52 protein-coding genes, 1 tRNA gene, 1 pseudogene and 1 riboswitch (1 of these 55 running past the window's edge) are annotated in these 55,418 nt (G+C 67.5%); of the genes and pseudogenes, 33 read left to right on the top strand and 21 right to left on the bottom strand.

Annotation, left to right across the window (positions count from 1 at the left end):
* The 5 genes from ACM14_RS17210 to flhC form a co-directional block, all read left to right on the top strand.
* Nucleotides 1-684, top strand: partial view of an aromatic ring-hydroxylating dioxygenase subunit alpha gene (locus ACM14_RS17210; protein WP_012204162.1) — the 3' portion only. Its footprint begins 456 nt before the window's first position; the window shows 684 of its 1,140 coding nt (coding positions 457-1,140); its start codon lies off the left edge, out of view; its stop codon occupies nucleotides 682-684.
* A gap of 337 nt (nucleotides 685-1,021) precedes the next feature.
* Nucleotides 1,022-1,927: a DMT family transporter gene (locus ACM14_RS17205; RefSeq protein WP_034391274.1), complete on the top strand. Its 906-nt coding sequence runs from the start codon at nucleotides 1,022-1,024 to the stop codon at nucleotides 1,925-1,927.
* A 93-nt stretch (nucleotides 1,928-2,020) separates the two neighbouring features.
* Entirely contained in the window at nucleotides 2,021-2,935 is a 915-nt protein-coding gene (locus tag ACM14_RS17200; protein WP_065346829.1) for a sulfurtransferase, read from the top strand.
* Between the two features lie 320 nt (nucleotides 2,936-3,255).
* Nucleotides 3,256-3,582, top strand: a complete 327-nt coding sequence (gene flhD, locus ACM14_RS17195; RefSeq protein WP_012204159.1) for a flagellar transcriptional regulator FlhD — start codon at nucleotides 3,256-3,258, stop codon at nucleotides 3,580-3,582.
* A gap of 27 nt (nucleotides 3,583-3,609) precedes the next feature.
* Entirely contained in the window at nucleotides 3,610-4,152 is a 543-nt protein-coding gene (gene flhC, locus ACM14_RS17190; protein WP_012204158.1) for a flagellar transcriptional regulator FlhC, read from the top strand.
* Between the two features lie 51 nt (nucleotides 4,153-4,203).
* Here the strand turns inward: flhC and ACM14_RS17185 are convergent, their stop codons facing one another.
* Together ACM14_RS17185 and ppc are read right to left on the bottom strand one after the other, a co-directional pair.
* Entirely contained in the window at nucleotides 4,204-6,312 is a 2,109-nt protein-coding gene (locus ACM14_RS17185) for a PTS sugar transporter subunit IIC/EAL domain-containing protein (protein WP_065346828.1), read from the bottom strand.
* 102 nt (nucleotides 6,313-6,414) lie between these two features.
* Nucleotides 6,415-9,264, bottom strand: a complete 2,850-nt coding sequence (gene ppc / locus ACM14_RS17180) for a phosphoenolpyruvate carboxylase (RefSeq protein WP_013803627.1) — start codon at nucleotides 9,262-9,264, stop codon at nucleotides 6,415-6,417.
* Nucleotides 9,265-9,376: 112 nt separating this feature from the next.
* Here ppc and hemC point away from each other — a divergent pair, with 112 nt between their 5' ends.
* The 9 genes and pseudogenes from hemC to ACM14_RS17140 all read left to right on the top strand — a co-directional run bounded on the left by hemC (nucleotide 9,377) and on the right by ACM14_RS17140 (nucleotide 20,231).
* On the top strand, nucleotides 9,377-10,315 hold the full coding sequence (hemC, locus tag ACM14_RS17175; protein WP_013803628.1) for a hydroxymethylbilane synthase: 939 nt from the start codon (nucleotides 9,377-9,379) through the stop codon (nucleotides 10,313-10,315).
* A gap of 13 nt (nucleotides 10,316-10,328) precedes the next feature.
* Complete coding sequence (locus ACM14_RS17170) at nucleotides 10,329-11,138, top strand: uroporphyrinogen-III synthase (protein WP_065346827.1); 810 nt, start codon at nucleotides 10,329-10,331, stop codon at nucleotides 11,136-11,138.
* Nucleotides 11,135-12,277 carry a uroporphyrinogen-III C-methyltransferase gene (locus tag ACM14_RS17165; protein ID WP_063326880.1) on the top strand — a complete coding sequence of 381 codons (1,143 nt, stop codon included), beginning with the start codon at nucleotides 11,135-11,137 and terminating at the stop codon, nucleotides 12,275-12,277. The genes ACM14_RS17170 and ACM14_RS17165 overlap by 4 nt, the downstream gene beginning before the upstream one ends.
* Nucleotides 12,278-12,296: 19 nt before the next feature.
* Entirely contained in the window at nucleotides 12,297-13,604 is a 1,308-nt protein-coding gene (locus tag ACM14_RS17160; RefSeq protein ID WP_065346826.1) for a heme biosynthesis HemY N-terminal domain-containing protein, read from the top strand.
* Nucleotides 13,605-13,823: 219 nt separating this feature from the next.
* Nucleotides 13,824-14,417, top strand: a complete 594-nt coding sequence (locus ACM14_RS17155; RefSeq protein WP_043824099.1) for a cytochrome b — start codon at nucleotides 13,824-13,826, stop codon at nucleotides 14,415-14,417.
* 91 nt (nucleotides 14,418-14,508) lie between these two features.
* A complete protein-coding gene (locus tag ACM14_RS17150) occupies nucleotides 14,509-15,081 on the top strand; it encodes a YceI family protein (RefSeq protein ID WP_034391259.1) in 573 nt (190 codons plus the stop codon).
* Nucleotides 15,082-15,150: 69 nt separating this feature from the next.
* Nucleotides 15,151-15,729 carry a YceI family protein gene (locus ACM14_RS17145; RefSeq protein ID WP_012204149.1) on the top strand — a complete coding sequence of 193 codons (579 nt, stop codon included), beginning with the start codon at nucleotides 15,151-15,153 and terminating at the stop codon, nucleotides 15,727-15,729.
* A gap of 311 nt (nucleotides 15,730-16,040) precedes the next feature.
* Nucleotides 16,041-16,544: pseudogene (locus ACM14_RS32735) on the top strand (midcut-by-XrtH protein); the annotation flags it as partial.
* A 57-nt stretch (nucleotides 16,545-16,601) separates the two neighbouring features.
* Nucleotides 16,602-20,231 (top strand): hypothetical protein, encoded by a 3,630-nt coding sequence (locus ACM14_RS17140; protein WP_254662075.1) that lies wholly within the window; start codon nucleotides 16,602-16,604, stop codon nucleotides 20,229-20,231.
* A 30-nt stretch (nucleotides 20,232-20,261) separates the two neighbouring features.
* Here the strand turns inward: ACM14_RS17140 and ACM14_RS17135 are convergent, their stop codons facing one another.
* Complete coding sequence (locus tag ACM14_RS17135; RefSeq protein ID WP_065346824.1) at nucleotides 20,262-21,779, bottom strand: PLP-dependent aminotransferase family protein; 1,518 nt, start codon at nucleotides 21,777-21,779, stop codon at nucleotides 20,262-20,264.
* Nucleotides 21,780-21,880: 101 nt separating this feature from the next.
* Here ACM14_RS17135 and ACM14_RS17130 point away from each other — a divergent pair, with 101 nt between their 5' ends.
* From ACM14_RS17130 to ACM14_RS17120, 3 genes are read left to right on the top strand one after another with little or no spacing between them, the layout of a single operon-like run.
* A complete protein-coding gene (locus ACM14_RS17130) occupies nucleotides 21,881-22,510 on the top strand; it encodes an FMN-binding negative transcriptional regulator (protein WP_065346823.1) in 630 nt (209 codons plus the stop codon).
* A 34-nt stretch (nucleotides 22,511-22,544) separates the two neighbouring features.
* A complete protein-coding gene (locus ACM14_RS17125) occupies nucleotides 22,545-22,892 on the top strand; it encodes an antibiotic biosynthesis monooxygenase (RefSeq protein WP_065346822.1) in 348 nt (115 codons plus the stop codon).
* Nucleotides 22,893-22,912: 20 nt separating this feature from the next.
* Nucleotides 22,913-23,320, top strand: coding sequence for a DUF2809 domain-containing protein (locus ACM14_RS17120; protein ID WP_065346821.1), 408 nt, complete (start codon nucleotides 22,913-22,915; stop codon nucleotides 23,318-23,320).
* Between the two features lie 15 nt (nucleotides 23,321-23,335).
* On the opposite strand, the gene ACM14_RS17115 is transcribed toward ACM14_RS17120, so the two are convergent.
* The 3 genes from ACM14_RS17115 to ACM14_RS17105 are packed head-to-tail and all read right to left on the bottom strand — an operon-like array spanning nucleotide 23,336 to nucleotide 24,889.
* Entirely contained in the window at nucleotides 23,336-23,689 is a 354-nt protein-coding gene (locus ACM14_RS17115; protein ID WP_065346820.1) for a hypothetical protein, read from the bottom strand.
* A gap of 19 nt (nucleotides 23,690-23,708) precedes the next feature.
* Nucleotides 23,709-23,957 (bottom strand): DUF1272 domain-containing protein, encoded by a 249-nt coding sequence (locus ACM14_RS17110; RefSeq protein WP_012204142.1) that lies wholly within the window; start codon nucleotides 23,955-23,957, stop codon nucleotides 23,709-23,711.
* Between the two features lie 38 nt (nucleotides 23,958-23,995).
* Nucleotides 23,996-24,889 carry a cation diffusion facilitator family transporter gene (locus ACM14_RS17105; protein ID WP_065346819.1) on the bottom strand — a complete coding sequence of 298 codons (894 nt, stop codon included), beginning with the start codon at nucleotides 24,887-24,889 and terminating at the stop codon, nucleotides 23,996-23,998.
* Between the two features lie 246 nt (nucleotides 24,890-25,135).
* Between ACM14_RS17105 and ACM14_RS17100 the strand changes: the two genes are divergently transcribed.
* The 3 genes from ACM14_RS17100 (at nucleotide 25,136) to galU (ending at nucleotide 29,985) form a co-directional block, all read left to right on the top strand.
* Nucleotides 25,136-25,762, top strand: a complete 627-nt coding sequence (locus tag ACM14_RS17100; RefSeq protein WP_034391240.1) for a VOC family protein — start codon at nucleotides 25,136-25,138, stop codon at nucleotides 25,760-25,762.
* A 184-nt stretch (nucleotides 25,763-25,946) separates the two neighbouring features.
* Nucleotides 25,947-28,859 (top strand): valine--tRNA ligase, encoded by a 2,913-nt coding sequence (locus ACM14_RS17095; RefSeq protein ID WP_065346818.1) that lies wholly within the window; start codon nucleotides 25,947-25,949, stop codon nucleotides 28,857-28,859.
* 238 nt (nucleotides 28,860-29,097) lie between these two features.
* A complete protein-coding gene (gene galU, locus ACM14_RS17090) occupies nucleotides 29,098-29,985 on the top strand; it encodes a UTP--glucose-1-phosphate uridylyltransferase GalU (protein WP_012204138.1) in 888 nt (295 codons plus the stop codon).
* Between the two features lie 85 nt (nucleotides 29,986-30,070).
* Here the strand turns inward: galU and ACM14_RS17085 are convergent, their stop codons facing one another.
* The 3 genes from ACM14_RS17085 to cysM all read right to left on the bottom strand — a co-directional run bounded on the left by ACM14_RS17085 (nucleotide 30,071) and on the right by cysM (nucleotide 31,910).
* Complete coding sequence (locus tag ACM14_RS17085; RefSeq protein WP_012204137.1) at nucleotides 30,071-30,298, bottom strand: sulfurtransferase TusA family protein; 228 nt, start codon at nucleotides 30,296-30,298, stop codon at nucleotides 30,071-30,073.
* A gap of 26 nt (nucleotides 30,299-30,324) precedes the next feature.
* Nucleotides 30,325-30,927 (bottom strand): NUDIX domain-containing protein, encoded by a 603-nt coding sequence (locus tag ACM14_RS17080; protein ID WP_034391235.1) that lies wholly within the window; start codon nucleotides 30,925-30,927, stop codon nucleotides 30,325-30,327.
* Nucleotides 30,928-31,004: 77 nt separating this feature from the next.
* A complete protein-coding gene (cysM, locus tag ACM14_RS17075; protein WP_017407070.1) occupies nucleotides 31,005-31,910 on the bottom strand; it encodes a cysteine synthase CysM in 906 nt (301 codons plus the stop codon).
* A 39-nt stretch (nucleotides 31,911-31,949) separates the two neighbouring features.
* On the opposite strand from cysM, the gene ACM14_RS17070 reads away from it, so the two are divergent.
* A tRNA-Leu gene (locus ACM14_RS17070) sits at nucleotides 31,950-32,034 on the top strand.
* A gap of 644 nt (nucleotides 32,035-32,678) precedes the next feature.
* Here the strand turns inward: ACM14_RS17070 and ACM14_RS17065 are convergent.
* Nucleotides 32,679-32,900, bottom strand: coding sequence for a hypothetical protein (locus ACM14_RS17065; protein ID WP_012204134.1), 222 nt, complete (start codon nucleotides 32,898-32,900; stop codon nucleotides 32,679-32,681).
* A gap of 256 nt (nucleotides 32,901-33,156) precedes the next feature.
* Between ACM14_RS17065 and ACM14_RS17060 the strand changes: the two genes are divergently transcribed.
* Both ACM14_RS17060 and ACM14_RS17055 read left to right on the top strand, forming a co-directional pair.
* Nucleotides 33,157-33,534 carry a CidA/LrgA family protein gene (locus ACM14_RS17060; RefSeq protein ID WP_063326889.1) on the top strand — a complete coding sequence of 126 codons (378 nt, stop codon included), beginning with the start codon at nucleotides 33,157-33,159 and terminating at the stop codon, nucleotides 33,532-33,534.
* Entirely contained in the window at nucleotides 33,531-34,277 is a 747-nt protein-coding gene (locus ACM14_RS17055; protein ID WP_065346817.1) for an LrgB family protein, read from the top strand. The genes ACM14_RS17060 and ACM14_RS17055 overlap by 4 nt, the downstream gene beginning before the upstream one ends.
* Before the next feature lie 120 nt (nucleotides 34,278-34,397).
* On the opposite strand, the gene ACM14_RS17050 is transcribed toward ACM14_RS17055, so the two are convergent.
* The gene (locus tag ACM14_RS17050) at nucleotides 34,398-35,345 is read right to left on the bottom strand and encodes a LysR substrate-binding domain-containing protein (RefSeq protein ID WP_065346816.1); all 948 of its coding nucleotides are present in this window, start codon (nucleotides 35,343-35,345) and stop codon (nucleotides 34,398-34,400) included.
* Between the two features lie 229 nt (nucleotides 35,346-35,574).
* Here ACM14_RS17050 and ACM14_RS17045 point away from each other — a divergent pair, with 229 nt between their 5' ends.
* From ACM14_RS17045 to ACM14_RS17035, 3 genes are all read left to right on the top strand, one after another.
* On the top strand, nucleotides 35,575-36,771 hold the full coding sequence (locus ACM14_RS17045; protein ID WP_034391229.1) for an acyl-CoA dehydrogenase: 1,197 nt from the start codon (nucleotides 35,575-35,577) through the stop codon (nucleotides 36,769-36,771).
* A gap of 189 nt (nucleotides 36,772-36,960) precedes the next feature.
* The gene (locus tag ACM14_RS17040) at nucleotides 36,961-38,208 is read left to right on the top strand and encodes a CaiB/BaiF CoA-transferase family protein (RefSeq protein ID WP_065346815.1); all 1,248 of its coding nucleotides are present in this window, start codon (nucleotides 36,961-36,963) and stop codon (nucleotides 38,206-38,208) included.
* A 137-nt stretch (nucleotides 38,209-38,345) separates the two neighbouring features.
* Nucleotides 38,346-39,320, top strand: a complete 975-nt coding sequence (locus ACM14_RS17035) for a tripartite tricarboxylate transporter substrate binding protein BugE (RefSeq protein ID WP_065346814.1) — start codon at nucleotides 38,346-38,348, stop codon at nucleotides 39,318-39,320.
* 47 nt (nucleotides 39,321-39,367) lie between these two features.
* Here ACM14_RS17035 and ACM14_RS17030 read toward each other — a convergent pair whose 3' ends face one another.
* Entirely contained in the window at nucleotides 39,368-40,246 is an 879-nt protein-coding gene (locus tag ACM14_RS17030) for a LysR family transcriptional regulator (protein ID WP_065346838.1), read from the bottom strand.
* 116 nt (nucleotides 40,247-40,362) lie between these two features.
* On the opposite strand from ACM14_RS17030, the gene ACM14_RS17025 reads away from it, so the two are divergent.
* On the top strand, nucleotides 40,363-40,824 hold the full coding sequence (locus ACM14_RS17025) for a nucleoside deaminase (RefSeq protein WP_012204126.1): 462 nt from the start codon (nucleotides 40,363-40,365) through the stop codon (nucleotides 40,822-40,824).
* A gap of 4 nt (nucleotides 40,825-40,828) precedes the next feature.
* Nucleotides 40,829-42,064, top strand: a complete 1,236-nt coding sequence (locus ACM14_RS17020; RefSeq protein ID WP_065346813.1) for a cyanate transporter — start codon at nucleotides 40,829-40,831, stop codon at nucleotides 42,062-42,064.
* A gap of 6 nt (nucleotides 42,065-42,070) precedes the next feature.
* Here ACM14_RS17020 and ACM14_RS17015 read toward each other — a convergent pair whose 3' ends face one another.
* The 3 genes from ACM14_RS17015 to ACM14_RS17005 all read right to left on the bottom strand — a co-directional run bounded on the left by ACM14_RS17015 (nucleotide 42,071) and on the right by ACM14_RS17005 (nucleotide 44,517).
* The gene (locus ACM14_RS17015; protein WP_012204124.1) at nucleotides 42,071-43,294 is read right to left on the bottom strand and encodes a sugar transporter; all 1,224 of its coding nucleotides are present in this window, start codon (nucleotides 43,292-43,294) and stop codon (nucleotides 42,071-42,073) included.
* 100 nt (nucleotides 43,295-43,394) lie between these two features.
* Complete coding sequence (locus tag ACM14_RS17010; RefSeq protein WP_012204123.1) at nucleotides 43,395-43,784, bottom strand: VOC family protein; 390 nt, start codon at nucleotides 43,782-43,784, stop codon at nucleotides 43,395-43,397.
* Between the two features lie 79 nt (nucleotides 43,785-43,863).
* On the bottom strand, nucleotides 43,864-44,517 hold the full coding sequence (locus ACM14_RS17005; protein ID WP_012204122.1) for an NAD(P)-dependent oxidoreductase: 654 nt from the start codon (nucleotides 44,515-44,517) through the stop codon (nucleotides 43,864-43,866).
* Nucleotides 44,518-44,640: 123 nt separating this feature from the next.
* Here ACM14_RS17005 and ACM14_RS17000 point away from each other — a divergent pair, with 123 nt between their 5' ends.
* Entirely contained in the window at nucleotides 44,641-45,576 is a 936-nt protein-coding gene (locus ACM14_RS17000) for a LysR family transcriptional regulator (protein ID WP_063326895.1), read from the top strand.
* A 68-nt stretch (nucleotides 45,577-45,644) separates the two neighbouring features.
* Here ACM14_RS17000 and ACM14_RS16995 read toward each other — a convergent pair whose 3' ends face one another.
* Nucleotides 45,645-46,775, bottom strand: coding sequence for a branched-chain amino acid ABC transporter substrate-binding protein (locus ACM14_RS16995; RefSeq protein ID WP_013803650.1), 1,131 nt, complete (start codon nucleotides 46,773-46,775; stop codon nucleotides 45,645-45,647).
* 175 nt (nucleotides 46,776-46,950) lie between these two features.
* Nucleotides 46,951-47,493, bottom strand: a complete 543-nt coding sequence (locus ACM14_RS16990) for a 6,7-dimethyl-8-ribityllumazine synthase (protein WP_012204119.1) — start codon at nucleotides 47,491-47,493, stop codon at nucleotides 46,951-46,953.
* A 109-nt stretch (nucleotides 47,494-47,602) separates the two neighbouring features.
* A riboswitch (FMN riboswitch) is annotated at nucleotides 47,603-47,771 on the bottom strand.
* Between the two features lie 278 nt (nucleotides 47,772-48,049).
* On the opposite strand from ACM14_RS16990, the gene ACM14_RS16985 reads away from it, so the two are divergent.
* Entirely contained in the window at nucleotides 48,050-48,700 is a 651-nt protein-coding gene (locus tag ACM14_RS16985) for a hypothetical protein (RefSeq protein ID WP_065346812.1), read from the top strand.
* A 97-nt stretch (nucleotides 48,701-48,797) separates the two neighbouring features.
* Entirely contained in the window at nucleotides 48,798-49,469 is a 672-nt protein-coding gene (locus ACM14_RS16980) for a DUF4124 domain-containing protein (protein WP_013803653.1), read from the top strand.
* A gap of 1 nt (nucleotide 49,470) precedes the next feature.
* Here ACM14_RS16980 and ACM14_RS16975 read toward each other — a convergent pair whose 3' ends face one another.
* A complete protein-coding gene (locus ACM14_RS16975; protein ID WP_175403282.1) occupies nucleotides 49,471-50,490 on the bottom strand; it encodes an SDR family oxidoreductase in 1,020 nt (339 codons plus the stop codon).
* Nucleotides 50,491-50,559: 69 nt separating this feature from the next.
* Between ACM14_RS16975 and ACM14_RS16970 the strand changes: the two genes are divergently transcribed.
* Both ACM14_RS16970 and ACM14_RS16965 read left to right on the top strand, forming a co-directional pair.
* On the top strand, nucleotides 50,560-51,612 hold the full coding sequence (locus ACM14_RS16970; RefSeq protein WP_012204115.1) for a CDP-6-deoxy-delta-3,4-glucoseen reductase: 1,053 nt from the start codon (nucleotides 50,560-50,562) through the stop codon (nucleotides 51,610-51,612).
* A 91-nt stretch (nucleotides 51,613-51,703) separates the two neighbouring features.
* The gene (locus ACM14_RS16965; protein ID WP_043781175.1) at nucleotides 51,704-52,672 is read left to right on the top strand and encodes a tripartite tricarboxylate transporter substrate binding protein; all 969 of its coding nucleotides are present in this window, start codon (nucleotides 51,704-51,706) and stop codon (nucleotides 52,670-52,672) included.
* Nucleotides 52,673-52,756: 84 nt separating this feature from the next.
* Here ACM14_RS16965 and folK read toward each other — a convergent pair whose 3' ends face one another.
* The 3 genes from folK to ACM14_RS16950 form a co-directional block, all read right to left on the bottom strand.
* Nucleotides 52,757-53,272: a 2-amino-4-hydroxy-6-hydroxymethyldihydropteridine diphosphokinase gene (folK, locus tag ACM14_RS16960; RefSeq protein ID WP_065346810.1), complete on the bottom strand. Its 516-nt coding sequence runs from the start codon at nucleotides 53,270-53,272 to the stop codon at nucleotides 52,757-52,759.
* A complete protein-coding gene (gene pcnB / locus ACM14_RS16955) occupies nucleotides 53,247-54,836 on the bottom strand; it encodes a polynucleotide adenylyltransferase PcnB (protein WP_065346809.1) in 1,590 nt (529 codons plus the stop codon). Before pcnB ends, folK begins: the two co-directional genes overlap by 26 nt.
* On the bottom strand, nucleotides 54,833-55,418 hold a 586-nt coding region (locus ACM14_RS16950), incomplete at its 5' end, for an HAD family phosphatase (RefSeq protein WP_065346808.1). The genes ACM14_RS16950 and pcnB, both read right to left, overlap by 4 nt.

The raw sequence follows: 55,418 nt of genomic DNA, 5'->3' as shown, positions 1-55,418 counted from the left end.
CGCGACATCGAGTCCGACCTGGCCGGCATGAAGCTGCGCGAGCAGCTGAGCTTCGAGGGCTTCGTGCTCGACCATGTCGAGATGCACGAGTGCAACTACAACTGGAAGACCTTCATCGAGGTCTACCTCGAGGACTACCACGTCGGCCCCTTCCACCCGGGCCTGGGCAACTTCGTGACCTGCGACGACCTGCAGTGGGAGTTTGCCAAAGAGTACTCGGTGCAGACCGTGGGCGTGGCGCCCGGCTTCGCCCAGCCCGGCTCAGACACCTACAGGAAGTGGCACGACGTGCTGCTGGCCTACCGCAATGGCGAGCTGCCCGAGCGCGGCGCGATCTGGCTGACCTACTACCCGCACATCATGGTGGAGTGGTATCCGCACGTGCTCACGGTCTCGACCCTGCACCCGCTGGCGGTGGACCGGACGCTGAACGTGGTCGAGTTCTACTACCCCGAAGAGATCGCGGCCTTCGAGCCCGAATTCGTGCAGGCGCAAAAGGCCGCCTACATGGAGACCTGCATCGAGGACGACGAGATCGGCGAGCGCATGGACGCCGGCCGCAGGGCACTGTATGAGCGCGGCGACAACGAGGTCGGCCCCTACCAGAGCCCCATGGAAGACGGCATGCAGCACTTCCATGAGTGGTATCGCGGCGTGATGGGTGACGCAGTCCCCGCACGCTGATCTGCTCCGGCTCTCCCGACGGCCCGCATTCGTGCGGGCCGTCTGCATTGGGCCGTCTGCATCGGGCCGCTGGCATTGGGCCGTCTGCATTGAGCGGCAGGCCTGCTGCACAGCTCCTCTGAATGCAAGCGCCCTGATGTGCCCAATGGGCAGGGCTGGCGGCGGCAATGCATCCCGAGGCAAGTCCAATGTCTTGGCTTATGCAATACAGTTCCTTGCGCGTGTCCCTGCCACGGCCCTGGGCCGTACGCAGCCAGGCGGCATGCGCCAAAAACAAAACCCAACCCTTTTCTCGTCCAGCGCCGCGGTCCTTGTGCGGCTCTATCCGGTCATTTATATGCAAGCCCTGTGGATGGTGGCGGCCGCATTCGTTTTTGCGGTCATGAGTGTGTGTGTGAAGTTCGCCTCCCAGGATTTCAATGCGGCGGAAATCGTCTTCTACCGCGGGCTGGTCAGCATGGTGGCGCTGTGGTGGCTGGCGCGCCACCAGGGCATCTCGCTGGCCACGCGCTACCCGCGCGAGCATGCCTGGCGCAGCTTTGTGGGCGTGACTTCCATGGGCGCCTGGTTCTACTCCATCGGCCATCTGCCGCTGGCCACGGCCGCCACGTTCAACTCCATGAGCAGCATCTGGATGGCGGTGTTTCTGATCGGCCAGGGCCTGCTGCTGCGCCACCAGCTGCGCCGCCAACCCGAATCGCATGCGCTGCGCGCGCTGCCGCCGTTTCCCTGGAGCCTGGTCGCCACCGTGGCCCTGGGCTTCGTGGGCGTGATCCTGGTGCTGCGCCCCAGCGCGGCGCCGCAGGAATTCGTGGCCAGCGCGGGCGGCCTGATCGGCGGGGTGTTCGCCGCCATGGCCTATATGCAGGTGGCCACGCTGTCGCGCATGGGCGAGCCCGAGGCGCGCGTGGTCTTCTACTTCGCACTGGGCTCTGCCGTCGCCGGCGCCCTGGCCATGTGCTTCACGGGCGTGTCCGCCTGGCCGGGCTGGCGCGCGCTGTGGCTGCTGCCCGTGGGCGTGCTGGCCGCCGTGGCCCAGGTCTGCATGACGGCGGCCTACGCCTCGGCCAGCAACAGCCGCAACACCCTGGTCGTGGCCAACCTGCAGTATTCGGGCATCGTCTTCGCGGCCCTGCTGAGCCTGGCGATGTTCGGCGAAAGCGTGCCGCTGATCGGCTGGGCCGGCATTGGCCTGATCGTGGCCAGCGGCGCCCTGGCCACGGCCCTGCGTTCGCGCGGCTGACGCCGCCGGCCCGCCTGGGGCCGTCGCATAATGGATCGGATCTTTTGCCGCAGGCGCACCGCCGCCTGCACAGGCCTTCGGAGTTCCGCATCCATGACTTCCAACACCACCTACCAGACCCACCAGACCCTGATCTCCGTCCAGGAGCTGGCCGCGCTGCAGGCCAGCGGCCGTCCGCTGATGGTCTTCGACTGCAGCTTCGACCTGGCCCAGCCTGCGGCCGGCAAGGCCCAGTACCTGCAGGCCCATGTTCCAGGCGCCGTCTTCGCCGATCTGGACCATGACCTCAGTGCCAAGCATGGAGTGCCCGGCGCCCATGGCAGCGTGGCGGCCAGCGAGCAGGCCGCCTCGGGCGGCCGCCACCCGCTGCCCAACCGCGAACGCTTTGCCGTGTGGCTGTCCAGCATCGGTTTTTCCAACGACATGCAGGCCGTGGTCTATGACCGCAACGGCGCCAACTACTGCGGGCGTCTGTGGTGGATGCTGCAATGGGCAGGCCATGGCGATGTGGCCGTGCTCGATGGAGGTCTCCAGGCCTGGCAGGCCGCAGGCCAGCCCGTGGCATCGGGAGAGGAAAGCGCGCGCTTCCAGTCCAACTTCGAGCTGCGCGAGCCGCTGCAGCAACTGGCAACGGCGCAGCAGGTGCTCGATGCACTGGGCAGCGCAGGCCAGACCGTGGTCGATGCACGCGCCCCGGCCCGCTACCGCGGGGAGGTCGAGCCGCTGGACCCTGTGGCCGGCCACATCCCGGGCGCGCTCAACCGGCCCTTCACCGAGAACATCGCTGCCGACGGCCGCTTCAAGCCTGCCGCCCTGCTGCGCGCGGAGTTCGAACAGCTGCTGGCAGGCCGCGATCCTTCCAGCGTGGTGCACCAGTGCGGCAGCGGCGTGAGCGCGCTGCCCAACCTGCTGGCCATGCGCATTGCGGGACTGCCGCCTGCAAGGCTGTTCGCGGGCAGCTGGAGCGAGTGGTGCAGTGACCCGAAGAGGCCGGTGGAGCGCGGCTAATTCGGCTTATGCCTCCCCTTGGGGAGGCTGCACAATGACAGCACTGTGTCAAAAGGCCGACATGCAACAACACCACTGCAGCGGCCTACTCCCAAGCCCCCAGACGGCGGGGCCAGAGCGAAATCGAGTCATCCAAACCTTGCTACAGGTGTAAGGTAAATCTTACAAACGCCGTCTCACAACCAGACATCCGCCGCAGACCTGCCCCGACTTCAACGGCGAAGGGCCCTCCTCCACAATCCATCTCAACAGATCGCAACAGGTTGAACATCTTGTTTCTACCCGGGCGTTGCGGCTGCCGAGATGCAAAGGATGGTCCTATGAACAATGAACAGCTGCTTGCCGAAATCCGCGAAGCCAACCTCACTTACCTGATGCTGGCCCAGACCCTGATCCGCCAGGACAAGGCCGAAGCGGTGTTCCGCCTGGGACTGAACGAAGAATCGTGCGACCTGCTGGCCGCACTGTCGGCAGCCCAGGTGCTGAAGCTGGCCTCGCGCAACACCTTGCTCGCCAGCTTCCGGGTGGACGACGAAATGGTCTGGAGCTTGCTGACCAACCACAGCAGCAACAAGATCGGCAACGGTGCGACCAACACGCTGCACGCCAACATCCTGATGGCCAGCCGCGTCTCCGAAGTCCTCTGATCCGCCTGAAGAACTCTGGAGCCCGCCATGTCCACCCCCGCCAAAAGTGTCCTGAACGAGTCCAAGCAGATCGAGCGCGCCGCCATGCTCATCGAGATGGGTGCACGCATGCAGGTGCTCGAATCCGAGACCACGCTGTCCTACGAGCGCCTGATCCGCCTGTACAAGGAGATCGCAGGCAAGTCGCCTTCCAAGGGCCAGCTGCCGTTCTCGACCGACTGGTTCCTGACCTGGCAGGAGAACATCCACAGTTCGCTGTTCCTGAATATCTACGAATACCTGTCCAAGGGCGCCGAGCTGGATGCCGTTGAACAATTGACCAAGGCCTACCGTCTCTATACCGAGCAGATCCAGGCCGCCGAGCTGGAAGCGCTGCTGTCCTTCACCCGCGCATGGCGCCTGGTGAAGTTCGTCGACGCGCAGATGCTGACCCGCACCCAGTGCACGGTGTGCAAGGGCCAGTTCGTGACCGAGCCCTACGAGAACGAGCGCCACTACCAGTGCGGCCTGTGCAATCCGCCCGCACGCGCCGGCAAGAGCAAGAGCGCCGGCTCGCTGATGCTGCACTGATGATCTGCACTGCGCATCGCACCCGCGATGCCGCCACAGGAATCCAGGAATCTAGACCGCCCCGCCGCCTGCCCTGGCGGCGCAGTCCCTGGCGAACTGCGGCAGTTTCTCGCCCGGCAGGGCGCGGCTGAAGTACCAGCCCTGCACCAGCAGATCGCCCTCGAAGCCCAGGGCCTGCAACTGCGCCTCGGTCTCCACGCCCTCGGCCACCACGTTCAGCTGCAGCGCCTCGCAAAAGCGCAGCAGGCCGTCCAGCACCAGCTCGCCCTTGGCATGGCCGCTGGCCACGACAAAGCTGCGGTCGATCTTGATGGCATCCACATCGAACTGGTGCAGGTAGCTCATGGACGAGAAGCCGGTGCCGAAGTCATCAATGGACACCTTGGCGCCCAGCGCATGGATCTGCCCTATGGCGCGGCGGATCGCCTCCACGTCGCCCACCATTTCTTCCTCCGTGATCTCCACGCCGACCTGCCCCCTGGCCTGGGCCAGCAGCAGCATCAGGCGCGAGCAGTGCTCGGGCGAGGTCAACGTGGCACCCGACACATTGATGCTGATCGGCATGGCAAAGCCCTCCTGGCGCCAGTGCCGGCTCTGGCGCACGGCAGCGCCCGCCACCCACAGGTCCACCTCGCGCATCAGCCCCGCATCGGCCAGCCAGCGCAGGAAACTGCCGGGCTGCTGCAAGCGGCCCTGCGCGTCCCGCGCGCGCAGCAGGGCCTCGCAGCCCAGGCACAGGCCGCTGCGGTGCGAGACCTGGGGCTGAAATTCCAGGTGGAACTCGTACTCGCTGATGCGACGGATATGCGCCAGCATGGTCTCGCGCCGGGCCTGCGCCTGGTGCGCCTGCACCAGCGGATCGCGCACGATCAGGCCGGCCTCTTCGGGCAGGCGCGAGAACGTGGTGTCCAGCGCGTGCAGCACGATGGCACCGTCGTCCTGGCCCAGCCGGTCGATGGCCCGCACGTAGGGCGCATAGATCAGTGCTCCCAGGGCCGTCAATGCCAGTTGCAGCACCACGGCCGCCATGTCCCCGCCCGTGCTCACATAGGCATTGAAGACCACGGGCGCAGTCAGCGGCAGCACCATGGAGGCCGGTGCCACCCAGCCGGCCTGCACCACCGTGACGGCCACGACCAGGTTGATGGCGGGTACCGCGAGAAACGGCACGAGCAGGCGCAGGTTCAGGATGATCGGCAGCCCGAACAGCAGGATCTCGTTGACGTTGAGCAAGGAGATGGGCAGCGCCGCCAGCGCCAGAACGCGCAGGCCCCGCCCCCGGCAAAACAGCAGCACGGCCAGCGCCAGCGACAGCGTTGCACCGGAGCCGCCGATGAAGACGAAGGAGCCCATCAGCCCGCCGCTGAGCGCCCAGGGCGCCTGCAGCCCCTGCGCCATGGCGGCGGCATTGGCCACCACCGCCTGGTCCAGCACCTGGAAGAAGGGCTGCATGGCGTAGTAGCCCTGGACGCCGAAGAACCAGAGCACGGAATTGAGCAGTGCCAGCGTCAGCCCGCTGCGGTAGGGGTTCTCGGGGCCCGCGATGGCCAGCGGCAGTTCGGCCCGCGTGATATCCGGCAGCACCTGTTGCAGGCCCAGCAGCAGCAGCACAAGCAGCACGGCGACAAGGGCGCCGGGAACGACGAGGTTCATGACCTCGCGCACGTTCTCGCTCACGAAGCCGGTGCGCGCGATGCGCGTCCAGCGCAGCCGGCTCAGGCGCGCCATCAGGGGCACGGTGATAAGGGGGGAGGCGATGGAGATGAACAGCACCAGGGTGGCCGCCGCGCGCGGATGCTCGCTCAGCAGATAGATGGCCATCTGCACATGCGCGAAGCACAGAAAGGTCACCGGCAGGCGCGGCAGCCGGTGGCGTATGGAGAGCATGTAGCCGATGGACGCGGCCACCAGCAGCGGCAGGATGCTGCCGATCTCCGCGTGCAGGCCCGCAAGCACCCGCACCACGGGTTCGGGCTGGCCGGACATCTGCGCCAGCGCCGACAGGATGAGGAACAGGGCCGAGACCAGCAGACAGGGAACCAGCCAGAGCAGGCCCTCGCGTATGGCCCGCATGGAGTTGGCGCCGGCCAGCCTGGCCAGGCGCTGTGTCAGGAACAGTTGCACGTCCGGAAAGCCGGCCCGTGACGTCTTGTTGCCCATGGCTCCCACCCTTTTCTTCCCGGCAGAAGTCAGGCGCTCCTGTCCGGAGCACATCGTACAACGCCGGCCGCAAAGGGCTGTTGCGGCCTGCAGAGAGCAGGATCAGCCCGTGTTGCGCACCCCGGCTGCGATGCCGTTGATGGACAGGTGGATGCCGGTCTTGATGCGCTCATCGGTCTGGCCAGCGCGCCAGCGCCGCACCAGCTCCACCTGCAGATGGTGCAGCGGATCGATGTAGGGGAAGCGATGGCGTATGGAGCGCGCCAGCGCTTCGTTGTGGGCCAGGCGCTGCTTGTCGCCCGTGATGCGCGCCAGCGCATCGACGGTGCTGTGCCACTCGGCCTCGATGGCGCTGAAGATGCGCCGGCGCAGGCGCGCGTCCGGCACCAGGTCGGCATAGCGCGAGGCCAGGTTCAGGTCGCTCTTGGCCAGCACCATGTCCATGTTGGACAGCAGGGTACGGAAGAACGGCCACTGGCGGTACATCTTCTGCAGCAGGGCCAGCTGGGCCTTGCCATCCTTGCCCGGCTGGTCGATGAAGGCCTTGACCGCAGCGCCAAAGCCGTACCAGCCCGGCAGCGTGAGCCGGCACTGGCCCCAGCTGAAGCCCCAGGGAATGGCGCGCAGGTCCTCGATTTTCTGCGAGGGCTTGCGCGAGGCCGGTCGCGAGCCGATGTTCAGCTCGGCAATCTCGCGGATGGGCGTGCTGCTGAAGAAGTAGCTGGTGAAGCCGGGGGTCTCGTACACCAGGGCGCGGTAGGCGCCCATGCTGGCGTCGGACAGGAAGGCCGCCGCATCCAGGAAGGCGCGCGTGGCCGGCTTGGTCGGCTGCAGCAGCGTGGCCTCCAGCGTGGCGGCCACCAGGGTCTCCAGGTTGCGCCGGCCGATCTCGGGGTTGGCGTACTTGGAAGCGATGACCTCGCCCTGCTCGGTCAGGCGGATCTGGCCGCGCACCGTGCCCGGGGGCTGGGCCAGGATGGCCTGGTAGCTGGGGCCGCCGCCCCGGCCCACGGTGCCGCCGCGGCCATGGAACATGCGCAGGCTGATGCCATGGCTGTCGGCCAGCTCGTCGAACAACTCGACCAGCGAGATCTCGGCGCGGTACAGCTCCCAGTTGCTGGTGAAGATGCCGCCGTCCTTGTTGCTGTCGCTGTAGCCCAGCATGATGTCCTGCTCGCCGCCGCTGCGCTGCACCATGGCCGCCACGCCGGGCAGCTGGAAGTAGCGGCGCATGATGGGCGAGGCGCTGCGCAGGTCGCCAATGGTCTCGAACAGCGGCACGACGATCACATCGCAGATGGCGCCGTCGTCCAGCGTGCCGCGCAGCAGCCCGGCCTCCTTTTGCAGCAGCAGCACTTCCAGCAGGTCGCTGACCGATTCGGTGTGGCTGATGATGCAGTGGCGTATGGCCTCGGCGCCCAGGGCCGCGCGCAGGCGGCGCGCGGTCTCGAAGATGGCCAGTTCGCCGCGCGCATGCTCGGAATAGTCGGCGCCCACCACACGCAGCGGCCGCGCCTCTTCCAGCAGGCGCACCAGCAAGGCGCACTTGGCGTCTTCCTGCAGGCCCGAGTAGTCGGGCTCCAGGCGCGCGGCAGCCAGCAGCTCGGCCACCACTTCCTCATGCTTGTCCGAGCTTTGGCGCAGGTCCACCGTGGCCAGGTGGAAACCGAAGACCTGCACGGCGCGCATCAGCGGACGCAGGCGCTGGGGCGCCAGCACCTCGCCGTGGTTGCGGCTCAGGGAGTCATCGATGACGCGCAGGTCGGCCAGGAACTCCTCGGGCGAGGCATAGGCGTTCTGCGGCGCCACGGCATGGCGCGCAGCCTCGCCGCCCGTCAGCCCCTTGAGCGTGGCCGCCAGGCGCGCGTAGATGCCGGTGAGTGCGCGGCGGTAGGGCTCGTCGGAGCGGTGCTCGTTGGTGTCGGGCGAGCGCTCTGCCAGGGCCTGCATCTCGGTGGACACATCGGTCAGGCGCTGGGACAGCGACAGCTCGCCGCCCAGGTAGTGCACCTCGCGCAGATAGTGGCGCAGCGCCACATCGGCCTGGCGCGACAGCGCCAGCTCCAGGCTCTGGGCCGTGACATTGGGGTTACCGTCACGGTCACCGCCGATCCAGTGGCCCATGCGCAGGAAGCTGTGCACGGGCAGGGTGTTGCCCAGCTCCTGCTCCAGTTGCGCATACAGCTTGGGGATCTCGCGCAGAAAGGTGGCTTCGTAGTAGGACAGCGCGTTTTCGATCTCGTCGGCCACGGTGAGCTTGGAGTAGCGCAGCAGGCGTGTCTGCCACAGCTGGCTGACACGGGCGCGCAGCTGGGCCTCGTTGCGTTCCAGCTCGCGCGGGGTGAGCGCGTCCTTGGCGCTGTTGTACAGCTGGGCGCGGGCCACGATGTCCTCGCGCGCGGCCAGCAGTTGGGAGATGTCGCGCTCGGCCACCAGAATGCTCTGGCGCTGCACTTCCGTGGGGTGGGCCGTGAGCACGGGTGCCACATAGCTCTTGGCCAGCGTCTGCGCCACGGTGCCGGCCGAGATGCCGGCCCAGCGCAGGCGCGCCAGCGCCACTTCGATGCTGCCTTCCTGGGTGTTGCCCGCGCGCTCGTGCACGGCGCGGCGGCGGATGTGGTGGCGATCCTCGGCCAGGTTGGCCAGATGGCTGAAATAGGTGAAGGCGCGGATCACGCTCACCGTCTGGTCCGTCGTCAGGCCCTTGAGCAGGCGCTTGAGCGCGCGGTCGGCGGTCTCGTCGGCATCGCGGCGGAAGGTCACCGACAGCTGGCGCACCTGCTCGATCAGCTCGAAGGCCGCCACGCCTTCCTGCTCGCGGATCACATCGCCCAGAATGCGCCCCAGCAGGCGTATGTCCTCGATCAGCGGCAGGTCCTTGTCCGTCTTGCGGACAGGCTTGTCATCACGCCTGTCATCTCGCGCATTGCTCTTGCGGGGGGCGGTGGCCATCAACGAATCTCCTGGAATCGGTCAGCGTATCGGTTTGCTTGGGCTTCGGTCCTGGTGCCGGGTTTACTGCGGCGCAGCATGCTAGCATCCCGCGCTCCCCCCGAGGCACCTGATGAACACCAAACCACTTCTCCCCCACTCCATCGTGATCGCCACGCGCGAGAGCCAGCTGGCACTGTGGCAGGCCGAGCATGTCCAGGCGCTGCTGCGCGCCCGGGGGCATGAAGTGGAATTGCTGGGCATGACCACCAAGGGCGACCAGATCCTGGACCGCACGCTGTCCAAGGTCGGCGGCAAGGGCCTGTTCGTCAAGGAGCTGGAAGTGGCGCTGGAAGAAGGACGCGCCCACATCGCCGTGCACTCGCTCAAGGACGTGCCCATGGAGCTGCCCGAAGGCTTTGTGCTGGCCTGCGTGATGGAGCGCGAGGACCCGCGCGACGCTTTTGTCTCCAATCGCTACGCCACGCTGGCCGAGCTGCCGCAGGGCGCCGTCGTCGGCACATCGAGCCTGCGCCGCCAGGCACTGCTGCAGGCCCTGCGCCCGGACCTGAAGATAGAGCCGCTGCGCGGCAACGTGAACACCCGCCTGCGCAAGCTGGACGAAGGCCACTACGACGCCATCGTGCTGGCCGCCGCAGGCCTGATGCGCCTGGGCCTGGCCGACCGCATCCGCGCCAGGTTCGAGCCCACCGGCATGCTGCCGGCCGCAGGCCAGGGCGCGCTGGGCATCGAGGTGCGCGCCGACCGCCAGGACCTGATCGACGCGCTGGCCCCGCTGGCCCACCAGACCACCTGGCTGACCGTGACCGCCGAGCGCGCCGTCAGCCGCTGCATGGGCGGCAGCTGCTCCATGCCGCTGGCGGCGCACGGCACATTCGACGGCCAGCAACTGCGCCTGGACGCAGCCTGGGGAGACCCGGAAGGCCGGCTGCCGCTGGTGCAGGTGCACGCCGACGCCACCGTCACCGACTTCGCCAGCGCAGACGCGCTGGGCCAACACGTGGCTGCGCTGCTGCAGGCGGCGGGCGCCCAACCGGCCCCCAAGCTCTAGACGGCACGCCCACATGCCACCGCGCATACTCGTCACCCGCCCGGCCCATGACGCAGCCGCGTGGGTGGATGCGCTGCAGGCTCGTGGCCTGCCGGCCCAGCCGCTGGCGCTGATGGCCATAGGCCCCTGCCGCGATGCGGCCACGCAACAGGCCTTGCAGGCCGCCCGCAACGCGCTGCGCGAAGGCCCGGGCTACCGCGCCGTGATGTTCGTCAGCGGCAATGCCGTCCAGCATTTCTTCGGCACCGACCCCGCACAGCTTCCGGCCTCCACCCGCGCCTGGACGCCCGGCCCCGGCACCGCCCAGGCGCTGCTGGCCCTGGGCATTGCGCCAGCACAGATCGACGGGCCGCCACCGGACGCCGCCCAGTTCGAATCCGAAACGCTATGGCAGCGCGTGCATAACCAGATCCATGCGGGCGACCGCGTGCTCATCGTGCGCGGCGACAGCCAGGCAGGAGCGCCCAGGACCGTGCCGGCCACGGCAGGCGCCGGCCGCGATTGGCTGGCTGCCCGACTGCGCGAAGCGGGTGCCCAGGTCGAAATGCTGGCCGTCTACCAGCGCGAACTGCCTGCCTGGGATACAGCCCAGACGGCACTGGCACGCCAGGCGGCCGAAGATGGCTCGCTCTGGCTGCTCAGCAGCGCCGAATCCGTTGCCAACCTGCAACAGCTCCTGCCGGGCCAATCGTGGCAAAAGGCGCGAGCGCTTGCTACGCACGAGCGAATCGCCGCCCAGGCCAGACAACTGGGATTCGGATATGTCAAGCAATGTCGGCCGGCTCTGGAGGACGTGGTTGCGTCGATAGAATCGACGCCATGAGTTCCGACGCAGCGCAAGACCGCCCCACCCCGCAGGACCTGACGCCCCCAGCCTCCGCCGCAGCATTCGCTGCCGGCTCCGCCCAAAGCAGCCCCGCTGCAGACCTGCGCAGCGGCTCCTCTGCCCTGGTCCTGGGGGTGGGCGCCGTGGCCGTGGCGGCGCTCATTGCCTGCGGCATGCTCTGGCAACGCCTGGGCAATATCCAGGAACAATTGGCCCGCCAGTCCGCGCAGTCCGGCTCCCAGTCTGTCGAGGCCCGCACCCTGGCACGCGACGCCCAGGACCTGGCCCGCGACAGCGCGGCGCGCACCTCGGTCATGGAAGCGCGCATTGCCGAGCTGTCGCTGCAGCGCACGCAGCTCGACGAACTCCTGCAAAGCATGTCGCGCTCGCGCGACGAGAACCTGGTGGTGGACATAGATTCCTCCATCCGCCTGGCCCAGCAGCAGGCCGAGCTGTCCGGCAGCCTGCAGCCGCTGGTGGCCACGCTCAAGAACGCCCGCCAGCGCATAGAGCGCGCCGCACAGCCCCGTCTGGCTCCCGTGATGCGGGCGCTGGACCGCGACCTGGAGCGGCTGGCCCGCATGAGCGTGACCGACACGGCCGGCCTGCTCACCCGCATCGAAGACCTGGTGCGCCTGGTCGACGAGATGCCCCTGCTCAACGCCGTGGCCCAGCCACGCGCCAGCCGCCATCGCGGCGTGGCCGGCCAGACGGCCCGCCAGCCCGAGCCCGCCCCCATCGAGGGCAGCCCCACCGAGTGGAGCTGGTGGCAATCCTGGGGTGAGCGCGGCTGGACGGCCGTGCGCGAAGAGGCCCAGGACCTGCTGCGCGTCAGCCGCATCGACCACCCGGATGCCATCTTGCTGGCGCCCGAGCAGGCCTATTTCCTGCGCGAGAACCTCAAGCTCAAGCTGCTGAACTCGCGCCTGGCCCTGCTGTCGCGCCAGTGGGATGCGGCGCGTGCCGACCTGGCCGCCTCGGGCATGGCCGTGAACAAATACTTCGATCCTGCCGCGCGCCGCACCCAGATCGTGCAGGCCCAGCTGCAGCAGATCCAGGCCAATCTGCGCACCACCGAACAGCCGGCGCTGCAGGAAACCCTGGCGGCGCTGGCAACAGCCGCCGCAGGCCGCTGAGCAGCCGGGAGACAGACGAATGCGCGCTGCACTGTGGTTGATCGGTTTGTTCGGCATGGCCGTTGCGGCCGCCTTGTTCGCGGGCTCCAACCAGGGCACGGTGACCCTGTTCTGGGCGCCCTACCGGCTGGACCTGTCCCTGAACCTGGCCATTGCCATCATCGTGCTGGCCTTCGTGCTGCTGTATGCCGCGCTGCGCGCCCTGGCCGCGCTGCTGCAGATGCCGCACCAGGCACGGCGCTGGCGCGGCCAGCAAAAAGAGCGCGCCATGCACCACAGCCTGCTGGAAGCCCTGTCGCACCAGCAGGCCGGCCGCTTCCTGCGCGCACGCAAGTCGGCACTGGCAGCGCTGGCGATGGAGGAGTCCCTGGCCGAGGCCCATGCCGCCGTGCCACACGGCACGCGGCTGCGTGCGGCCGCCCACATGGTGGCCGCCGATGCCTCCCACGCCCTGCAGGACAGCCCGCAGCGCGACCACCACTGGCGCGAAGTCCTGGCCAATGCACCGGCCCAGGGCAATGCCCAGGAGCAGGAAATGCGCGAAGGCGCCCAGATGCGCGCCGCGCGCTGGGCCCTGGACGACCGCGACGCAGCTGACGCGCTGCGCCGCCTGGCCGAACTGCCCCAGGGCGCGGCACGCCGCACGATTGCGCTGCGCATCCGCCTGAAGGCCTCGCGCCTGGCCGGCCAGACATCGACGGCGCTGGACACGGCGCGCCTGCTGGCCAAGCACCGCGCCTTCTCGCCAGCGGCCGCCGCCAGCGTGGTGCGCGGCCTGGTGCTGGAGAGCATCAACGAGGCACGCGACACCACGCAGCTGCAGCACTTCTGGCTGTCGCTGGACGGTGAGGAACGTGCCATGCCCGAGATCGCGCTGCCGGCCGCATCGCGCCTCATGGCCCTGGGCGGCGAGGCCGCGCAGGCCCGCGCCTGGCTGCTGCCCGTGTGGGAACGCCTGCTGTCCCATGCCGGCCCGCGCAGCGAATCGCATCTGCCGCGCCTGGTCCAGGTGCTGGAGCCCTGCCTGGACGGCCTGGACGGCACCTGGCTGGCACGCATCGAGGCGGCCACCAACAGCCATCCGCGCGAACCCCGCCTGCAATACTTGGCCGGCATGGCCTGCGTGCAGCGCCAGCTCTGGGGCAAGGCCCAGCAACTGCTGCTGCGCGCTGCGCCCCATCTGCAGGAAAGCGCACTGCGCACCCGTGCCTGGCAGCGCCTGGCCCTGATGGCCGAGCACCGGGGCGATGCCGACGCAGCCGCCGCCGCCTGGAAGCAGGCGGCGCAGGCCGTGGTCATGCTGCCCGCCGATCCCGCCCGGCCCTGAACTCCTGCAGCCCGCGGGTACTGCGGGTACCACCGGTGCTGCGGCCTTCATCTTTTTTGAATTGAGCCGTCAATACCGCTGAACTCTTTTGGATTTGCCGCTTCCTACACTGCACGTTGTCCGCAGTGCACGAAGTTCTCGCAGAGCGCACCGCACCCTTTTTGCCATCCAGGGCCCCTTCACAGGGGCCCTGAACGGTTCCAAAGCCTGCCGCCATCCATGACAGAGTCCTCAGCCCGCGCCAACGCGCCAGCAAAATCCTCCTCCAGAGCCACGCGCTATACCGGCGTGGCCATGGCCGCCCACTGGGTGCTGGCACTGGGCCTGATCGCCGCCCTGGGCCTGGGCTGGTACATGACCGGCCTGCCGTTCTCCCCTTCGCGCCTGAAGCTGTACAACTGGCACAAGTGGCTGGGCGTCACGCTTTTGTCGCTGAGCCTGCTGCGCCTGCTCTGGCGCGTCACCCACCGCCCGCCCGAGCTGCCGCCCGCCGTGGCCCGCGCCATGCCGCAATGGCAGCACTGGGCCCACAACGGCACCCACCACGCCATGTACCTGCTGTTCTTCGCCGTGCCCCTGCTGGGCTGGGCCTACAGCTCGGCGGCCGGCTTTCCCATCGTCTTCCTCGGCATGCTGCCCCTGCCTGACTTCGTGAGCGCCAGCCCCGAACTGGCGGAAACCCTCAAGCCCCTGCACGGCTGGGCGGCCTGGGCCCTGGTCGTGCTGATTGCCATGCATGTGGGCGCCGCCCTCAAGCACCAGTTCATCGACCGCGACGGCCTGATCTCCCGCATGCTGCCGGGCCGCGCCTGAACCTTTCGCCAACCTCTCGCCAGCCAGGGCCGGTGTCCATCCGGCCCCAGCCACCCCTGACCGGACCTTCCCGACCCCTAGGAGTCTCGCCATGCGCTTTTCCTCCACGCTGACCACCATCGCCCTGGCCGCTGCGGCCCTGGCTTCCCAAGCGGCACTGGCCGAGCAAAAGCTCGTCCCCGCCCAGAGCGCCGTGAACTTCACGGCCAAACAGATGGGCGTGCCCCTGCAGGGCCACTTCAAGAAGTTCGATGCCCAAGTCCAGTTCGACACGGCCAAGCCCGACACCAGCAAGATCCGCTTCACCGTGGACACCGGCAGCGCCACCATGGGTGCCAAGGAAACCGACGCCGAACTGCCCAAGGCGGACTGGTTCAATGTCGCCAAATTCCCGCAGGCCGTGTTCGACTCCACCGCCGTCAAGGCGCTGGGCGGCGGCAAGTACCAGGTGGACGGCAAGCTCAGCATCAAGGGCCAGGTCCAGAACGTGAGCATTCCCGTGCAACTGGCCCAGTCCGGCACCACGACCACGGCCACCGGCACGCTGCCGCTCAAGCGCCTGCAATTCAAGATCGGCGAAGGCGAATGGGGCGATACCTCCATGGTGGCCGACGAGGTGCAGGTGCAGTTCAAGCTGGCACTGACCGGCGTGGGCAAGCTGTAAGCCGCGTCCCTGCCCAAGATCGGCCATTTTCTTTCCCGTTTCGTGCAACCCCAACCTAGGAGTTCTTTCATGCGCACTTCCGTGTTTGCCCTGGCCATTGCCGGCCTGTTCGCCACCGCTGTCCAGGCTGCTCCCGCAACCTACGCCATCGACCCGACGCACACCTTCGCCACGTTCGAGATCGACCACAACGGCGCCTCGACCAACCGCGTGCGCTTCGACAAGAAGAGCGGCACCGTGGAATTCGACCGTGACGCCAAGGCCGGCAAGGTCGAAGTCGTGCTGGAAATGGAATCGCTGAGCTCGGGCACCGCCGCCTTCGACAAGCACCTCAAGAGCGCCGACATCTTCAACGTGGCCAAGTTCCCCCAGGCCAAGTTCGTCTCCGACAAGTTCGTCTTCGACGGCGACAAGCTCAAGGAAGTCACCGGCCACCTGACCATCCTGGACAAGACCCAGCCCGTGACCATCAAGGCCAACAAGTTCACCTGCTACCCCAACGCCATGCTGCAAAAGCGTGAGACCTGCGGCGGCGACTTCGAAGCCGTGATCGACCGCACCGCCTTCGGCGTGAACTACGGCGTGGACTATGGCTTCCCCAAGCAAGTGCGCCTGGTGATGTCCATCGAAGCGGTCAAGCAGCAGTAAACCCGCTTTCGCCGCAGTGCCTTTCAGGGCGCTGCCGCCCAAAGCCCGTGATCCGCAAGCCGGTCACGGGCTTTTTTTTGCCTTTTCTGAATTCCCGGAAAAGACCTTGCCAATGCCCTCCATTCGCACCCGCTCCACAGAGGTACAGCAAGCACATTGGCGGCCTTTGCAAATGCATCAAATTGATAGCGATTTCACGGTCATTGAGAAGTCGCAGCATAACGATTCCTCGATATCGATAGATACAAATAGACATACTCCAAAAAACTTACTTTAAATTTCATTTTCCGATCACTCCCTGGCATTCACCCATGAAGCAGATCTCCATTGCCCCCGCCGTTGTCGCCGCCATTGCCGCCCATTCATTCCCAATGGCCGCCAATGCCCAGAGCATCACGGTCGCTCCGGCTGCCGCCGTCGCGGCAACCGCGATTCCGGTGGACAACCCTTGGAGTCTGTTGGCCCTTGCCATAGGCTTGGCCATGGCCGCCTGGCTGGTGCTGCGCAACCGGCAGCACCGGGCACTCTTCATGGCGCTGTGCACCAGCGCCATCGTGTGCGCCACGCTGTGGCACAGCCCCGATCTGCGTGCCCAATTGACGGGCAGCTTTACCAACCCGGCGGGCGAGACACGGCCATTGCTCGTTGCGCAAATTGTCAATGGCGGCAATATCAATGGATTTTCTGCAGAAGATTTCACCAATGATTCCGGTGTGGCACTGAAAATCACCGCCATTCAGCCACCGAATTTGAATCAGTGTTTTCCCTCGGGCTTCACCCATCTCATGCCGCCAGGGGCACCGCCCGCATCGCCCCCGCCTCTTTGCGCCGTGGGCAACACCATTGCGCCCAATGGCACATGCCGGGTGAATGTGGAAACCATTTGCCGCGCCGAGGCAGCCCAGGCCACGGCTGGCGCCGGCCCCACCACGCTCAGCGTTCCCGGCGCGGGCCTGTCATTTGCCGCAGGCAGCACCGGCACGGTGAACGTCAGCAACAGCGGCGGCTCGGCTGCGCTCAATGTGCAGGCCACCATTCCCGCAGGCAGCGGCATCACCATCTCCTCCAACAGCTGCGCGGCAACGCTGCCTGCGGGCTCCAGCTGCGCCATCACCCTGACGGCACCCGCGGCGGAAGGCCCGACCACCGTCAGCATTGCCGGCAGCAACGCCGCAGCCACCACCACCCCGGTCACCGTGACAGGTGGCCCGGCCCCGACCACCACGCTGAGCATTCCCGCCACGCCGCTGTCGTTTGCGGCGGGCAGCACGGGATCGGTGACCATCACCAACAGCGGCGCCGCAAATGCGCTCAATGTGCAGGCCAGCATTCCTGCAGGCAGTGGCATCACGGTGTCCAACACCACCTGCCCTGCCGCCCTGGCACCCTCTGCCAACTGCACGATCACGTTGACCGCCCCCTCGGCGGAAGGCCCGACCGCCATCGGCTTCGGCGGCAGCAACACGGCGTCCACTTCCGTGCCGGTCACGGTGTCGGCAACCGGCACGCCCACGACGCTGAACATTCCTGCGACGTCCGTGTCCTTCGGAGCGGGCGGCGCCGGCTCGGTGAGCATCACCAACAGCGGCAGCGCACCTGCGCTCAATGTGCAGGCCAGCATTCCGGGGGGCAGTGGCATCACGGTGTCCAACACCACCTGCTCCGCCATCCTGGCTCCCTCGGCCAGCTGCACGATCACGCTGACAGCCTCCTCGGCGGAAGGCCCGACCTCCATTGGCTTCGGCGGCAGCAACACGGCGTCCACGTCCGTGCCCGTCATGGTGACGACTGCCGTCCTGCCCGCCACGCTGACCATTCCCTCGGCGTCCCTGTCCTTTGGAGCGAACGGTGCTGGCTCGGTGACCATCACCAACAGCGGCAGCGCACCTGCGTTCAATGTGCAGGCCAGCATTCCGGCGGGCAGCGGCATCACGGTGTCCAGCACCACCTGCTCCGCCATCCTGGCCCCCTCGGCCAATTGCACGATCACGCTGACAGCCCCCTCGGCGGAAGGCCCGACCAACATCGGCTTCGGCGGCAGCAATGCGCCCGCCGCTACCGCACAGGTCACGGTCACCGCACCCGTCGCGCCAACCGCGCCTACCGTTCCCCCGGCACCCGTGCTGTTCGGCGCCTACGGCGCAGGCTCGGTGACCATCACCAACAACGGAACGGCGCCTGCGTTCAATCTGCGGGCCATCATTCCGGTCGGCAGCGGCATCACGGTGGCCTCCTCCACCTGCCCGGCGTCACTGCCGGTGGGCGCAAGCTGCACCATCACACTGACGGCGGCAGGACCGGAAGGCCCCACGAACATCGGCGTTGGCGGCAGCAACACGCCGGCCACGACGGTGCCCGTCACGGTGACGACCCCTGTCACGCCGACTACGCTGAACATTCCCACTGCCCCCGTGTCCTTCGGCACCGGCGGCGCAGGCTCGGTGACCATCAACAACAGCGGAAGCGCACCCGCGTTCAACGTACAGGCCACCATTCCGGCCGGCAGCGGCATCACGGTGTCCAACTCCACCTGCGCCGCCATCCTGGCCCCCGCTGCCAGCTGCACGATCACGCTGACGGCCGCTGCGGCCGAAGGCCCGACCGACATCGGCTTCGGCGGCAGCAACACGCCGGCCACGACCGTGCCGATCACGGTGACAGCCCCCGTCGTGCCCACCACGCTGAACATTCCCACGACACCCCTGTCGTTCGGCACCGGCGGTGCAGGTTCGGTGACCATCACCAACAGCGGAAGCGCACCCGCGTTCAACGTACAGGCGACCATCCCGGCCGGCAGCGGCATCACGGTGTCCACCACCACCTGCCCCGCCATCCTGGCCCCCGCTGCCAGCTGCACGATCACGCTGACGGCCGCTGCGGCCGAAGGGGCGACTGCCATCAGCTTCGGCGGCACCAACACACCGGCGACGACGGTGCCGGTCACGGTGACAGCCCCCGTCGCGCCGACCACGCTGGACATTCCCGCCGCACCCGTGTCGTTTGGCACCAGCGGAGCGGGCACGGTGACCATCACCAACAACGGATCCGCACCGGCGTTCAACGTGCAAGCCACCATTCCGGTCGGCAGCGGCATCACGGTGGCGTCCAGCACCTGCCCCATCTCCCTGGCCCCCGGGGCCGACTGCACGATCACGCTGACGGCTGCGGCCGCAGAAGGCCCGACCGCGGTCATCTTTGGCGGCAGCAATACGCCCACCACGACCGTGCAGGTCACGGTGACGGTGCCCGTTCCCACGGCCACGCTCTCGATACCCAGCGCTCCGCTGTCGTTCGCTGCGGGCGGCTCGACAACGGTCCTCATCAGCAACACCGGCGCTTCTGCAGCCTTCAACGTGACCGCCACGGCGCCAGCCGGTAGCGGAATCACCGTGCAGTCGAACACGTGCGGTGCCGCACTCGCCTCTCTGGCCAGCTGCGGCATCACCCTGACTGCGGCCGCCGCCGAAGGCCCCACGGCCATCAGCCTCGGCGGCAGCAATACGCTGGCCACGACCGTGCCGGTCACGGTGACGGCGCCCGTCACCCCGACCACGCTGGGCATGTCCACCACGCCCGTGTCGTTCAACACAGGGGCAACGGGCTCGGTGACCATCACCAACAACGGTGGGGCCCCTGCGTTCGACGTTCAGGCCACGATTCCGCTGGGCAGCAACCTCACCGTGTCCGCCAACACCTGTGGTTCATCGCTGGCTCCGGGACTCAATTGCACCATCACGCTGACTGGAGGCACGGTCGAAGGTCCTACGCAGGTCAGCTTTGCCGGCAGCAACACGTCTGCCACGAACGTGGCATTCACGGTGACGGCGCCCAGCACCTCGACCACGCTGGGGATCTCCGCATCGACCCTGACGATTGCTCCTGGCGACACGGGCTTCGTGACCATCACCAACACGGGATCGAATGCCGCCGCCAACATCGGCGCCACCATCCCCGGCGGCAGTGGGCTGTCCGTTTCCGGCAACACCTGCGGGCTGTCGCTGCCGGCCGGGGGGACTTGCACGGTGACCTTCACCGCAGGTTCGGACGAGGGGCCGACCAATGTCACCATCCAGGGCAGCAACACCGACACCGCAGCCGTGTCGATCACGGTCTCGGGTTCCATCGACATTGGCGCCTACCACCTCGATGGCAGCTGTGGTGTGCTTGGCGTCCTTGGCCCCGGCTTCACCCTCACGGCAGGCTCTGCGCCGCTTCCCGTCGGCACCACGGTGACCATCATCGGTTCGGGAGTTGCCAACATCGGTGTGTTCAGTGTGACGGGAGGCACAGCCAGCGTGTCGGTACTTTCCCCAACCTCCCGCCAGGTCACCCTGACCTCGGCACTGCCGGCTGGGGCCACGATCGCGTTCAGAACCACGCTGTCCATCAGCGTCGCCTTCACGCTGAATGGCTCGACGACGCTGCCCAACGGCTATGCGGGCACAGGCGGGAAGCCCGCTGGCAGCGTGAGTTCCACGCTCGTTCTCTGCAGCGCCACCTGATTGCAGGCGCTGCGGCAGTACCCGGAAACCTCAGCGTCGGCAAGGCGGGGCCTCGAAGGCCTCGCCTTTTTTCTGTCCATCCCGCACCACGCCCGCCAGCCTGCGCACCCCTTGCTCTATGGCCTGCGGCTGCAGGCTCGCATAGCCCAGGACCAGCCCGGCACAGGACTGGCGGCGATGGACATCGCCGGCCGCATAGAGCGGCGAGATGGGGCGAACGCCCACGCCACGCTCTCGCGCCAACCGCACCAGGGCAATCTCATCGCGCTGATGCACGGCAGGCACCCAGGCCACCACATGCAGGCCGGAGGCCGAGCCTTCGACCTGCACCGCGCCCGGCAAGTACCGCTCCAGCGCCTGCAGCAATGCCGCCCGCCGGCCTTCGTTGCGACGGCGGGCAGCGCGCACATGGCGCTCGTAGCTGCCGTCCTCGATCAGCGCGGCCAGCACCAGCTGGTCCAGGCGCGGTGCATGCCGGTCGGCCAGCCGCCGGGCTTCCCGGAACACGGGCACCAGGGACGGCGGCAGCACCAGGTAGCCCATGCGCATCTGCGGCGATAAGGCCTTGGAGAAAGTGCCGACATGGATGACGCAACCCACCTCGTCAATGGACTGCAGGGCGTCGATGGGGCGCAGCCCGTAGCGGAATTCGCCGTCGTAGTCGTCCTCCAGAATCCAGGCACCGGTGGCGCGCGCCCAGGCCAGCAGTTGCTGCCTGCGGCCTATGGGCAGCACGCCGCCCAGCGGAAACTGGTGCGAGGGCGTGACATAGGCCAGCCGCGCCTGGCGCCCGGCCAGCGCCGAGGTATCCAGGCCCTGTTCATCGACGGCCACTTCCTGCAGGCATGCGCCCTGGGCCTCGAACACGCGGCGCGCCATCAGGTAGCAGGGCTCTTCCATCAGCACGGTCTCGCCCGGATCGACCAGCACGCGCGCGCAAAGGTCGATGGCCTGCTGCGAGCCCTGCACCACCACGATCTGATCGGCCGAACAGACAAGCCCCCGCGCCCTGCGCAGATAGCCTTGCAGCGCCATGCGCAGCGCCGGCTCGCCTTCGGGCGCGTCGTAGGACAGGGAAGACTGGCGCTGCACGATGGCGCGGTTGTAGGCGCGCCGCCAGGCCAGCGTGGGAAAGTCGTCAAAGGCCAGGGCGCCGTAGAGAAAGTCGATCACGGCAGGCCCTTCATCCCCGGCGCGAGCGGGCTGGGCCTGCGCCAGCGCATCCACGCGCCGCCCATAGGAAGACAGGCGGGATCGGCAATCCTGCGCCGCAGCCGCAATGCGGGGCGCGCGGCTGCGCTGCTCCGCGCCAGCTGCCACGCGCGCCCGGGCGCCCTGTGCAGTCTCCAGATAGCCCTCGGCCGCAAGCTGCTCGTAGGCCGCCGTGATGGTGGTGCGCGACACCCCCAGGTCCAGCGCCAGCGCGCGGGTGGAAGGCAGGCGCGCGCCCACGGCCAGGCTGCCGTCGGCCATCTGGGATTTCAGCCATTCGTGGATGCGGCGGGCGCTGGGCGCAGCCCCGGTATCGGCGGCGAAATGGGACTTCAACTGGTCTTCCAAAAAATCACAAAACTGGATTTTTCATTGTGCCAGGGATGGTGGATAGTCCTGTTTCCCCCGATGCCGGCACACCAGCCCAGGAAGCGCCCATGTACACGCCCGCCCATTTCTCCCTCACCGATTCCGACAGCCTGCACGGCCTGATCCGCAGCCACCCCCTGGGCACGCTCGTCACCCAGGCCAACGGCGTGCTGGATGCCAACCACCTGCCGTTCCTGCTGGATGCGGACCCGGGGGAGATGGGCACGCTGAGCGCCCATGTGGCCCGCGCCAATCCCATCTGGCAGCAGTGCCGCGACGGCGCCGAGGTGCTGGTCGTCTTCCGTGGTGCCGAAGGCTATATCTCGCCCAGCTGGTATCCAAGCAAGCACGAGACGCACCGCCTGGTGCCCACCTGGAACTACGAGGCCGTGCATGTGCACGGGCAAATCAGCATCCATGACGACGAGAGATTCGTGCGCGGCCTGGTCGGGCGGCTCACGCGGGCCCATGAGGCATCGCAGGCCCAGCCCTGGAAGATGTCCGACTCGCCGCGTGAATTCATCGACGGCATGCTGCAGGCCATCGTCGGCCTGCAGATCCGCATCACCCGCCTGGAGGGCAAGGCCAAGCTCAGCCAGAACCGGCAGGCCCGCGACCTGGAAGGCGCCATCGGCGCGCTGCGCGAGCGCGGACAGGAGCCGCTGGCCGGTGCCATGGATGCGGCGCCGCGCCTCTAGCGCCTGCCATCCTCACACAGATTGCCAACCACCGATGTACACATCCACCTTTACCTTCGCGCCGGGCGAATATGACGCGCCATTCCATGCCCTTGACGGCCGGATCGCCGAGATCGCCCGCGCCATCCCCGGCTACCTGGGCGAAGAGGCCTGGGAGAACCCCGCCACAGGCCTGGTCTCCAACGTCTACTACTGGCAGACCTGGGAGGCGCTGCAGCAACTGATGCGCCACCCTGCGCACCTCGAAGCCAAGCAGCAACAGGCGCGCTGGCTCAAGGGCTACCAGGTGGTGATCGCCCAGGTGGTGGGCAGCTACGGCGATGGCGGGATAGCGCACCCGCTGGCCACCACTGCGCAAGGCACTGCGCACCCGGCTCGCTGACCGGACCCGCTTTTGGCCCGATGATGGCGGCCATGCGATGGCGTTTTGATCCTGTTTCCCTGGCGTGGGCGGTGGCCCTGTTTGTCTTGCTCGTGCTGCTGGCCACCGTCGGCGCGCGCTGGGGCTGGGTACGCAGCTTCTTCGGCGACGTGATGGCCGTGGCCTGGGTCTATGCCGTGTTCAAGACCGTGATCGCCGCGCGCGTGCTGCCGCTGGCGTCGGCCGCGCTGTGCGTGGGCCTGCTGGTGGAGCTGGGCCAGTTCCTGGCATCGACCTTCCAGTTGCACATTCCCAACCGCGCTTTGCGCATCGTTCTGGGCAGCACGGCCGACTGGTGGGATGTGCTGGCCTATGTGATGGGTTTTGCAGCCGTGCTGGCGGTGGAGGCTGCGTTCCGTGGCCGCAGGCGCCCCGCCTTCACGGCATAAACCCGCAGCGGTCCGCTACGGCTCTGGAACAAGCTCCTCGACAACGGATTCGCAGTGGATTTTCAGCCGCCCATAGTGGGACAGCTGCAAGAACAGATGCTGCGCCCTTGCTGACGAAGGCCTCTTCGTATCCCGCTGCAGCACTTCGCAGCGGTCCAGGCAGTCATCCATCTCTGCGGCTGCGTCGCGCTGGACGTTGGCAAAGTACGCCTGCACGGCAGGAAAGTTGACGATCCGCTCCAAGCGAATGGCTACCCTGGCCTGCGGCCTGTCGAACACGGCATAGAGAAAGAAGCACAGTTCCACGCTCCGGGCCGCCACATCCAGGCGCACCTGCTCCAGCAATCCATCGTGGTACTGGTACTGCAATCGATGGCTCCGCGCCGGATCAGGCCCGTACAGCGCAACCGCCGGCCTTGAGCACCCGCTTCGTCGAGGCCGGATACCGCTCCAGCTTGTCCGCCGGCCGGCGCGGCCTGGCCACCAGCTCGCCACCGCAGTTGGGGCAGGCGCCGTGCAGCACATGATCCGCACAGCCGGCACAGAACGTGCACTCGAAGGTGCAGATGCGAGCCTCGGCAGACTCTGGCGGCAGGTCCTTGTCGCAGCATTCGCAGTTGGGTCGAAGCTCAAGCATCGGTGCACTCCGGGTGTGGTCCATGAAGACTAGGCATCCTAGTGGATGTGCTCTGCCGCGGAGCGGTCCTCGCTCTCCATCTGCAGCGTCGTATGGTGCAGGTCGAAGCCGGCCTGCAGCCTGTCCTCGATATCGCGGCGCACCTGCTCGCCGTCCGCGCCGGGCAGCAGCACCACATGGCCGGTCAGCATGGGCTTGCTCTGCGTGACCGCCCACAGGTGGACATCGTGGATCGCTGCCACGCCCGCCGTGCCCGCAATCGTCTCGCGCACTGCCTGCAGGCTCATTCCTGAGGGCACGCCTTCCAGCAGGATGTTGATGCACTCGCGCAACAGGGTCCACGTCCGCGGAAACACCATGAAGCCGATGCCCACGGCCACCGCCGAGTCGATCCACCGCCAGCCCGTCAGCCAGATCAGCGCGGCACCGGCGAGCACGCCGACCGAGCCCAGCATGTCCGCCCACACCTCCAGGTACGCGCCCTTCACGTTCAGGCTCTCATCCTTGCCACCCGACAGCAGGCGCATGGAGAGCAGGTTGATCACCAGCCCCACGGCCGCCACCGCCATCATGCCCAGGGACTGGATTTCTGCAGGCGCCGACAGCCGGCGGTAGGCCTCATACAGGATGTAGAAGGCCACGCCCAGCAGGACCAGTGCGTTGACGGCGGCGGCCAGGATCTCGAAGCGCGCATAGCCGTAGGTGCGCATCAGGTCGGCTGCCTTGCGGCCGGCGCGTATGGCCACCAGGGCCAGCAGCAGCGCCATCGCATCGGTCAGCATGTGCATGGCGTCGGAGATCAGGGCCAGGCTGCCCGTGACCATGCCGCCGATGATTTCCACCACCATGAAGGTGCCGGTCAATCCGAAGGCAAACCAGAGGCGGGATTCCGGCAGGGCACGCACGTCGCCGTGCTGATGGCTGTCGCTCATGAGATTCCTTGACTTGAAAACGGTTGTGAACAGAGGGCCGCTGCATCAATGGCGTCCATGGCAGGCAGGGGCACGGACCTCCATGAGAAAGCGTGAAGTAACTTGAAGGTCAAGTGCTGCCGGCAACTCGGCGCCGCAGGTGGCCCGGACACCGCAGCGCGCATATCCCTGCATTCATCGCAACATTTCATTTAGGTAAATTGATTACGAATAGTAGAATCAAGTCATCCACCAAGGAGACATTCGATGAACACAAGCGCCCGTCCCGACCTGTCCACGCTGCCACCGCCCGCCGCCGTGCAGCAGCTGCACCACTACGCCTACAAGGCCCGCGATGCCGAGGAGACCCGCCACTTCTACGAGGACATCCTGGGCCTGCCGCTCTATCACATCATCCAGAGCGACTACGTGCCCAGCACGGGCGAGTACTGCCCCTACACGCATTTCTTCTTCCGCCTGAAGGATGGTTCGTTCATCGCCTTCTTCGACATCGGCGACGACGAAAAGGCCCTGCCCTCGCCCAACACGCCGCTGTGGATCAACCACATCGCCTTCCGCGTGGACACCGTCGAGGAACTGGAGAACACCAAGGCCCGCCTGGTGGCGCATGGCATCGAGGTGCTGGGCGTGACCGACCACCACATCTTCAAGAGCATCTATTTCTTCGATCCCAACGGCATCCGCCTGGAGCTGTCGGCCCAGCTGGCCGACGAAGTGCAGATGGCGCGCGAAAGCACCACCGCCCACGCCCGCCTGAACGAGTGGACGGCACGCAAGGAGCAATGGCGCAAGGAGCGCGCCGAAGGCAAGGCCGCCCAGCCGCTCAAGCCCCAGAGCAACGACCGGCCCGAGTTCGTGCCCGACGCAGCCTAGAGCGTGTTGTGCACTTTAGAGTGCACAACACGCTCTCAATAAAACCCGGCGAACAGGCAGGCGGACGGGGTCGGTAGAATCCCCGTCAAACCGTCATCCATTTCGCATATGCAGACGGCATCCCTTCAACGGATGCCGTTTTCATTTGCCAAACGCCATTCGCACAATTCCCCGCAAGCAAGCCATGAGCGACACCATTGCCCAGCCAGGCCTCGACAGCCTGTCCAAATCGTTTGAACCCGCCGCCATCGAGGCCCAATGGGGCCCTGAATGGGAAAAGCGCGGCTACGGCGCAGCCGGCGTGCGCGGCACGGGCCAGGCAGATGCATCCCAGCCATCGTTCTCCGTCCAGCTGCCGCCGCCCAATGTGACGGGCACGCTGCACATGGGCCATGCGTTCAACCAGACCATCATGGACAGCCTCACGCGCTACCACCGCATGAAGGGCCACAACACGGTCTGGGTGCCCGGCACCGACCACGCGGGCATCGCCACCCAGATCGTGGTGGAGCGCCAGCTGCAGGAGCAGGGCATCGCCAGCCGCCACGACATGGGCGCGACGCCTCCCGAGGCGCGCAAGAACTTCGTGAGCAAGGTCTGGGAGTGGAAGAACCAGAGCGGCAACACCATCACCGGCCAGATGCGCCGCATGGGCGACAGCGTGGACTGGAGCCGCGAGTACTTCACCATGGACGACAAGCTGTCGTCCATCGTCAACGAGACCTTCGTGCGCCTGTACCAGCAGGGCCTGATCTACCGTGGCAAGCGCCTGGTGAACTGGGACCCCAAGCTGATGTCCGCCGTCTCCGACCTCGAGGTCGAGAACGAGGAAAAGGACGGCTCGCTGTGGCACATCGCCTATCCGCTGGCCGACGGCTCGGGCCAGCTCGTGGTGGCCACCACGCGCCCGGAAACCATGCTGGGCGACGCAGCCCTGATGGTGCACCCCGAGGACGAGCGCTACCAGGCGCTGATCGGCAAGACCGTGATCCTGCCCCTGGTGGGCCGCGAGATCCCCATCATTGCCGACGACTACGTGGACCGCGAGTTCGGCACGGGCGTGGTCAAGGTCACGCCTGCGCATGACAACAACGACTACGCCGTGGGCCAGCGCCACGGCCTGCCGATGATCTGCGTGCTCACGCTCACGGCCACCATCAACGACGAGGCGCCCGAGAAGTACCGCGGCATGGACCGCTTCGTGGCGCGCAAGGCCATCGTGGCCGACCTGGACGCGGCCGGCCTGCTGGTCGAGACCAAGAAGCACAAGCTCATGGTGCCCATCTGCACGCGCACGGGCCAGGTGATCGAGCCCATGCTGACCGACCAGTGGTTCGTGGCCATGAACAAGGTGGGCGAAGGCGATGCCACGGGCAAGTCCATCGCGCAGAAGGCCATCGATGCCGTCTCCAGCGGCCAGGTGCAGTTCGTGCCCGAGAACTGGGTCAACACCTACAACCAGTGGATGAACAACATCCAGGACTGGTGCATCTCGCGCCAGCTGTGGTGGGGCCACCAGATTCCCGCCTGGTACGACGAGGACGGCAAGGTCTACGTGGCCCGCACCGAGGAAGAAGCCCGCGCCCAGGCCCCCGGCAAGACGCTCACGCGCGACGAGGACGTGCTGGACACCTGGTACTCCTCGGCCCTGGTGCCGTTCTCCACCATGGGCTGGCCGAACCAGACCGAGGCGGCCGACGATGACTACAACCTCTACCTGCCCAGCTCGGTGCTGGTCACGGGCTACGACATCATCTTCTTCTGGGTCGCCCGGATGATCATGATGACCACGCACTTCACGGGCCGCGTGCCCTTCCGCCATGTCTACATGCATGGCCTGGTGCGTGACGCCCAGGGCAAGAAGATGAGCAAGTCCGAGGGCAACGTGCTCGACCCCGTGGACCTGATCGACGGCATCGACCTGGACACCCTTCTGGACAAGCGCACGCAGGGCCTGCGCCGCCCCGAGACCGCGCCCCAGGTGCGCAAGAACACGCAAAAGGAATTCCCCGAGGGCATTCCCGCCTACGGCGCCGACGCGCTGCGCTTCACCTTCGCGGCCCTGGCCTCGCTGGGCCGCTCCATCAACTTCGACAGCAAGCGCTGCGAGGGCTACCGCAACTTCTGCAACAAGCTGTGGAATGCCAGCCGCTTCGTGCTGATGAACTGCGAAGGCCATGACTGCGGCCTGCTGCCCCACACCAAGGAGCAATGCCAGGCCGGCGGCGAGTTCGCGGGCTACATGCAGTTCAGCCAGCCCGACCGCTGGATCGCCTCGCAGCTGCAGAAGGTCGAGGCCGAAGTGGCCAAGGGCTTTGCCGAATTCCGCCTGGACAACGTGGCCAACGCGCTGTACGACTTCGTCTGGAACGAGTTCTGCGACTGGTACCTGGAAATCGCCAAGGTGCAGATCCAGACCGGCAACGAGGCCCAGCAGCGCGCCACGCGCCGCACGCTGATCCGCACGCTGGAGGCCATCCTGCGCCTGGCCCACCCCATCATCCCGTTCGTGACCGAAGCCCTGTGGCAGAAGGTCGCCCCGGTCGCCGGCCTGCCCGGCGAGTCCGTGGCCGTGGCCCGCTACCCCGAGGCCCAGCCCGAGAAGATCGACGAGGCCGCCATCGCCTACGTGGGCCGCATCAAGCAGATGATCGACGCCTGCCGCACGCTGCGCGGCGAGATGGGCGTGTCGCCCGCACAGCGCCTGCCGCTGCTGGCCGTGGCCAGCTCGGCCGACGAGGCACAGTTCCTGCGCACCAATGCCGCCGTGCTGCAAAACCTGGCCAAGCTCAGCGAGGTCAAGGTGTTCGACGACGAGGCCGCCTGGGCCGAGGCCGCCCAGGCCGCCCCGGTCTGCGTGGTGGGCGAGGCGCGCCTGGCGCTGTTCGTGGAGATCGACGTGGCCGCCGAAAAGGCCCGCCTGTCCAAGGAAGCCGCACGCCTGGAAGGCGAGATCACCAAGGCCAATGCCAAGCTGGGCAACGAGTCCTTCGTGGCCAAGGCGCCCCCGGCCGTCATCGACCAGGAAAAGAAGCGCGTGGCCGACTTCGGCGCCACGCTGATCCGCATCCAGGAACAACTCGCCCGCCTGGGTTGACATGGAATCTCCCCCTGAGCGGCTGCGCCGCTTCCCCCTCTCTCGCTTCGCGGGAGGGGGACGACACCCTCGGCGCGGGGCGGCGCGGCCGGCTGAGGCCCTTCCTCGGTGTCCCTGATCTTGGGCTGCGCCAGTTTCATCGTCCGAGGGCATCAAGTCGCACAATGAAAGCTGAGACACTTAGCGAAGAAGACGCAAAGCCGCACGCTTTTTCCATCACCTGAATCCCAAGATTTTCATGAGTAATCAGACCCGTGTCCGCAAAGCCGTGTTTCCCGTTGCCGGGCTCGGCACGCGCTTTCTGCCCGCCACCAAGGCCTCTCCCAAGGAGATGCTGCCCGTGGTGGACAAGCCGCTGATCCAGTACGCCGTGGAAGAGGCCTACGAGGCCGGCATCCGCGACATGATCTTCGTCACCGGCCGCAGCAAGCGCGCCATCGAGGACCATTTCGACACCGCCTACGAGCTGGAAAACGAGCTGGAGAACGCCGGCAAGCAGGCCATGCTGGAGCTGGTGCGCAGCATCAGCCCCGCCGACATGAACTGCCTGTTCGTGCGCCAGCCGCGCTCGCTGGGCCTGGGCCATGCCGTGCTGTGCGCCGAGCCGCTGGTGGGCAACGAGCCCTTTGCCGTGCTGCTGGCCGACGACCTGATGGTGGGCGAGCCTGGCGGCCCCGGCGTGATGGCGCAGATGACATCGGCCTTCCACAAGCAGGGCCGCTCCCTGCTGGCCGTGCAGGAAGTGCCGCTGGAGCAGACCAAGCGCTATGGCATCGTGGCTGGCGAGCCGGCCGGCGGTTCGCTGATGCGCATCGAGAAGATCGTGGAAAAGCCCGCGCCCGAGAAGGCCCCCTCGCGCATGGGCGTGGCTGGCCGCTACGTGCTGACACCGGCCATCTTCGAGGAGATCCGCAACCAGCCCAAGGGCGTGGGCGGCGAGATCCAGCTGACGGACGCCATCGAACGCCTGATGGCCCATGAAGCCGTCTACGCCTTCCAGTACCAGGGCAAGCGCTACGACTGCGGCAGCAAGGAAGGCTTTCTGCAGGCCACGGTGGAGCTGGCGCTGCAGCACGAGGACGTGGGCGCGAGCTTCCGCGAATACCTGCAGGGCCTGAGCATCTGAGGCCCGGCCTCAGGGCCGCCCCTGCCCCATGCAAAAGGCCTGCGAAAGCAGGCCTTTTTCTTTGGAACGAACCGCGGGCAGCCGCTCAGCGCCGGCGCAGGATATGGATGAACTCCGCACCCACGGTCTGCTGCTCCACCAGTTCATTGCCGGTCTGCTTGGCAAAGGCCTGGAAGTCGCGCAGCGAGCCCGTGTCGGTGGCCACCACCTTGAGCAGCTGGCCGCTGTCCAGTTCGGCCAGCGCCTTCTTGGCCTTGAGAATGGGCAGCGGGCAGTTGAGCCCGCGCGTGTCGATTTCCTTGTGAATTTCCATCGGATGCACCTCTTGAGCCTGGGATTCTAGGCGGCATCGCGGCTGAGGCCGGCAGCAGTGTCTTCATCGGCGCGACTCGCTTCAGCCTCCTGGGCCTGCTCGGCACGCTTCCAGAAGTCACGGATCACAGGATCATGCCCCCGGCTGCGCAGCCACTTGGCCAGCGCCATGCCGGTGCCCGAAGGCCAGGCCTGGACTTTCTCGGGCTCCAGCAGCCGGTACTCGAGCAGCTCGGGCGACAGCCGCACCTGGCCGCTGGCGCGCACATGGAAGGCGATGATCACCTGGTTCATGCGCAGGAACTCATGCACGCTGATCAGCTCCAGCGACTCGGCCTGCAGGCCGGTTTCCTCCGCCACCTCGCGTGCCACGCCCTCCTCGGGCGACTCGCCGGCTTCCATGAAGCCCGTGATCAGGCCGAAGACCTTCTCGGGCCAGGCCGCATTGCGCGCCAGCAGCACCTTGCCGTCCAGCTCCACGATGGCGGCCAGCACCGGCGTGGGATTGTTCCAGTGCGTCCAGCCGCACTCGGGGCAGCGCAGGCGCGATACATCGCCGCCGTCCTCGGCCTGGATCACCCACTGCAGGGGCGTTGCGCAGTGCGTGCAATAGCGGGTTTCATAGTGCATGGGGCTGTTCCTGGTTTTTTGCTGTCCTGGCTCAATGCAAACAGGAAGGCCCGCCGGAAGGCGGGCCTGTCGCTGCGTCAGGCGGGGAAGACGCCCGTGGACAGATAGCGGTCGCCGCGGTCGCAGACCACGAAGACGATGGTGGCGTTGTTCTCGCGCTCGGCAATCTGCTGGGCCACCCAGCAGGCGCCCGCCGCCGAGATGCCGGCAAAGATGCCTTCCTCGCGCGCCAGGCGGCGCGCCATGTCCTCGGCATCGTCCTGGCCCACGAGCACGGTCTCGTCGATCAGCGAGGCGTCGTAGATCTTGGGCATGTATTCCTCGGGCCACTTGCGGATGCCGGGGATGCGCGAGCCCTCGGCCGGCTGGGCGCCCACGATGCGGATGGCAGGGTTCTTTTCCTTAAGGAACTTCGCCACGCCGGTGATCGTGCCCGTGGTGCCCATGGCGCTCACGAAATGCGTGATCTCGCCGCCGGTCTGCTCCCACAGCTCGGGGCCCGTGGTCTCGTAGTGGATGCGCGGATTGTCGGGGTTGCCGAACTGGTCGAGCACCACGCCCTTGCCCTGGGCCACCATCTGGTCGGCCAGGTCGCGCGCGTATTCCATGCCGCCGCTCTTGGGCGTGAGGATCAGCTCGGCGCCATAGGCCTTCATCGTCTGGGCACGCTCGATGGACAGGTCCTCGGGCATGATCAGCACCATCCGGTAGCCCTTGATCGTGGCGGCCATGGCCAGCGCAATGCCGGTATTGCCCGAGGTGGCCTCGATCAGCGTGTCGCCGGGCTTGATGTCGCCGCGCTCTTCGGCGCGGCGGATCATCGACAGGGCCGGCCTGTCCTTGACCGAACCGGCCGGGTTGTTGCCTTCCAGCTTGCCCAGCACCACGTTGCCACGTTCCTGGCGAGACTGCGCACCGATGCGCTGCAATGCCACCAGGGGCGTGCGGCCGATGGCGTCTTCGATGGTCGGATAAATTTTCATAGCCTCACACTGTGCCATAATTCGCCCCTGCGCTAAGTAGCCCGGGTGGTGAAATTGGTAGACGCAGGGGACTCAAAATCCCCCGCCGCAAGGCGTGCCGGTTCGATTCCGGCCCCGGGCACCAGAGATTACGTAGCCGAAAAAGCAGTCCCCTGCTTTTTCGGCTATTTCTTTTCCGGCCGCTGTCTTCACAGCGTCCGCACAAACCTCAAGCCCCTTTGCATCCAGCCGTGTTCAACGGCTGCACTGCATTTCAAGGCCCTCCAGCCTGCACCGATCCTGCGTCCTCATGCCTTGGGCGGGATGACGCCTGCGCGCTTTTCGCCGCACCGGGCCCAACCTGTGTACAACTTTGGCATCAACCGCCTCTCAAGGCCTGCCAGGCCTGGGCCTTGGCCCATGCTGAAGCCTGCTTGAAGCAGCACCATCCCAGCCCGCAGACAGGGCTGCAGCCCTGCGTCAAATTCAGTACCTTCCCTCTGAAAACCGCCACTTGCACCACCGTCATGCAGCCCTTGCCCAGCGCGGGCACCAGCCCGGTGCGCCCACGGTTCGGGCCTGTGAAAGCCCATGAAAAAAGCCACCCTGAGGTGGCTTCCTTTCTCCACAGATCCATTGAACAACCCTGTGGATAATCAGTGAACAGCAAGTGAACGAGGCGTCCAAGTGCTTGCATTCACTGGCCGCAGGCTAAGCTGCCTGCAAATCAGGCAACCTCCAGATCCAAGGGAAAACCCTCGATTCGGAAGGCACCTGACACGCCTCGCCTCAGGCATCCGTGCGGCGGATCTGCGCGCGCCCTGCCGCCGTGATGTGCCATTGATGGCTGCTGTCCACTTCGACCAGTCCACGCTCGCGCAGCCTCTTGGACAGATGCTCGCGCGCCGCGCTTTCCAGCGACACGGGCTCGCCCATCTCCAGCTTCTTGAGCACTTCGAGTTCATCCACCGTCGGCTCGTACACGGGTGCGTGATATGTGGTTTCGGCCATCGCTACTCCTTCGCTATTCAAAGTCTCATGCCCCAGGACTCTAGGGGGCACGGACCCAAACATAGCCTTGGCCCGGGAGCCGCGCAATCGGTGGCCGCACCTTTTTTCGAGTTGTGGGCGATGATTGCACGCTTTGCGGCGGCGTCCCACAGGCGCCAGGGCCAGGCCCCGGCCTGACAACGGGCGATCCACGCTCTTGCCGCACCCGCCCCATTGGCCGCTCCCTCACCCATCTGACCCAGGAATTCAGGTTTTCATGCTGTACGCCATCACCGCCTTGTTCGCCTTCCAGTTGCTGGGGGAGGCCATCGTCCAGCTCACGGGGCTGCCGCTTCCGGGCGCGCTCGTGGGCACGCTGCTGCTGCTGGGGGCGCTGCTGCTGCACGGCCGCCTGCCCGAGTCGCTGGAGAAGGCCGCCGGCGTGCTGCTGCAGAACATGATGCTGCTGTTCATTCCCGTCATTGCAGGCGTGATGCTGGAGTTCGACCGGCTGTCGCGCGAATGGCAGCCCTTTGTGATCGCCTGCGTGGCGGGTGCGGCCATCACCTTCCTGGCCACGGCCTTCACCTTCCGCTGGTGCCTGGAGCGCCAGCGCGCCCGCGAAGCGGCCGCCAGCCAGGGAGACAAGGCATGAGCGCGCTCGCCACCCACTGGCAAAGCGCCTGGCAGTCGCTGTCCGGCAACGCCTCCACCGCCCATCTGCCCTGGCTGGTGCTGACCATGGCCGTCTACCTGGCGGCCATGGCGCTGTACCGCAGAAGCGGCAACCATCCGCTCCTGATTCCCGTCTTCACGGCCGTGGTCGTCATCGTGGGCGTGCTGCTGGCCACGGGCACCTCCTATGCCAGCTACCGCAGCGGCGTCTCGCTGCTGGGGCTGCTGATCGGCCCGGCCACCGTCGCGCTGGCAATTCCGCTGTACGCCCAGCGCGAGCGCATCCGCGCGCTGTGGCTGCCCATCAGCGTGGCGCTGGCCGTGGGCTGCGTGGTGGCGTTGCTGTCGGCACTGCTGATCGGCTGGAGCCTGGGAGCGACGGTGCAGACACTGGTGGCGCTGGCGCCCAAGTCGGCCACCATTCCCATCGCCCTGCCCATGGCCGAGCGCTTTGGCGGGCCGGCCTCGCTGGCGGCCGTGGCCGTGGCCATCACCGGCATTGCGGGCACGATGATGGCGCCGCTGCTGATCCGCCTGGTGCGCAGCGATGACCCGGCCGTGCAGGGTTTTGCCCTGGGACTTACGGCCCACGCCATTGGCACGGCACGCGCGCTGCAGGTGAATCCGACCATGGGCGCCTTCTCGGCCCTGGCCATGGGCCTGAACGGCGTGGCCACGGCCGTGGTCATGCCGCTGTGCCTGGCCGTGCTGCCCTGGTTTTGAGCGCGATTGCGGGTTTTCCCCAGAGACACCCCCACAAGCCTGTGGACAAGCGCCGCCAGCAGCAAGGATAAGTCAGTTAAGTGACTGTCATCGTTGAACAATCCAAAGCCTGCTTAATTTTCAGGCAGGCCGGTGCTCCCTGGCGCGCTGCTGCAGCCATGAAGAGAACACGCGCAGGGCGGGCGCGGGCTGCGCATCGGGCGCCAGGGCCGGCGTGACCAGGTAGTAGGCACGGTTGCCGCGCAGCGGCTGGGGGCAGGCAATGATGAGGTCGCCGCGCGCCAGTTCCTGCTCGATCAGCATGGGTGGCATCAGCGCCACGCCCAGGCCCTGGCTGGCCGCCACGGCCAGCATGGAGAACAGCTCCAGCCGCATGCCGTCCAGCGCGCGCGGCGCGGCCACGCCCATGGCATCGAACCACTGCTGCCAGCCGTAGGGCCGCGTGCTTTGCTGCAGCAGCGGCATCCGGGCCACGACATCCGCCCCCACGGGCAGCCAGGCGCGACCCGGCTCGCGCGCCTGCGCCGTGGCCAGCAGTTGCGGGCTGCACACGGGCACCACCTCTTCGTCCATCAGCCATTGCGCCTGCACACCGGGCCAGCGCGCCACCTGCTCGGGCGTGCCTGCATAGAGCGCGGCGTCGAACACGGTATCGGCGAAAAGGAAGGGCCGCGTCTGCACGTCGATGTGCACCGTGACCTCGGGATGCTCGCGCGCCAGCTGCGGCAGGCGCGGCAGCAGCCAGCGCGTGGCGAAGGTGGGCACGGCCGCCAGGTTGAGCGGCCCGCCTTCGCCCTGGTGGGCCATGATGTCCAGCGTGTCGCGCTCCAGGCCGTGCAGCCAGCGCGAGACCTGCTGTGCGTACTGCGTGCCCGCCTCGGTCAGCAGCACGCCGTGGCGCGTGCGCCGGAACAGCTGCACGCCCAGGAACTCCTCCAGCGCAATGATCTGGCGCGATACCGCGCTTTGCGTGAGCGACAGTTCCTGCGCCGCACGCGTGTAGCTGATGTGCCGGGCGGCCGATTCAAAGCAGGCCAGGGCTTGGGTGGATGGCAGGGCTCTACGCATATCTCATGAATTCAACGCACTCCAATGGCACACATCATAGGGAATAACCCGCAACATGGAATCCATACATGCGCTTTACGCATTCATGGATGAACAAACATCGTTTGCGCCACGCGCAGGCCCGCTTCTAAGATGCGTCGCAACAACGCTCCATGGCCACAGCCTGCCCGGCTTTGGCATATGGCAGCGACCCGCCCTTGACCTCTTTGTTTTTTGGAGAAACCACGCCATGGCCCGCAACAGCTTCCAATGGGATGACCCCTTCCAGCTCGACCAGCAACTGAGCGAAGACGAGCGCATGATCCGCGACGCGGCCCATGCCTACTGCCAGGAGAAGCTGGCCCCCCGCGTGCTGGAAATGTTCCGCCACGAAAAGTCCGACGTGAGCATCTTCCGCGAGATGGGCGAGCTGGGCCTGCTGGGCCCCACCATCCCCACGCAGTACGGCGGCGCGGGCCTGAACTACGTCAGCTACGGCCTGGTGGCGCGCGAGATCGAGCGCGTGGACTCGGGCTACCGCTCCATGGCCAGCGTGCAAAGCTCGCTGGTGATGGTGCCCATCAATGAATTCGGCACCGAAGACCAGAAGAACAGGTACCTGCCCAAGCTGGCCAGCGGCGAGTTCATCGGCTGCTTCGGCCTGACCGAACCCGACCACGGCTCCGACCCCGGCAGCATGTCCAGCCGCGCCTACAAGGTGGACGGCGGCTACCGCCTCAAGGGCAACAAGATGTGGATCACCAACAGCCCCGTGGCCGACGTGTTCGTGGTCTGGGCCAAGGAAGTGACCGAGGACGGCCATGTGGGCGAGATCCGCGGCTTCATCCTGGACAAGGGCATGAAGGGCCTGTCGGCCCCGGCCATCCACGGCAAGGTGGGCCTGCGCGCCTCCATCACGGGCGAGATCGTGATGGACGACGTCTTCGTTCCCGAGGAAAACGCCTTCCCCGAGGTGCGCGGCCTCAAGGGCCCCTTCACCTGCCTGAACAGCGCACGCTTCGGCATCGCCTGGGGCGCCCTGGGCGCAGCCGAGTTCTGCTGGCACACGGCGCGCCAGTACACGCTGGACCGCAAGCAGTTCGGCCGCCCCCTGGCTGCCAACCAGCTGATCCAGAAGAAGCTGGCCGACATGCAGACCGAGATCACCCTGGGCCTGCAGGCCGCGCTGCGCGTGGGCCGCATGAAGGACGAGCACCAGAACGTGATCGAGATCACCTCGCTGATCAAGCGCAACAACTGCGGCAAGTCGCTGGACATCGCCCGCATGGCGCGCGACATGATGGGTGGCAACGGCATCAGCGACGAGTTCGGCGTGGCCCGCCATCTGGTCAACCTGGAAGTGGTCAACACCTACGAAGGCACGCACGATGTGCATGCGCTGATCCTGGGCCGTGCCCAAACCGGCATCGCAGCTTTTGCCAACTGACCCCCTGAGGCGCTTCGCGCCTTCCCCCTTCTCGCTTCGCGGAGGGGGACGACGCCCTCGCCGCGAGGCGGCTCTTGCTCGGCGTCCCTGGCCTGTTCCACGCCCGTGTCACACGCTATGGGTGATGGAAGCTCAAGCCCTCAGCTGAACTACCAGCGGCATCGGGCTCGCTCATATTTCTTCCCTCTCATGTCCTCCACATCCTCCGCGCCGGCCGCATTGGCTGGCATCAAGGTGCTTGATCTTTCCCGCGTGCTGGCCGGGCCCTGGTGCACGCAGACGCTGGCCGACCTGGGTGCCGATGTGATCAAGGTCGAGCGGCCCGTGGCCGGCGATGACACGCGCCACTGGGGGCCTCCGTTCCTGCCGCGTGACGATGGGCAGGCCACGCAGGAGGCCAGCTATTTCACGGCCTGCAACCGCAACAAACGCTCGGTCACCATCGACATGTCCACCCCCGATGGGCAGCAGCTGATTCGCCAGATGGCGGCCGGGGCCGACGTGCTGGTGGAGAACTTCAAGGTCGGTGGCCTGGCGCAGTACGGGCTGGACTACGAAAGCCTCAAGGCGCTCAACCCGCGCCTGATCTATTGCTCGGTCACGGGTTTCGGCCAGACCGGCCCGTATGCCGAGCGCGCGGGCTACGACCTCATGGTGCAGGCCATGTGCGGGCTGATGAGCATCACCGGCCATGCCGACGAGGCGCCCGGAGGCGGCCCGCTCAAGGTGGGTGTGGCCGTGATCGATGTCTTCACGGGCCTGTATGCCAGCAATGCCATCCTGGCCGCGCTGCATGCGCGCCAGGCCTCGGGCCGGGGCCAGCACATCGACATGGCCCTGCTCGACGTGGGCATGGCCGTGCTGGCCAACCAGGCCGCCGGCTTTCTGGCCACGGGCGAATCGCCGGGCCGTGCCGGCAACATCCACCCCAGCCTGGCGCCCTACCAGGACTTCGCCACGGCCAACGGCAACGTGCTGCTGGCCATTGGCAATGACGGGCAGTTCGCGCGCTTTTGCGCCGCCGTCGGCGAAGCCGGCTGGTCGCAGGACGAGCGCTTTGCCACCAACACCGCGCGCGTGCGCAACCGCCAGGCGCTGCTGGAGCGGATGGTGCCCCTCATGAAGACACGCGGCACGGCCGAATGGATTGCGCTGCTGGAAGACAAGGCCGTGCCCTGCGGCCCCATCAACACCATCGCCCAGGCCTTCGACGACCCGCAGGTGCGCGCACGCGGCATACGCGTCGAGCTGCCGCGCGAGGCCGGCGACGGCATCTCGCGCATCGCCGGCGTGGCCAGCCCCATGCGCCTAAGCGATACCCCGCCCGTGCTGCGCAGCGCACCGCCCTCCCTGGGCCAGCACACCGATGAAGTGCTGGGCGAGTTGGGCATTGCGCCCATGGCCATCCAGGCGCTGCGCTCGCGCGGCGTGGTCTGATCGCCAGCGCCGCGCAACACCGCCTCCACATTTCTCAGCCCAAGCACCGCCATACGAATGTCCTAACGAATCACGCCCTCCCACCCGTCGGTGCCTCACAACAAACGTCCACAACATCCATTCAAGGAGACAACACCATGACTCACACCTCCCGCATCGCGCTCGCCGGCATCCTCGGCGCCCTCGCGCTTTCGGGCGCAGCCCATGCCCAGGGCTACCCCACCAAGCCCATCAAGCTGCTCGTGCCCTTCGCGGCCGGCGGCACCACCGACCTGATCGCGCGCATCGTCGCCGAACCGCTGGGCCGTGCCCTGGGCCAGCCCGTGGTGGTCGAGAACAAGGGCGGCGGCGGCGGCAGCATCGGCGCGGCCGAGACGGCGCGCTCCCAGCCCGATGGCTACAGCCTGGGCATCGCCACCGTGTCCACAACGGCCACCAATCCGGCGATCAACCCCAAGATCCCGTACAACGTGCTGACCGACTTCACGCCCATCGTGAACATCGCGGCCACGCCAAACATCATTGCGGCCAACCCCAAGTTTGCGGGCAAGAACTACCAAGAGTTCCTGGCCGAGGTGAAGAAGAACCCCGGCAAGTACTCCTACGCCTCGCCCGGCAACGGCAGCATCACCCATCTGATGATGGAGATGTTCAAGCTGTCCACGGGCACCGACATCACCCACGTGCCCTACCGTGGCAGCGGCCCCGCGCTGAACGACGCCGTGGCCGGCCAGGTTCCGCTGATCTTCGACAACCTGCCCTCCGCCCTGGGCTTCGTCAAGGAAAAGCGCCTGGTGCCCATCGTGGTGGCCGCGCCCCAGCGCCTGGCCGCCCTGCCCGATGTGCCCACCTTCAAGGAAGTGGGCCTGGCCCCCGTCAACCGCATGGCCTACTACGGCATCGTCGGCCCCAAGAACCTGCCGCGCGACATCGTGGACAAGGTCAACGCCGCCACGCGCAAGGTGCTGCAGGACCCCGCCATCAAGAAGCGCATCGAGGAAACCGGCTCGCTGATCGTGGCCGACACGCCCGAGCATTTCTTTGAAGAGATCAAGGCCGAACTGGCGGTCTACAAGGACGTGGTGCATAAGCAGAACCTGACGATGGATTGAGCCTGCGCGTCACCCACCGACCATCCCCGCCACGGCGGGGATTTTTTTCAGGCCTCGCCAGCGGCAGGCGACAGCAACGCCTCGCACACCTCGCACAGGCGCTCAGCCAGACGCCGGCCCGGCGCCGACAACTGGGCGCGCACGTGCAGTGCCACTTCCACATCAGGCACGGGGGCGAAGCCGGCCATGCCGTCGAGCAGGCGGTGGCCGGGCCCGACCAGCCTGCGCGGCAGCAGGCTGAGGCCCAGGCCCTGCTCCACGGCGGCTTCCAGGCTGGCCAGGCTGGCGCTCACATAGGCCAGGCGCCAGCGCCGGCCTGCGGCATCCAGCGCATGCGTCATCTCGCTGCGGTACAGGCCGCCCTGCGGAAATACCACCAGAGGCAAGGGATCCATCCCGCGGCAGGGATGCCGCGCACTGTCTATCCAGGCCAGCGGTTCGGGCCAGCGCGCCATGCCGGGCGTGCTGCCGCTGCGCTGCTTGACGATGGCCAGGTCCAGCTCGCCGGCCTGCAGTTGCTGCCATATCGCCTGCGACAACCCGCTGGTCAGCTCCAGGCGCAACTGCGGCTGGCTGCGCGCCAGCGCGCCCAAGGCGGGCATCAAGGCATGGCCGGCAAAGTCCTCTGGTACGCCGATGCGCAGCACGGCTTCGGTGGCGCCAGCCAACTGCTCCACGGCCTCGTCCATGAGCGCGAGGATGCGTTGCGCATAGGCCAGCAGGCGCTCTCCTTCCAGCGTGCATTCCACATGGCGCCCGCTGCGGTCCAGCAGCGTGCAGCCCATTTGCTCCTCCAGCCTGCGGATCTGCTGGCTGACCGTGGACTGGGTCAGGTGCACGCCCTGCGCCGCGCGCGTGAAGCTGCCGGTTTCGGCCACGGCGCAGAAGCTGCGCAGCAGGGTGGGGTCTATGGAAGAGGGTTGCATGGGGCGTGGGCGGATTTCAGTGGCTTTGTCACTGCCCAGCATTTGATCATTTAATTTTCCAATTGATGGCCCCCGTCCTAGACTGCGGCCTCAGCTCCGATTGCCCAGCCATCCCCATGCAAGAACAAGAACACATCCGCCTGCTGCGCCATGCCGTGCAGCTGGCGCACGACAACCGCCTGCGGGGCGGCCGGCCCTTCGGCGCCCTGCTCGCGCGCGAGGGGCAGATCCTGTCCACGGGCGTCAACGAGATCGTGCAAAGCCATGATCCCAGCGCCCATGCCGAAATGCAGGCGCTGCGCGCAGGCACGCGCGCTCAGGCCAACCCCAGCCTGGCTGGCTGCACCATCTACGCCAGCGGCCACCCCTGCCCCATGTGCCTGGCGGCGCTGGTGATGGCCGGGGCCGAGCAGGTTTTCTTCGCCTTCGACAACGCGGATGCCCAGCCTTACGGCCTGTCCAGCGAAGGCGCCTACCAGCGGCTGCGCATGCCGCTGCAGCCGCCACCGCTGCCCCTGACGCGGCTGGACACGGGCATCACGGCGGCCCAGCTGTATGGCAACGCCCCCTGGGCCTGAAGCCATGTCGTCCATTGCGCCTGCACGCACCGAGGCGCCTGCCGCAGCGCACGCCATTCCAACGGCGCTGTGGCTGGCCACCGTGGTCCTGGTCACGCTGAACCTGCGCCCGTTTCTCACGGCCATCGGCCCGCTGGGCCCGCAGATACAGTCCGCCACCGGCATGGATCTGTCCACGCTGTCCTGGCTGACGCTGCTGCCCATGGCGTTGATGGGCGTGGGCGCCTGGCTGGCCCCGGCCGCGCTGCGGCGCCTGGGTCCGCGCCGCGCCGTGGTCGGGTCCTTGGCGGTGATTGCGCTGGGCTGCGCGCTGCGCGTGGCGGGCTCCAGTGCGGCCACCCTGCTGGCCACGGCCGCGCTGTGCGGCGCTGGCGTGGCCCTGGTGCAAGGCGTGCTGCCGGGCCTGATCAAGCGCCAGTCGCCCGCACGCATGGCCCAGATGATGGGGCTGTACTCGGCCGCGCTCATGGGCGGCGGGGCGCTCGGTGCCCAGATTTCGCCGCTGGCCGTGCAATGGGGACTGGACTGGCGCTTTGCGCTGGCGCTCTGGACTGCGCCCGCCCTGCTGGCATTGGCGCTGGCGCGGCATGCGCTGAGCACATTGCCGGGTCCGGCGCCCATGGCAGCCCATGCCTCGCAAGACACCGGCTGGCTGCGCCGGCGCCCGCGCACCTGGATGCTGATGGCCTGCTTCGGCCTCATCAATGGCGGCTATGCGGCCATGGTGGCCTGGCTTGCGCCCTTCTACCAGACGCACGGCTGGAGCCCCGCGCAAAGCGGCGGCCTGGTCGCCCTGCTGTCGGTGGCCCAGGCCAGCGCCGCGCTGGGACTGCCCGTGCTGGCTGCGCGCCATGCCGACCGGCGGCCATGGCTGGGGTTCACGCTGCTGTGCCAGATCATCGGCCTGGCCGCGCTGGCCTGGTGGCCTGATGCAGCGCCGCTGCTCAACATCGTCATCCTCGGCATCGGCCTGGGTGGGTGCTTCGCCTTGATGATGGTGGTGGCGCTGGACCATCTTCCCCACCCCACGCAGGCCGGTGCGCTCAACGCACTGATGCAGGGCGGCGGCTTTCTGATTGCGGCGCTGGCGCCCTATGTGATCGCCCGGCTGCACCAGTTCACGGGCGGATTCGGCGCCGGCTGGCTGGCCCAGATGGCCGCCGTGCTCGTGGTCTGCGTACTGGTGTCACGCCTGGCGCCGCAGCGCTACGCCCAGGCCATGCGGGCACCCGGCGACTGACCCGCTTCAGTGCGCGGCCTGGAAGCCGGCCGACCAGCGCACGAAGGCCCAGATGCACCAGGCCAGGCCCAGCGCCACCAGGCCGCCGCCGATCCAGCCGATGTTCTGCATGCCCGCGTGCATGCTGACCTGGCTGCCCAGCAGCGCACCGCCGCCAATGCCGATGTTGAAGATGCCCGAGAACATGGACATGCCCACATCGGTGGCGTCGGCTGCCAGCTTGAGCACCTGGGACTGCATGGCCAGGGCGAAGCAGATCATGGCGACACCCCAGACCGAACTCATCACGTAGAGCGATGCCTCATGGCCCGAGGCCGGCACCAGCATCAGCAGGCTGGCCGACAGCACGCCAATGGCGGCCAGCAGAAAGCCGCGCGGATGGCGCAGCCCCCACCAGCTGAACATCACGCTGCCCACGATGCCCATGCCGCCGTACAGCAGCAGCACGGCCGTGGTCACCTTGCCCTCGAAGCCCGCGATGTCCTGCACGAAGGGCTCGATATAGCTGTAGGCCGTGAACTGCCCGGTGATCACGACCACCAGCAGGATGTAGATGGACAGCAGCGCCGGGCGGCGCAGCAGCATGGGCACGCTGGCCAGGTTGCCCGCGTTCTCGCTGGGCAGGCGCGGCAGCAGCCGGGCCAGGGCCACCATGACGATGGCGGCCACCCCGCCCACGGCCAGGAACGTCGTGCGCCAGCCCAGCCATTCGCCCACGATGCGACCCAGCGGAATGCCCAGCACCATGGCCATGGAGGTGCCGGTGGCCAGCAGGCTCAGCGCCACGGCCTTCCTGCCGGGCGGCGCCACGCGCACGGCCAGCGAGGCGGTGATGGACCAGAACACCGCGTGCGACAGCGCAATGCCGATGCGGCTGACCATGAGCGAGGCAAAGCTCCAGGCCACGCCCGACAGCACATGGCTGGCCACGAACAGCGCGAACACGCCCATCAGCAGCTTGCGCCGCTCCACATTGCGCGTGAGCAGCATGAAGGGCAGCGAGGCCAGGGCCACGATCCAGGCATAGATGGTCAGCATCAGCCCGACCTGCTCGGTGGGCATGCCAAAGCTCGCGCCAATGCTGCTGAGCAGGCCCACGGGCACGAACTCGGTGGTATTGAAGACGAAGGCGCCCAGCGCCAGCGCGATCACGCTGAGCCAGGCCTGGGCGGCCGTGGGTGTGGATGACGCGGAAACGGAGCCGGCCGCAGCGGAAACGGAAGGGGGCATGGGGAACGTGGGGCCTTTTTTGTTGCAGCGCAATATTGTGCTGCGCCATGCGACTGCCTGATGTCAGCTGCCGCGCAGGCCCCAGTGCCGCCAGGGGGACTCAGGCCGGAGGCAGGTGGCAGACGGCCTCGATGTTGTGGCCGTCGGGGTCGAGCACGAAGGCCGCGTAATAGTCGTCGTGGTAGTGCGGTCGCAGGCCGGGCTCGCCGTTGCAGCGCCCGCCTGCCGCCAGGGCCGCAGCATGGAAGTCATCGACCATGTGGCGGTTGTCCACGCGGAAGGCCACATGGATGGGCGGCTGGTTGGGCGTGCCCCCGCTGATCCAGAAATCGGGCTTGGGCGGCTCGCCGAAGCCCGCAGTGTCCGTATGGCCCGTGACTTCGGCAGAAAGCTCCATGAGGATTTCATAGCCCAGCGGCGCCAGGGCGCGTGCATAGAAATCCTTGCTGCGCTCGAAGTCCGATACGAGGATTCCCGTGTGGTCGATCATGGCTGTGCTCCTGCCTGTTCATGACGGACACCAGCATGCCATGGAGACCGCTGCGGCACCAGTGGACTGGCGCAGGTGTTCAGTAAGCGACGGTGAAACGCTGGCGCAGGTGCAGGCCCTTGTCCAGCGCGTCGACCAGGGCCACGGCCAGGTCCGCTGCCGAAATCGTGCCGGGCTGGCCATCGGCCTGCATCAGCGGCTCATCCTTGCCCGTGCGGTATTGGCCCGTGCGTTCGCCATGGTCGCCCAGGTGCAGGGCAATGGGCGGGCTCAGCATCGTCCAGTCCAGGCCCTGCTCCTTTTGCAGATCGTTGAGGGCATCGCGGGCAGCCGAGGCGCCAGGCTTGATGGCGGCCGGGAACTCGGGCGTGTCCACCAGTTGCTTGCCGGGTGCGATGTAGAGGCTGCCCGCGCCGCCGACCACCAGGTAGCGCTTGATGCCGGCCGCCTTGGTGCCCGCCACGATGGCGCGCGAGCCGCGCATGAAGTCCTCATAGATGTCGGGATTGCCCCAGCCCGCGTTGTAGGCGCTGACCACGGCGTCCGCGCCCGCCACGGCGCGCTGCACGGCGGCGGCGTCCAGTACATCGGCCTGCACGGCCTGCAGCCGCGGCTGGGCCGCCAGCTTGGCGGGGTCGCGCACCAGGGCCACGACCTCATGGCCGCGCTGCAGCAGCTCCTTCAATACCGCCGAACCCACAAAGCCGGTTGCGCCAATCAATGCCACTTTCATCTTCGGTCCTTTATGGCGCCAGGGCGCCTGTTCACGATGGCATTGAGATTACGCCGTTCACAATGCATGCGGTAGACGGCAATTTTTACCAATACCTTGAAGCGCAGCTTCACAATACAGCCCATGGATGACTACAAACGCATGGCCGTTTTCGCCGCCGTGGTGCAGCACGGCTCCATGAGCGCCGCCGCGCGTGCCCTGGGCATGAGCCCCTCGGCCGTGAGCCAGCAGGTGCGCCAGCTCGAACGCGATGGCGGCGTCACCCTGCTGCACCGCTCCACCCGGCAGATCGCGCTGACCGACACCGGCGAGCGCTACTACCAGCAGTGCGCCGCCATGGCCCAGGCCGCCAGCCAGGCGCGGGCCGAGCTGGCGGCCGCGCGCGACGAGCCCGGCGGCGAGCTGCGCCTGTCAGCCACAGTGGGCTTTGCCCGCCACATCGCGCCGGCCCTGGGCCACTGGCTGGCCCGGCACCCCGCACTGCGCCTGCACCTGGATGTGGACGACGCGCCCATCGACCTCATACAAAGCCGCATCGACCTGGCCTTGCGCTTCGGCCGGCTGGCCGATTCCGGCTGGGCCGCCCGGCGCCTGGGCGCCATGCGCAATTGGCTGTGCGCCTCGCCCGCATGGATACAGGCCCAGGGTGGCGGCGCGGCCTGGCGCCACCCGGCACCGCTGGCCAGCATGCGCTGGCTGGGCCTGGCGCGCGAGGGCCAGGGCCAGGCCCTGCGTGCCGAGGCGCGCCACCCTGACACGGGCGAGACCTACAGCCTGCAGGTGCTGCCGCATGTGGCCAGCAACAACCAGCTGTCCATCCAGCAGATGTGCGAGGCGGGCCTTGGCCTGGCCCTGCTGGGCAGCATGGACGTGGCCGACACGGTGGCCGAAGGCCGCCTGGTGCGCCTGCTGCCCGACTGGGACTTCGGCGGCCTGGACATCTGGGCGGTCACCCCGCAGCGCCAGGCCCAGCCCGCCAAGGTGCGCCAGGCCATCGCTGCCTTGCAGGCCTATCTGGCCCGGTTGCCGGGCGTGGTCGATGCGCCGGCCCCGGCCTGAGGATCATGGACAGCGCACGAAAAAAAGCCCGCACGGGGCGGGCATGAAAACGAAGGAAGGACGCTCGCTCAGTCGAGGGCTGTCTTCTGGCCGTTCTTGAACACGCTCAGCGTGTACGAGGGGTTCTTCATCTCGCCGTTCTTCTCGAAGGCGATCTTCGAGGTCACGCCCGAGTAGTCGGCCTTTTGCAGGAAGGGGATGTAGACCTTGGGGTCCCAGGAGTTGGCGCGCTTCATGGCGTCGGCCAGCATCATGGTGGCGTCGTAGAAGTACGGGCTGTAGACCTGGAACTGGCCGGGGTACTTGGCGTCGTAGCGCTTTTTCCATTCCGTGCCGCCGGGCATCTTGGCCAGCGAGGCGCCGCCATCGGCGCAGATCACGTTGTCCAGAGGCTTGGCACCGGCCGCCACCTTGGCCAGCTCGGGCACGCACAGGCCGTCGCCGCCGAAGTACTTGGCATCGTTCAGGCCCAGCTGGGCCATCTGGCGCAGCATGGGGCCGGCCTGGCCGTACATGCCGCCGTAGAAGATGCCATCGGGCTTCTTGGCCTTGATCGAGGTCAGGATGGCCATGAAGTCCGTGGCCTTGTCGTTCGTGAACTCCGAGGCCACGACCTTCACGCCCAGCTTTTCCGCATCCTTCTTGAACACATTGGCCAGGCCCTGGCCGTAGGCCGTGCGGTCATCGATGATGGCCACGGTCTTGAGCTTGAGCGTCTGCGCCGCGTATTTGGCCAGTGCCGCGCCCAGCGCGTTGTCATTGGCGATCACGCGGTAGGTGGTGTTCCAGCCGGGCTTGGTCAGGTCGGGGTTGGTGGCCGCGCCCGTGATCATGGGAATGCCGCAGTCCTGGAAGACCTTGGACGAGGGAATGGCCACGCCCGAGTTGAGGAAGGCCACGGCGCCGGCGACCTTGTCGTCGCACAGCTTCTGCGAAGCGGCCGTGCCCTGCTTGGGATCGGCCACATCGTCTTCGGCCACCAGCTGGAACTTGACCTTCTTGCCGGCGATCTCCATGCCCTTGGCATTGAGCTCGTCGATGGCCATGCGCACGCCGTTTTCGTTGTCCTTGCCGAAATTGGCCTGGGGACCGGACACCGGGCCGATGTGGCCGATGCGGATCACCTGCTCCTGGGCCATGGCCACGCCACCCATGCCGGCCACGACGGCCGCAATACACAACTTCCGGGACATCTTCATCGCGCACTCCTCAGTTGAAACAGGCCGTCACGTTATTCCCGTCATCGCGGCTTGGCAATGCCGCGTGACGGGGCCGCGACACTCGGCACCAACTCAGTGTTTACGAGCATCCGTCCCCACCCAAAGCTGTGCTGGGTGGCGCGCCGCAACCGGCGACGCAGGCGACGCTTGCAACTCAGGCCGCGCGGGCCTGACCCAGCGCCTGCACCTGGGCCAGCTGGTCCAGGGCCGCCAGGCAGGCATGGGCCACCTCCACGCCCTTCTTCACGAAGTGGGCGCGGAAGAACTCCACATGGTCGCCGTGCTCGTGGAAGTCGCGCGGCGTGAGCACGGCGGAGAACACGGGCACCTCGGTGTCGAGCTGCACGCGCATCAGCCCGTCGATCACGGCCGAGGACACGAACTCATGGCGGTAGATGCCGCCATTGACCACCAGGGCGCAGGCGATGATGGCGTCGAAGCGGCCAGTGTCGGCCAGCTTCTTGGCCAGCAGCGGGATCTCGAAGGCGCCGGGCACATTGAAGTGGCTGATGTTCTGCGCGGCCACGCCCTGGGCCTGCAGCTCGGCCGCCATGGAGTCGCGCGCCTGGTGCACGACATCGGTATGCCAGCTCGCGCAGATGACGGCCACGCGGCTGCGGCCCGCAACGGCCCTCCACGGCGTGCCCGAGGCCGTGCCGTGTGCGGAGAAATTCAAGGAGACAGGAGTCTGATTCATGGTGCTCTTTCAAGATGAGACAAATGAATCAGGGCGCGCGCCATGGCGCCGCATGGCGCGGCGCAGCCCATGGGAAAACCATGGGCATGGCGCCTGCCATACAGGTGCTGCGCGATCTCTTTCATCCGGACTGTGACCGTCGGCTCTGGCATCTCACCAGATCTGCTGACCCCGGCCGGCCTTGCGGCTTGCCGGGCGCTCGCGGGCTGCTGGACACATGCCGAAAGACAGATCCAGATACCGCCGGTGGGGAATTTCGCCCCGCCCTGAGAACGCTGCTTTGCGGCGCACGGACTGCGCACCGCCAAAGACAGAGGCCATTCTAGCCGCGCCCGCAAGCCATTGCCGCGATCGGGGCGGCAGGCGCCCTTGCGCACCACGCCTGCGCAATTCATCTGGCAACACCTACAGAATATGGGCGAATTGCTATCAAAATAGAAGCTCCGCTGTCGCCCTTGTTGCCTTGCAAGGACGACCCAGGTCAACCAATACGGCCTGTCAAACGTCATAGGAAGAGATCCAGACAGGAAACACGCCTTTGCCCGGACCCCATACCATGCCCCGTTCCAACGCCCCCACCGCGCAGTCACACCAGCAGCGTGACCTGCGCCCCCTGCGCACGCTGCGCCTGCTGGCCGGCCTTGGCCTCGCCGCCCTGGTCACCGCCTGCGCCGTGCCGCCCGATGGCTACTCGGACATGGGCTCCGGCTACCCCAGCTATCCCAGCTATCCGACCTACCCCAGCTACCCCTCTGGCGGCGGCGTCATCTACCCCTCCTATCCCACGCAGCCCGCCTATCCCGACAACGGCTGGTACGAGCGCCAGCGCCTGCAGCGCGAGCGCGATCGCCTGCAGTACGAGCGCGAGCGCATTCAGCAGGAGCGCAACCGCGACGCCTGGCGCGACCGCCAGGAGCGCGAGCGTGAAATGCGCGAGCGCGACCGGGACCGTGACCGCCAGGCACAGGACCGCGACCGCCAGTTGCGCGAACGCATGCAGGAGCAGCAGCGCCGCGAAGCCGAGCGCCAGCAGCGGGACCGCGAGCGCGACCAGGGCCAGCAGCAACGCGATCGTGAACGCCAGCAACGCGACCGGGAACAGCAGCGTGACCGCGAGCAGCAGCAACGCGCCATCGAGCGCATGCAGCGCGAAAGCCAGGGCGGCGGCAACCCCTACCCCACGCAGGATCCGCGCCACTGGCGTTGAACGGCTGACCAGCGGCATGTCCAGCCCCCTGCGCTGCGCACCATAATCGGCAATGCACCACATCCCTGTGCCGTTTGTGATGGGAAAGGAAACCGCCATGCACCGCACCCAAGACCTTTGCCAGCGCCGGGCACTGGCGGCGCTTGTACCGATGCTTGCAACGCTGGTGGTGGCACTCACCGCAGGCCCGGCCTCGGCCCAGGTCATCCGCTGCACGGATGCCAAGACCGGCCGAGTCACCTACACCAACAGCAGTTGCAAGGACGGCGAAAACCGCGTGCAGGTGCAGGAAGCCCCCAGCCCCGAAGAGCTGGAACGCGAGCGCGCGCAGTCCGCCGCCGCCATAGAGCGCAAGAACCAGCAACTGACCCGCGAAGAGGCCGAGCGCCGCGCACGCGCCCAGCAGCAGGAGCGCGAGGCGCGCAGCCGGCGCGAGCGCGAGAACTCGGCCCAGCGCGACAGCGGCGACTCCCCTGCCTGCCAGCAGGCGCGCCGCCGGCTGGACACCATCCTGGCCGAGTCCAATCCCGATCCCGCCACCTGGGGCCCGCGCAGCCAGGCCGCCCAGCAGCAAATGGAAATGGCCTGCCTGGGCCCCAAGGCCTATGAGCAGCTGCAGCAATCGCGCGCATTGCAGCCCAATGCCATCAACCGGCCGTGGATCGTCGGGCGCCCCGTGCCGCCGCAGCCGCTGCCGCCTTCGGCGCCCATCTCGCACTGCAACGTATTCCGCTGCTACGACACCAACGGCGGCATCCATCCGCGCTGATTCACGCGCGCAGGCCCTGCTCCACGGTGGGGTAGCGCAGGCGCAGGCCCAGCTCAGCCTTCAGGCGCTGGTTGCGCAGGCGGCGTGACTCCCCCATGAAGCTCAGCAGGCTGGCCGGCAGCTCGCGCTGTGCCTGCTCGAGCGTGATGCGCGCGGGGCGCGGCAGGCCGTAGAGATCGGCCGCAAAGTCGAAATAGTCCCCCATGCGCAGCTGCGTATCGTCGCTGGCGTGATAGATGCGCTGCGGCCGGCCGCGCCACAGCGCCCGCACGCAGGCGCGGGCCAGATCATCGGCATGGATGTGGTTGGTGTAGACATCCTCTGCGGCACACAGCAGGGGCGTGCCGCGCAGCAGGCGCCCGCGCGGCGTACCGTTTTCCCGGTCCGGCGCATAGATGCCCGGGATGCGCAAAATGCTGGCGCGCAGGCCGCCGCGCCCGGCAAAGCGCACGGCACGCTCGGCGTTCACGCGGCGCTGGGCACGCGCCGTGGCCGGTGCGGGCGGGCGGCTTTCGTCGATCCAGGCGCCCTCGCAGTTGCCATAGACGCCGGAGGTCGAGCCATAGACCAGGCTCGCCGGCCGGCCGCGACGGCGCAGCACGCGCAGCAGGGCCGTGGTGCGCGGGTCCAGCCACCAGCCCTCTTCGCCAGCGGGCGGATTGGGCGGCGGCGCCAGGTGGACGACGCGCGTGGCCAGGCCGGCCAGACGGCGCAGCGTGGCAGGCGCGTCCAGATCGCCCAGCAGCGGCGTGATGCCGCGCCCGCGCAGATCCTGCAGGCGCTCGGCGCCACGCGTCAGGGCCAGCACGCGCGGGCCCCGTCGTGCGACGCCGGAGCGTGCGCCGGGCGCGCCCGCCAATGCACCAGCCACGCGCAGCCCCACGTCGCCGCAGCCGACGATGAGCACGCGTTCGCGTCGAAAGCGCGCCGGCAGCGCGCCCAATGGGTTTTGGTTTGAGGGCAAAATCCTGGCCTGTTGCGAGGGCGGCCACCCGCGCGCCGCCGGTCGCGGCAGCGGCATGTCCGTCCGGGAAAGAAGATCGCCGGCGCGCTCCACGCGCCCGCCAGCGCCCCCGAGGATACCGAGAACATGACCGAGATAGCCAACGCTTCCCACGAAATCACCGTACAGCCCAGCGGCCGCGCCTTCGCCACGCAGGGCAGCGAGACCATCCTGGCCGCCGCCATCCGCTCCGGCGTGGGCCTGCCCTATGGCTGCAAGGACGGTGCCTGCGGTTCCTGCAAGTGCAAGAAGCTCAGTGGCGATGTCACCCATGGCCCGCATGCCGACAAGGCGCTGACCGCCCAGGAAGAGGCCGACGGCTATGTGCTCACCTGCTGCGCCAGGCCAGCCACCTCGGTGGTGCTGGAGTCGCGCCAGGTCACCGATGCCAGCGCCTTTCCCATCAAGAAAATGCCCGTGCGCGTGGCCACGTTGGAGAAGAAGTCGCACGACGTGATGCAGGTGCGCCTGCAACTGCCCGCCGCAGACAAGTTCCGCTACCACGCAGGCCAATACGTGGAGTTCATCCTGCGCGACGGCGCCCGCCGCGCCTACTCCATGGCCACGGCCCCCCACGTGCAGGACACGGCGCCGGGGCTGGAGCTGCACATCCGCCACATGCCGGGCGGCAAGTTCACCGACCATGTGTTCGGCGCCATGAAGGAAAAGGAAATCCTGCGCGTGGAAGGCCCGTTCGGCAGCTTCTTCCTGCGCGAGGACAGCGACAAGCCCGTCATCCTGCTGGCCTCGGGCACGGGCTTCGCGCCCATCAAGGCGCTGCTGGAGCACATCCGCCACAAGGACATCCACCGCTCCGTCACCCTGTATTGGGGCGGCCGCCGCCCCGAAGACCTCTACATGGACGCCTGGGTGCGCGAACAGGCCGAAGCCATGCCGCAGCTGTGCTACGTGCCCGTGGTCTCGGATGCCCTGCCCGAAGACGCCTGGACCGGCCGCACGGGCTTCGTGCACCAGGCCGTGCTGGACGACTTTGCCGACCTCTCGGGCCACCAGGTCTATGCCTGCGGCGCGCCCATCGTGGTCGATTCCGCACACCAGGCCTATGTGCACCAGCGTGGCCTGCCCGACGAAGAGTTCTACGCCGACGCATTCACCACGGAAGCCGACAAGGCAGCCTGAAGCCAGGGCAGATCAATCAATACGCAGAAAAACTGCTCTGCATACCTGCGCGCAGCCAGGTGTCGCAATTTTTTTGCACAATAGCGCCCCTATGAACCGTAGAAACAGCCTTCTCTCGGTCATGGCGGCCGCTGCTGCCCTGGCCTCCCCGCTTGCCCTGGCGCAAGAGCCCATCCGCCTGATCGTGCCCTATGCGCCCGGCGGTCCGCTGGACATCACCTCGCGCGCGCTGGCCGAGCGGGTGCGTGACTCCCTGGGAGTGGTGATCATCGACAACAAGGCAGGCGCCGGCGGCAACATCGGCGCCGACGCCATTGCCCGCGCCACGCCGGACGGCATGACCATCGGCCTGGCCGCCACGGCCACCCATGCCGTCAATCCCTGGCTGTACGCCAAGATGCCCTATGACGCGGGCAAGGACTTCGCCGGCATCACCCAGATGGTGCGCGTGCCCAATGTGCTGGTGATGAACGCCGCCCGTGCCGAGCAGCTCAAGATCCACAGCGTGGCCGACCTGATCGCCTACGCCAAGGCCAACCCCGGCAAGCTCAACTACGGCAGCGGCGGCAACGGCAGCGCGGGTCACCTGGCCGGCGAAATGCTCAAGCAAAAGGCCGGCATCTTCGCGCTGCACGTGCCCTATCGCGGCGCCAACCCGGCCCAGCTGGCCCTGCTGTCGGGCGAGGTGGACTTCAACATCGACAACCTGGCCGCCGCTGCACCCAACATCCGCTCGGGCAAGCTCAAGGCGCTGGCCGTGACCACGCTGAACCCCACCACGCTGCTGCCCGGCGTGCCCGCACTGTCCAAGACCTTCCCCGGCTTTTCCATCGACACCTGGTGGGGCCTGGTGGCCCCGGCCGGCACGCCCAAGCCCGTGCTGGACAAGCTGAGTAAGGCCTTTGGCGATGCACTGGCCGCGCCCGAGACCAAGACCCGCTTCGAGACCCTGATGGCCGAGCCCGTGTCCTCCACACCCGCCGAATTCGACAGGTTCATGGCCGCCGAGCGCGCCAAGTACCAGCCCATCGTCAAGGCCTCCGGAGCGAAGGTGGACTGAGCCGATCCACCGCGTCCCGCCTGGCAAAAAGCCGCAGCCGCCCTCAGGGCGCTGCGGCTTTTTCATTCAGGCCATTGTCGGGATTCAGGCTTGTTGGAGATGCCAGCCAGGCTTGTGCGCCAGGCGGACGCCCTGCCCCGCCACGGCCTGCAATTGCCCTGGCGTGACGCGCTCAGGCGCGATCTCGGCCAGCGGCACGAGCACGAAGGCGCGCTCGTGCATGCGGGGATGGGGCACGCTCAGGCGCGGCAGCGCGATGCGCTCGTCGTCCCACAGTTCGATATCCAGGTCCAGTGTGCGCGGCGCGTTGCGATAGGGACGCTCACGGCCGGCCGCCAGTTCGATGGCCTGCAGCGCATCGAGCAGCGCCAGCGGCTGCAGCGTGGTGTGCACGGCGGCCACGGCGTTCAGGTAGTCGGGGCCGCTGGAGTCGACGGGCGCCGTGCTGTAGAGGGAGGACACGGCCACAAGGCGCGTGCCCGGCAGGCCGCCAATGGCCTGCAGCGCCTGGGCCAGCGCCTGGCCCCGGTCGCCCAGATTGGCGCCCAGGCCAATGGCGACCCAGTGCCCCGGCTCAGTCATCCCCGCCCACGGCGCCATCACCACCGCCCTGGGGCTTGCGGCGACGGCGGCGGCGCTTCTTGGGCGCGGCCCCTTCCTCACCCTCCACCTGGGGCAAGGCGGCGGCAGGTGCGTCGGCCTGCTGCGCTTCGCCAGCGACGGCCTCCTCGCGCGCAGGGCGGGCCTTGGCCACGCGGTGCACCTTGGGCTCGGCGCTGCGCTGGCGGGCACGCTGCTCGTCGCGGGCCTGGGCGATCAGGTCGTCGCGGCGCGCGTCGTCGGCGTTCTGGAATTCCTGCCACCAGCTGGCCAGGCTTTCATCGACCTCGCCGATGTCGGCGCGCAGGCGCATGAAGTCGAAGCCTGCGCGAAAGCGCGGCTGGGCCACCAGGCTGAACGGCGTGGCGCCCGTGCGCTTGTCAAAGCGCGGCTGCATGACCCAGATCTCGCGCATGTCGGCGGCCAGCTTGCCGCGGCCCGAGACATCGCCGATGCGCTGGTCGAACACTTCGTCGATGGATTCCTGCAGCGCGGGGAAGGGGTGCTGGCGCTGGTTCAGGCGTCGCTCCCAGCCGGTCTTGACGTCATGCCACAGCACGCAGGCCAGCAGGAAGCTGGGCGCCACGGGCTTGCCTTCCTCGACACGGCGGTCGGTGTCGGTCAGCGCGGCGCGCACAAAGGGCTGCTCCGCGCGCTCGACCACCACATCCAGCAGCGAGTAGATGCCGCGTGCCAGGCCCAGGCCACGCAACTGCTCCACCGAGGCCAGCGCGTGGCCGGTCTGCAGCAGCTTGAGCATTTCATCGAACAGGCGGCTTTGCGGCACATCGGCCAGCAAGGGCTCGCACTCCACCAGGGGCTTGGCGGTCTTGGGCTCGATCTTGAAGCCCTTGCCCGCCAGCTTGGCCGCGAAGCGCACGGCGCGGATGATGCGCACCGGGTCTTCGCGGTAGCGCGTGGCCGGGTCGCCGATCATGCGCAGCATGCGCTTCTTGGCGTCGTCGATGCCCTTGTGATAGTCCACCACGATCTGCGTGCGCGGGTCGTAGTACATGGCGTTGATGGTGAAGTCGCGGCGCGTGGCGTCCTGGTCCTGCGGGCCCCAGACGTTGTCGCGCAGCACGCGGCCGCTGGCGTCCACCGCATGGTGCATGCCGGCGAGCTGGGCCTTGCTGGTGCGCTCGTTGCCGCTCACGGCCTCGGCCGCGCTGTTGTCCAGGAAGGCGCGGAAGGTGGAGACTTCGATGACCTCGTTCTCGCGCCCGCGGCCATAGACCACGTGCACGATGCGAAAGCGCTTGCCGATGATGAAGGCGCGGCGGAACAGGCCCTTGACCTGCTCGGGCGTGGCATTGGTGGCCACGTCGAAGTCCTTGGGGCGCAGGCCCAGCAGCAGGTCGCGCACGGCGCCGCCGACGATGTAGGCCTCATAGCCGGCGTCCTGCAGCGTCTCGACCACGTCGATGGCACGCCGGTCCACCAGGTTGGGGTCGATGCCGTGCACCTGCACGGGCACTTCCTGGCGCTTGCCGAAGGGGGACTTGCGGGCGCGGGGGGCAGCCGAGGTCTTGCCCAGCAGCTTGTCGATGATGTTCTTGATCATGGTGCTTCGCCAAACAGGTCCAGAATGCGCCAGCCACGTTCCTGGGCCAGGGCGCGCAGCCGTGCGTCGGGGTTGGTGGCCACGGGGTGGTCCACGCGTTCGAGCAGGGGCACGTCGTTCCAGGAGTCGCTGTAGAAGAAGCTCTCCACGCCGCCCCAGTCCAGGCCACGCGCATCCAGCCACTGCTGCATGCGCTGGACCTTGCCGTCGCGCATGCTGGGCGTTCCACGGATCTCGCCCGTGAACCAGCCCTGGGCGTCGCGCTCCAGTTCCACGGCAATCAGCTCCTGCACGCCCAGTGCGGCGGCGATGGGGCGCGTCACGAACTCGTTGGTGGCCGTGACGATGATGATCTGGTCGCCCGCCTGCTGGTGCGTGCGCAGCAGCTCCAGTGCCTGGGGACGGATCGCGGGGGTGATCACCTCGCGCATGAAGCGCTCATGCGCCTCGTCGGCCTGTTGCGCGCCACGGCCGCAAAAGGCCTCGGTGGCAAAGCGCACATAGTCGTGCACGTCGAGCGTGCCGGCCTGGTAGTGCGCGAAGAACTCGGCGTTGCGGCGGCCGAACTCGGCCGGATCGGTC

Source organism: Delftia sp. JD2, from assembly GCF_001682645.1.
Taxonomy (GTDB): Bacteria; Pseudomonadota; Gammaproteobacteria; order Burkholderiales; family Burkholderiaceae_C; genus Comamonas; species Comamonas acidovorans.
The sequence above is the reverse complement of the archived record's forward strand: the minus strand, read 5'-3'. Positions and strand labels throughout refer to the sequence as shown.

Coding starts and splice junctions, on each gene's coding strand:
- folK (WP_065346810.1), bottom strand. CDS start 53,272: ATGGCGCCGTGGGCGGGGATGACTGAGCCGGGGCACTGGGTCGCCATT.
- ACM14_RS17080 (WP_034391235.1), bottom strand. CDS start 30,927: ATGCACTATGAAACCCGCTATTGCACGCACTGCGCAACGCCCCTGCAG.
- ACM14_RS17015 (WP_012204124.1), bottom strand. CDS start 43,294: ATGCCCCCTTCCGTTTCCGCTGCGGCCGGCTCCGTTTCCGCGTCATCC.
- ACM14_RS17145 (WP_012204149.1), top strand. CDS start 15,151: ATGCGCACTTCCGTGTTTGCCCTGGCCATTGCCGGCCTGTTCGCCACC.
- ACM14_RS17035 (WP_065346814.1), top strand. CDS start 38,346: ATGACTCACACCTCCCGCATCGCGCTCGCCGGCATCCTCGGCGCCCTC.
- ACM14_RS17000 (WP_063326895.1), top strand. CDS start 44,641: ATGGATGACTACAAACGCATGGCCGTTTTCGCCGCCGTGGTGCAGCAC.
- galU (WP_012204138.1), top strand. CDS start 29,098: ATGAGTAATCAGACCCGTGTCCGCAAAGCCGTGTTTCCCGTTGCCGGG.
- ACM14_RS16995 (WP_013803650.1), bottom strand. CDS start 46,775: ATGAAGATGTCCCGGAAGTTGTGTATTGCGGCCGTCGTGGCCGGCATG.
- ACM14_RS17095 (WP_065346818.1), top strand. CDS start 25,947: ATGAGCGACACCATTGCCCAGCCAGGCCTCGACAGCCTGTCCAAATCG.
- ACM14_RS17165 (WP_063326880.1), top strand. CDS start 11,135: ATGAGTTCCGACGCAGCGCAAGACCGCCCCACCCCGCAGGACCTGACG.
- ACM14_RS16970 (WP_012204115.1), top strand. CDS start 50,560: ATGACCGAGATAGCCAACGCTTCCCACGAAATCACCGTACAGCCCAGC.
- ACM14_RS17170 (WP_065346827.1), top strand. CDS start 10,329: ATGCCACCGCGCATACTCGTCACCCGCCCGGCCCATGACGCAGCCGCG.
- ACM14_RS17150 (WP_034391259.1), top strand. CDS start 14,509: ATGCGCTTTTCCTCCACGCTGACCACCATCGCCCTGGCCGCTGCGGCC.
- cysM (WP_017407070.1), bottom strand. CDS start 31,910: ATGAAAATTTATCCGACCATCGAAGACGCCATCGGCCGCACGCCCCTG.
- ACM14_RS17125 (WP_065346822.1), top strand. CDS start 22,545: ATGTACACATCCACCTTTACCTTCGCGCCGGGCGAATATGACGCGCCA.
- ACM14_RS17100 (WP_034391240.1), top strand. CDS start 25,136: ATGAACACAAGCGCCCGTCCCGACCTGTCCACGCTGCCACCGCCCGCC.
- ACM14_RS16975 (WP_175403282.1), bottom strand. CDS start 50,490: ATGCCGCTGCCGCGACCGGCGGCGCGCGGGTGGCCGCCCTCGCAACAG.
- ACM14_RS17010 (WP_012204123.1), bottom strand. CDS start 43,784: ATGATCGACCACACGGGAATCCTCGTATCGGACTTCGAGCGCAGCAAG.
- pcnB (WP_065346809.1), bottom strand. CDS start 54,836: ATGATCAAGAACATCATCGACAAGCTGCTGGGCAAGACCTCGGCTGCC.
- ACM14_RS17130 (WP_065346823.1), top strand. CDS start 21,881: ATGTACACGCCCGCCCATTTCTCCCTCACCGATTCCGACAGCCTGCAC.
- flhC (WP_012204158.1), top strand. CDS start 3,610: ATGTCCACCCCCGCCAAAAGTGTCCTGAACGAGTCCAAGCAGATCGAG.
- ACM14_RS17085 (WP_012204137.1), bottom strand. CDS start 30,298: ATGGAAATTCACAAGGAAATCGACACGCGCGGGCTCAACTGCCCGCTG.
- ACM14_RS17055 (WP_065346817.1), top strand. CDS start 33,531: ATGAGCGCGCTCGCCACCCACTGGCAAAGCGCCTGGCAGTCGCTGTCC.
- ACM14_RS16985 (WP_065346812.1), top strand. CDS start 48,050: ATGCCCCGTTCCAACGCCCCCACCGCGCAGTCACACCAGCAGCGTGAC.
- ppc (WP_013803627.1), bottom strand. CDS start 9,264: ATGGCCACCGCCCCCCGCAAGAGCAATGCGCGAGATGACAGGCGTGAT.
- ACM14_RS16980 (WP_013803653.1), top strand. CDS start 48,798: ATGCACCGCACCCAAGACCTTTGCCAGCGCCGGGCACTGGCGGCGCTT.
- ACM14_RS17065 (WP_012204134.1), bottom strand. CDS start 32,900: ATGGCCGAAACCACATATCACGCACCCGTGTACGAGCCGACGGTGGAT.
- ACM14_RS17105 (WP_065346819.1), bottom strand. CDS start 24,889: ATGAGCGACAGCCATCAGCACGGCGACGTGCGTGCCCTGCCGGAATCC.
- flhD (WP_012204159.1), top strand. CDS start 3,256: ATGAACAATGAACAGCTGCTTGCCGAAATCCGCGAAGCCAACCTCACT.
- ACM14_RS16965 (WP_043781175.1), top strand. CDS start 51,704: ATGAACCGTAGAAACAGCCTTCTCTCGGTCATGGCGGCCGCTGCTGCC.
- ACM14_RS17110 (WP_012204142.1), bottom strand. CDS start 23,957: ATGCTTGAGCTTCGACCCAACTGCGAATGCTGCGACAAGGACCTGCCG.
- ACM14_RS17155 (WP_043824099.1), top strand. CDS start 13,824: ATGACAGAGTCCTCAGCCCGCGCCAACGCGCCAGCAAAATCCTCCTCC.
- ACM14_RS17020 (WP_065346813.1), top strand. CDS start 40,829: ATGTCGTCCATTGCGCCTGCACGCACCGAGGCGCCTGCCGCAGCGCAC.
- ACM14_RS17160 (WP_065346826.1), top strand. CDS start 12,297: ATGCGCGCTGCACTGTGGTTGATCGGTTTGTTCGGCATGGCCGTTGCG.
- ACM14_RS17025 (WP_012204126.1), top strand. CDS start 40,363: ATGCAAGAACAAGAACACATCCGCCTGCTGCGCCATGCCGTGCAGCTG.
- ACM14_RS17205 (WP_034391274.1), top strand. CDS start 1,022: ATGCAAGCCCTGTGGATGGTGGCGGCCGCATTCGTTTTTGCGGTCATG.
- ACM14_RS17045 (WP_034391229.1), top strand. CDS start 35,575: ATGGCCCGCAACAGCTTCCAATGGGATGACCCCTTCCAGCTCGACCAG.
- ACM14_RS17050 (WP_065346816.1), bottom strand. CDS start 35,345: ATGCGTAGAGCCCTGCCATCCACCCAAGCCCTGGCCTGCTTTGAATCG.
- ACM14_RS17030 (WP_065346838.1), bottom strand. CDS start 40,246: ATGCAACCCTCTTCCATAGACCCCACCCTGCTGCGCAGCTTCTGCGCC.
- ACM14_RS17200 (WP_065346829.1), top strand. CDS start 2,021: ATGACTTCCAACACCACCTACCAGACCCACCAGACCCTGATCTCCGTC.
- ACM14_RS16990 (WP_012204119.1), bottom strand. CDS start 47,493: ATGAATCAGACTCCTGTCTCCTTGAATTTCTCCGCACACGGCACGGCC.
- ACM14_RS17185 (WP_065346828.1), bottom strand. CDS start 6,312: ATGGGCAACAAGACGTCACGGGCCGGCTTTCCGGACGTGCAACTGTTC.
- ACM14_RS17005 (WP_012204122.1), bottom strand. CDS start 44,517: ATGAAAGTGGCATTGATTGGCGCAACCGGCTTTGTGGGTTCGGCGGTA.
- ACM14_RS17060 (WP_063326889.1), top strand. CDS start 33,157: ATGCTGTACGCCATCACCGCCTTGTTCGCCTTCCAGTTGCTGGGGGAG.
- ACM14_RS17120 (WP_065346821.1), top strand. CDS start 22,913: ATGATGGCGGCCATGCGATGGCGTTTTGATCCTGTTTCCCTGGCGTGG.
- hemC (WP_013803628.1), top strand. CDS start 9,377: ATGAACACCAAACCACTTCTCCCCCACTCCATCGTGATCGCCACGCGC.
- ACM14_RS17040 (WP_065346815.1), top strand. CDS start 36,961: ATGTCCTCCACATCCTCCGCGCCGGCCGCATTGGCTGGCATCAAGGTG.